Below are 56,094 nucleotides of genomic sequence, written 5' to 3' on the forward strand. Positions count from 1 at the left end.
CACGGTCCGCAGTGCATCGCGCTGGGGCGCCGGTAGCTCGTCGAGCTGATCCAGCAGCGGCGCGCACAGCTGTTGCAGACCGCTGTACGGCAACTCCATCTCGGACTCGACGCCCGCGGTCGTCAGCATGCGCCAGCCGGATACGTGGCCGGCCAGATAGGTCAGCAGGGCGGTCTTGCCGACTCCGGGTTCGCCGACCAGGACGAGCGTGCGACTGGTGCCGGCGCCCACGTCGGACACGAGCCGGTCGAGCTCGTCACATTCGTCACCCCGTCCCACCAGCTCGGTCATCGATCTAGGTCGCCTTGCGCAGCGCGGGTGCGAGTTCGCGGCGGGAGGTGATGCGTAGCTTGGCGTACACCTTGTGCAGGTGCCATTCCACCGTCCGCGGGCTCACGTACAGCTGTGCCCCGATCTCGCCGTTGGTCTTGCCGTCAGCAGCGAGCCGGGCGATCTGAACCTCCTGCTCGGTGAGCTGGTTCAGGCTGTCGACGACCCGTCGGCCGGTCTTCTCTGCGCTCGCCGCAAGCCCGCGCCGGGCGCGGTCGGCGAACGCCGCTGCGCCCATCGTCGAGAACAGGTCGTAGGCGATCCGTAGCTGGTCGCGGGCGTCCGCGGGGCGGTTCCGGCGGCGCAACCACTCGCCGTACAGGAGATGCGCTCGCGCGAGCTCAGGGCGAAGCCGGGTCCGGCCGAGGCGCTCGATGGCCTCGAGGTACAGGTCGCCGGCCGCCGGTGCGTCGTTGAGCAGCGCTCGGCAGCGTGCCAGGATGCCCAGGCCGAAGTCGGTCCCACCGGCCCGGGTGAACCCCGACAAACGGGCGAGGGCGTCGGCGGCGACGTCGGAGTCCCCGGTGCGTACGGCGGCCTCGATCAGCTCGGGCAGGGCCCACATCGAGATGTGCAGCGCATAGGTGTCGTCAGCCGCTGACCGCGCCGCGGTGAGCGCCTCGGCGAACCGGCCGTTCCCGTTGTGGAGCACGGCCGCGGCCCAGTGCCCGTACGCCACGGCGATGCCTTGGCCACCGGCCTCCGCGGCCGCGATGGTGCCCTCGATCAACGGCAGTACGTCGGCCGCGCTGCCTCGGAGAGCCCCGAGCAGCATCGCGGTGAACGGAGCCGCCCGGGCATTGGTCACCTCGCAGATCGCATCCGCCTCGAACATCAGGGCGGAGGCCGTGGCGAACTCGCCGGCCCAGACCGCCGCGGTACCGAGAGCGCCGAGCATCACGGGCAGTTCGTCGAACGCCCCCGCCTCACGAGCCCACCGGACCTGGCGCGAGACCAGCGTCCGCCACGCGTCGTCGTCCCACAGCGCGCTGGCCGCGGCCTGTGCGAGCCATCCCCAGCGGAAGGCCTCCTCCTTGGTGATCTTCGCATCCATGAAGGCTGTCAGGGCGCGACGCAACGCCGATGCCGCGACGGCCGGTCCGTCCGTCACGAGCAAGGTGAGGCCGTCCAGGACCAGGTCGATCGTCCGTGGCGCAGTGCACGAGGGCAGGGCGCGGGCCGCGCGACAGACCTCGAGGAGGTCCCCGGCACCGGCCAGTCTGCCGGCGAACAGGGCAGCCATCCAGGCGGTCAGGTACGTCTCCCGGGCCAGGTCGGGGTCGAGCGACTCGAGCCGCTTCGCTGCCTTGAGCAGCAGGGGCGGTGCGTCACTGCCCAGTCCCGACGCGAACGCGACCTGTCCGCGGAGCAGATCGACCCGGGCACTCGCGTCCTCGGTGAGCGGTCCGGTCTCAGCGATGGTGAGCAGTTCCTGCACCTTCTCGAACGCACCTGCCTGCAGACTCGCCTGCGCCGCGGTGAGCGCGCGCTCGGTGTGTCGCGCGGGATCGGCGGTCAGGAGGGTCGCGCGCTCCAGGAAGGCCGCGGCCGCGGCCAAGCCGCCCCGGGCTTGCGCTCGCCCGGCGGAGTGCTCCAGCTCGGCAGCGACCGCTTCGTCCGGGCTGGGTGCGGCGGCAGCGCGGTGCCAGGCTCTCCGGTCGGGGTCGAAGTCCGGATCGGTCGCGTCCGCGAGCGCGGCGTGCAGCCGTCGCCGCTCGGCGAATCCGGCCGACCGGTACGCGGCCGACCGGGCGAGCGGATGCCGGAACCGGATCTGTACGCCGAACTGGACCAGGCCGGCCTCGACGGCCGGCACGTCCGCGTGCGCGTCGATACCGAGCAGATCCGCTGCCCGCCGGACGAGCAACCGGTCACCGGACGGATCGGCGGCGGCGAGCCGAAGCAGCTGCTGGGTCTGGTCGGGAAGCGCGCTCAGTCGCCGCGCGAAGCTGTCCTCGATCCGATGGGTCAACGGTGTGCCGCCGGGCAGTCCGAAGCCGCCGGCCAGGCGCGCGGGTGACAGGCTGCGCGGCAACTCCAGCAGGGCTAGCGGGTTGCCGCGGGTCTCGGCCACGATCAGGTCGCGCACCCTGGGATCGATGGGCCCGGGCAACGCCGACTCGAGCACTGCCCGCGCCGCGTCGTGCTGCAGGCCGGGGAGCTCGAGTTCGGGCAGTCCGGCCAGATCGGCAGCCGGTTCCCGTACGGCGAACACCAGGCCGACCGCATCGGCGCCCAACCGCCGGGCGGTCACGCCGAGAACCTGCAGGGAGGCTCGATCCAGCCAGTGCGCATCGTCGACCACGCACAGAAGTGGTCGCTCACCGGCCGCCTCGGACAGCAGGCCGAGCACAGCGAGACCGACCAGCAGCCGATCGGGCGCCGGTCCCACGGCGATCCCGAGCGCGGTCCGCAACGCGTCGTACTGCGGCGCCGGGAGCCGGCCCGCCTGGCCGAGCAGGGGAGCGGACAACTGCTGCAGGCCGGCGAACGGGAGCTCCATCTCCGACTGGGTGCCGCTGATCCGCACCACCCGGCAGCCGGCCGCCGCCGCGCCGGCGGCCAGATACTCGAGCAGGGCGGACTTTCCGACGCCGGCATCCCCGTTGACGACCAGCGCCTGGCTCCCGCCGTTCCGGACGGCATCGGTCAGCTTCTCCAGCCTGGCGCACTCGTTCTCCCGGCCTCTGAGCCCGGACGTCCGGCTGCGCTGCGTCGAGATCATGACGATTCTTTCCTCCGGGACGGATCGTTCAGCCGAACGTGAAGGCGCACGCTCGCACGCCCGCGGTCCGGAAGGTGACGTCGAAGGTTCGGTCGACGACCGGCCCGGGTTGGCGGACGAGCTGGTAGAGCCGCGGCGCGTCGAGCACACCGTTGCCCTCAGCATCGACATCGACGCCGTGCGCGGCCCCGGGCGGTCCGCCGTCGACCCGCACCTGGAACGGGACGCGGCCGTGACCGGACCTCATCACCAGGTTCAGGTCGCGGGCATGGAAGCGGTAGCGAATCGTGCCGTCCGGCAGGTTGAGCACGACCTCCCGTCCGGTGATGGTCCAGTTCCCGGCCAGCGCCCACGCGTTCAGCGGCAGCTCGGGCGGTACGGCGTACAGGTGGCCGACGTCGAGGACCGCGCCGTTGGGTGAGGCGAAGTTCTCGGTGCGCTCGGAGCCGAGGTAGTTCTCGGGAGACCAGAGGTTGGTCCAGTCCGCCGCGGCCTCGACACCGGTCGGGTCGACCTGCACGAAGCCGGCGTCGAATCCGTCGCGTCCGGATTCGGCCACCAGCGTCTGGATGATCGCTTCGGACTGTTCGTAGTCGCCCTCACCGAACTGGTGATGCCGGATCTGTCCGTGCACGTCGACGAAGTACAGCGCCGGCCAGTAGCGGTTGTGGAAGGACGTCCACACGTCGTACTCGTTGTCCACGACGACCGGATAGTCGATCCCGAGCTCGTGGACCGCCCGGCGGACGTTGTCGAGGTCGTGCTCGAAGTCGAACTCCGGAGTGTGTACGCCGATCAGCAGCAGGCCGTGCTCGTGGTACTTCTGCTGCCAGGCCCGGAGGTACGGCGCGGTGCGCAGCCAGTTGACGCACGTATAGGTCCAGAAATCGACCAGCAGGACGCGATCTCGCAGCACGTCCGGCCGTGGGTTCAACCAGGTGGTCGCCCGGTCGAGGGCGGCCAGCGGCGCCGCCTTGTCACCATCGGCGACGGACGGTGAACGCGTCCACCCGATGCGCCAGCGCCTGGTTCGGTTCATCGAGACCTCCGCCCGTTTCCTGCTCAGGATGCTGGACGGTGGACGGTGCTCGCATCGGCCAGTGGACAGTCCGTTCACGGGACGAGCCGGTCGCTACACCGTGGTGGGGTCGCGGGGGAGGACCGCGTCGAGTTGAGCCCGGGAGGTGATCTCGAGCTTGGTGAACACCTTCGCCAGGTGGTACTTGACCGTCCGGGCGCTCAGGAACAACCGGGCGCCGATCTCCGGATTCGAGAGGCCTTCACGGGCGAGCTCCGCGATCAGGGCCTCCTGTGCGGTGAGCTCCACGGTGGGTGTGCCGACCCGCTTGCGGGCCCGTTCGCCGGTTGCTGCGAGCTCGTGCCGGGTGCGGTCGGCGAACGCATCCATGCCGATCGCGGTGAAGAGGTCGAGCGCCGACCGCAGGTGCTCGCGCGCGTCGACGCGCCGGCCTTCGCGGCGGAGCCACTCGCCGTACAGCAGGTGGCTGCGTGCCAGCTCGGGGCGGATCCGCGTCCGGCCCAGGCGTTCGATCGCCGTGCGGTACAGCGGCTCGGCGGCGGGGCCGTCCGTCAGCAGGGCCAATGATCGCGCCTCGATTCCGAGCCCCCAGTCGGTGCCGCTCGCCCGGGTCGTCTCGACGAGCCGGGCGTACCCGGCCTGGGCGAGTTCGGTCTCGCCGGTCCGTGCCGCCGCCTCGATCAGCTCGGGCAGGGCCCAGACGGAGATCCAGGGCTCGAAGGGGTCCGAGGTCGCTCGGCGGGCGGCTGTGACGGCCTCGTCGTACCGTCCGAGTCCGTTGGCGAGCAATGCGGCGGCCCAGTGCGCGTTGGTCGCGGTGATCGACTGTTCCCCGGCCCGTCCGGCAGTGGCCGTGATCATCGCTCTCGCCTCGTCCTCCTTACCCTGCAGAGCGAGCAGCCGGAGCGCGATATGTGGCGCGACCCGGCTACCGGTCGCCGCGGCGATCGTCTCGCCCTCGGCGATCGCGATGGCTGCGGTCGCGAAGTCGCCGCTGAGCAGCGCGGCGGTGCCCTGGACGGTCAGGATGACCGGCAGCTGCGCGAGCGCACCGGCGTCGCGGACCAGCTGTACCGTCCGGTCGGCGATCGCGAGCCGGCCGTCGTCGTCCCAGACGGCGATGCTGACCGCGGCAGCCAGCCATCCCCAGCGCAACATGTCGTCGACCGAACGCTCGCCGCCGGCGAACATCCGGGCGGCGCGCAGCAAGGTCTGCGCCGAGGCGGCGTGTCCTTCGGTGACGAGCACGGCCAGCCCCTCGAGCAAGAGCGCGAGCGGTTGCGGATCGCCCGCCGCCGGAAGCTCCCGGGCCGCGCCGCAGATCCGCAGCAGGATGCCTTCCTCGGCGAGATGCCCGGCGCCGACCGCGGCGGCCCAGGCGTTCAGGTAGGTTTCGCGCGCGAGCTGGACGTCGACGGTGGACAGTCCTTGCGCGGCGTCGAACAGTAGGCGGGGAGCCTCGGTCAGGCGGCCGGACGCGAAGGCGACGTGGCCTCGCAGCAGGTCGGCCTGTGCACGCTGCCAGTCCGTGAGTGCGTTGGTGTCCATGGTCGTCAGCAGTCCGAGCGCCGCGTCGAAGGCGCCGGCCTGGAAGCTCAGCTGGGCGGCCGCGAGGCTGCGCTCGGTACGCCGTACAGGGTCGGCGGTCAGCCCGACAGCCCGGCGGAGGAACGCCGCGGCCGCGGCCATCCCACCGCGCGCCTGGGCCCGGCCGGCGGACCGCTCGAGCTCGGCGGCCACGTCCTCGTCCGGAGCAGCGGTCGCGTGGGCCCGGTGCCAGGCCCGGCGGTCAGGCTCGGCGTCCGGATCCGTGACCTCGGCCAGGACGCGATGAACCTGCCGCCGCGCCTCCGGCGTCATCGATCGATAGGCCGCGGATCGCACCAGCGGATGCCGGAACCAGACCCGGGCACCGACCTCGAGGAGACCGGCCTCGGACGCGGGAGCCACCGCCTCGGCCGGGATGTCCAGGCGCTCGGCGGCCCGCCAGACCAGGACCGGATCGCCGACCGGCTCGGCCGCGGCGAGCGACAGCAGGTCCCTGGTCCGCTCCGGAAGGGCCTCCAGCCGGCGCCGGAAGCTCGCCTCGATCCGGCCCGCCAGCGGTACGGCGTCGGGCAGCGCGAACCCTCCCGCCAACTCCGCCGGAGTGAGGCCGAGCGGCAGCTCGAGCAGTGCCAGCGGATTGCCGCCGGCGTCGGCGATCAGCCGATCGGCCACCTGCGCGTCCAGCGGTGCGGTCAGCACCCCGACCAGCATGGCGCGCGAGTCCTCGTCGTCGAGGCCGTCGACGGTCAGCTCGGGCAGACCGGCGAGGTCGGCACTCAGTGTCCGCGCCGCGAACACCAGGCCAAGGGACTCGGCGGCGACCCGGCGTGCCACGAACCCGAGCACCTGCGCGGAGGCGCGGTCGAGCCACTGTTCGTCGTCGATCACGCACACCAACGGGTGGTCCTCGGCCGCCTCGGCCAGGAGGCTCAGCGTCGCGAGCCCGACCAGGAAACGGTCGGGCGGTGTCCCGGAGCTCAGGCCGAACGCCGTCCGCAACGCTTCGGCCTGCGGGCGCGGGAGCTGCTCGAGGCGGTGCATCATCGGCGTCAGCAGCTGGTGGAGTCCGGCGTACGCCAGCTCCATCTCGGACTCGATGCCGGCTGCCCGCGCCACCCGGCATCCCGAGGCGGTGTCGGCGAGGTGGTTCAACAGGGTGGTCTTGCCGATGCCGGCGTCACCGTGGACCACGAGCGCCCGTCCACGTCCGGCGCGGACGTCCTCCAGGAATTCGTCCAGCGCATGCCGTTCCGCCTGCCGGCCGCGCAACGGTGCGGCCCGGCGCGGTCCGCTGAACGCCCGCCTCCGACCTGGTGCCACCATGAGTCTCCCCCTCGCTCTACGAGCGAGAGACTTCACTGTAATCCGGTCGGTCGGGGGTGGACGAGAGGCCGCCGGGCACAGGTCCGCACCAGACGGCCGGGACCGTGCCGATCAGGGCGGGTCAGGCGGCGGGGCGTTGGGTCAGGTCGGACCAGCGGGGGTCGTCGTCACGCCAGTGGTTGAGCAGGGCGTCGACGGCCAGCCGGTGAATGGTGGGATCGAGCACGCCCTGCTCGGTCGCTGCGTCGAGTACGCCGAGGTAGGTGGCGACCGATTCGAGCGGGAGCTCCGCCGCGGTCGCGGTGACCGAGGTGCTGACGTCGCGCATGTCGACCAGGGCGAAGGCTCCGACGAGGACCGCACCTTCGTGCTGGAGTTCGCGGGCGAACGCCTCGAGCGCCGTGCCGGTCGAGACAGCGTCGTCGACCAGCAGCACCCGGCGGCCCGCGACGGCTGCGCCGCGCACCCGCGGTTCGTGGTCCTCGTGCCCGACGTACCCGGGCTTGCGGACGAAAGCGAACCGAAGGTCACCGGTGAGGGCGACCGCGACGGCGAGCGGGATGCCGCCGGTCTCCGCACCGACGACCACGTCGACGTCAAGCCGGCGGGCGAACGTCGCTCCGGGTACGGCGAGGTCGTGCAACAGGCGCGGGTCGCCGTACGCGTTCTCCACCGACAGTGGGTGCAGTGGCAAACGCGTCGTCATGTCCCAGTGCGAGACGCCCGGACGGACCAGCCCCGGGACGGCGGCGAGTCTGGCGAGCAGGTCCTGGTCCGGTGCGGCAGGCGCACCTGACCGGTCGGCCAAATCGCCGAGCCGCACTCGGTGCGCGTTGGCAACGTTCCGCTGCGGTGGGAGCTGTGGGGATGTCATGCCATGACGGTCCCGTCTCCCATGGTGCGTTCGCGCCGGGGACAACCCCTGGCGCTTACCCTGGTCCCCCCGTGCTGATGCTCAAGGCACGGAGGCTCGAGCTGGTCCGGTGTCACCAGCCGGCTCCAGCGCGACGGCTACACCGTGGTCGCCCCGGCACTCCCGTTGCGCGGGATCGCGGCCGACACGTCGTACCTGCGCGGCGTCCTGGCCACCATTCCCGGTCCGAAGGTGCTCGTCGGTCATTCGTACGGCGGCGCGCTGGTCAGCCAACTGGGCGACACCGCCGGTGTGAAGTCGCTGGTGTACGTGGCCGCCTTCATCCCCGAGGCGGGCGAGACGCTCGGTGCGCTGAACTCGCAGTTCCCCGGCAGTCAGCTCGACCAGGTGCTGACCCCGATCAGCTACCCCGGCGGGGTCGACCTCGCGGTGAACCCGCAGACGGCAGGTCCGGTTCTCGCGGCGGACATCCCGGCGCGGCAGGCGGCCGTTTTCGTGGCGGCGCAACGGCCGGTCGTGGCCTCGGCGTTCACCGAGCCGGTCGAGCAGGCCGCTCCCGCGGCGTTGCCGAAGTACGCGGTCATCCCGACCGGTGACAAGGCGATCGCGCCGGCCGCCGAGCGGTTCATGGCTGACCGGGCGGGCGCGAAGAAGGTCGAGGTCCAGGGCGCGTCCCACCTGGTCGCGGTCTCGCAGCCCTCGGCGGTCACCCAGGTGATCGAGCGAGCCGCCCGTTGATCCACCCCCGGCGGAATGAGCCGACCGGTTCATTCCGCCGGGGCGAACCCGCTCCATCGACGGGGCGGACAGCCCGGCGTGCGACAGCCGATCACCGCGAGCGAGGCCGACGTACGGCGAATCAGGCGCCGGGCCAGCGCCGGTTCGAGCCGGTGGAGGTTCCGTCCGCGGCCGAGCACGACGAGCGCTCCGTCACTCCTCCGGGCCTCGTTCACCAGCAGGCGCACCCGTCCGCCGGTGACGATCCGCAGTTCCGACCCGCGCGCGGCCGCTTCGGCCGCAGCCCACTCCAGCGACTCCTGAGTGCCGATCCCGTCGTCGAGCAGCAGAATGACCGGCCCAGAGTCGGCACCGGTGGGCGAGCCGTGCACCTGGTGTGACGCGCCCGGCCAACCGCTGAAGAGCTTCATCACGCGCCTCCCAGATCGTGTTTCGCACCTGAGACCACCCTCCTGCCCCACGACCCCGGGTCGCACCAGTGACCAGCACTGGCGAAGTCCCCTGGTGCCCCCGGGACCTCGGGCTGCTCGTTCCACCCGGACCTCGGCCGCTGACGCCCGGGTGGCGGGACTGTCCACTGGCCGATGCGAACCCGGTGCCCTGACGAGCAACGTGGTCGGCGGGCCGACCGGAAGGAGCTGGACATGAATGTCAACGGCAAGGTGGTCGTCGTCACCGGCGGAGCCGGCGGGATCGGACTCGCACTGTGTACCCGGTTCGCGCGGGACGGCGCGCGCGTCGTCCTGTCCGACCTCGATCCGGCGGCCTGTGCGACGCGGGCCGCGCCGATCGGAGCGTTCCCGGTGGCAGCCGATGTCGGGCAGGAGGAGGACGTCGCGCAGCTGGTCGCGGCCACGATCGAGCGCTTCGGCCGGATCGACCTGTTCGTGTCGAACGCCGGGATCGCGATCGACGGTGGCATCGAGACGACGACCGGGCAGTGGCAGCAGATCATCGGCGTCAATCTGATGTCGGAGATCTTCGCGGCGAAGTACGCGATCCCGCACATGCTGGCGCAGGGGAGCGGCTATCTGCTCAACGTCGCCTCGGCCGCCGGCCTGCTGGTCATCTTCGACACCGTCTCGTACACGGTGACCAAGCACGCGGCGATCGGCTTCACCGAGTGGCTGGCCGCGACGTACGTCGATCAGGGCATCGGCATCAGCGTCCTGTGCCCCGCGGCCGTCCGGACGCCGATCCTGGCCGGCAAGGAGGCCACGCCGGAGGGGCAGGACGCGATCACCACGGAGCAACTCGCCGAGATCGTCGTCCAGGGCCTCGCCGAGGAGCGCTTCATGATCTCGACGCACCCCTGGGTGCTCGAGAAGTTCGCGGTCAAGGGCCGCGACTACGAGGGGTACATCGCGATGATGCGCGCCGGCCGCGCCGCGCAGTTCGCCAGTTCCGGCGCGGCCTGAGGGTAGTCGAGGAGGAGACGACAGATGGCAACCGTTCAACCGGAGACCCGCTCCGATCAGGGAGCTGACGACAAGCTCGAGCAGCTGCGGCAGTTGTTCGCGGACGCGCCCGAGATCGGGAAGAAGGCGCTGGACGCCGTACTCGACCAGCTCGCGTCGCAGGTGACGGCAGAGCTGCCGCCGCCGGTGCAGAGCGCCGGCCGGGTGGGCAGTCGGCTGGGGAAGGTGTCGGAGCTGACGATCATCGTGCCGTTCGCACCGGGCGGGGCCGAGCGGCTGCGGGCCTTCCTCAAGCTGTTCGGCGGCAACCTGGCCGGCGCGGACGACGTCGGGACCGTGCACGACATGCGCTTCGTGTTCCTCGACAACGACACCAAGATGCTGTTCGCCACGGCGTACGACGGCGACTGGGACGCCTACATCGACGACTTCGCGACGAAGATCCCCGAGTTCCTGGACATCATCGACTCGGCCTGGCTCGACTGGCCCGGGATCCGGAGTCCGGAGGCGAAGGACTACCTGGCGAAGTACCAGGTCACGGCCGAGGGCTGGTACGTCGCCAACGACCTGACCGTGGCCGAGACCCGGCGGCTGCGGCGGGTCGGTGCGGCCGTCGACGAGTTCCTGGACAAGATCGGGGACTAGTGCCATGACCCTCGCCCTGCCGCGCGGCGCCGTCGCCGTGGAGCTCGACGACATCCAGGCGACGGTGCTGCGCTACCGGCCGGAGCCGTACTACGGAACCCACGTCATGCTCCACGTCGACGACGCGCGGGCCGGGCGGAGGTTCCTGCGGGACGTGACGCCGTTCGTCGACTCGGCCGCCGACTGGTGGCAGGCCGACGGGCCGTGGATCGCGGTGGGGCTGACGTACTCCGGGCTGGCCGCTCTCGGCGTACCGGACGATTCGCTCCGGAGCTTCCCGGAGGCGTTCCGGGTCGGGATGGCCGCCCGCGCGGACCAGCTCCGTGACCGCGGCGTCAACGACCCGGCGAACTGGGAACCGCATTTCGGCACCGGAGCCGTCCATCTCGGCGTCAGCGTGTTCAGTGACTCCGAGGACGCGTGGCGCCGGACGATGACGGTGGCACGGCACCACTACCGAGGCCTGACGGTGTTGTCCGAGCAGGACTTCGGTGCCCAACCCGGTGCGCTGAACTCGCTCGGGTACCGGGACTCGATCGGGCAGCCGGCCGTCGAGGGAAGCGGTGTGCAACCGCTTCCCGGCCAAGGGCCCGCGATCAAGGCCGGTGAGTTCGTCCTGGGGTACCCCGGTGAGTCCGGCGTACCCCTTCCGGCACCGGAGCCGGACGTCCTCGGCCGGAACGGCACGTTCGTCGGTCTGCGCAAGTACCAGTCACGCGTCGGCGCGTTCAACCGTTTCCTGCGCGCCCACGCGACGTCCGACGAGAGCCGTGAGTTGCTCGCCGCGAAGCTGGTCGGCCGCTGGCGGTCGGGCGCACCGCTCACCCTCGCGCCGGACCGCGACGATCCCGCTCTCGGCGCGGATCCCTTGCGAAACAACGATTTCACGTACGCCGCCGACCAGGCCGGCCACCGTGTGCCGCTCGGCGCCCACATGCGCCGGATGAATCCACGGGACACGCAGATGCAGATCCTGGCCGACGTCGACATCCACCGCGTCATCCGGCGCAGCACCGCGTTCGGCGCGCCGTACGACGCCTCCGCGGTGTCGGCCCAGGACGACGAGATCCCCCGCGGGCTCTACTTCCTGTTCATCAGCGCGAAGGCGATGGCGACGATGGAGTTCCTGCAGCAGGAGTGGATCAACAACGGCAACTTCATGAACCTGGGCGAGGAGCGCGACCCGAACGTCGGCGTGCAGGAACCCGGCGCGAGTTTCACGATTCCGCGCGACCCCGTCCGGCGCCGGGTCCACGGTATCGAGACCTTCAACGTGCTGCGTGGTGGCGAGTACTTCTTCCTGCCGTCGCTGTCGGCGCTGCGATGGCTCGGAGAGGAGCACTGACCATGCAGACACAAGAATTCGTCCGGTACTCCCCGGATCTCGAGACCATCGATCCGGACCTGGAGAAGTACCTGGCGAAGATCATCGAGTTCTGGGAGCAGAAGGGTCGCGAGTCGCCGGTCGTCGAGGGCACCGGCCGCGCGGTCCGCGGAGCGCATGCCAAGGCCATCGGCGTGGTGAGGGGCGAGCTCGACATCCTCGGTGACGTCCCTGCGCCGTACGCGCAAGGCATCTACGCCCGACCCTGCCGGCACGACGTGGCGCTGCGGTTCTCGAGCGCGTCCAACCATCTCGGTCCGGACGCACAGCTCGGGCCGGTGCTGGGCCTGGCGCTCAAGATCTTCGGCGTCGACGGTGTGAAGCTGGTCGACGAAGAGCCCGAGGCGCCCACGTTCGACCTGGTGCTGAAGAACAGCCCGACCTTCATCGCGAACACCGCGAAGCACTACCTGTTCATCGAGGAGATCGGCAACAACCTGGGCCAGTACCTCGCCCGCGGACAGGCGGGCTTCCACGACCTGCTGGGCGACTTCGTCACCGGAAAGGGGACGCTCGAGCAGCACGAGTGGGCCTGGGACGAGTTGTTCGCCTTCATCAAGACCGCGACGCGGACGCCGGTGCGCAATCCGCTGCTCACCACCTACTTCTCGATGGCGGCGGTCCGCCACGGCGACTACGTCGCCAAGGTCCGCGTGGCCGCGGCGGCCGGGAACACCGAACGCGCTCGCCACCACGAGCTCGACCTCACCAGCGGACCGGACGTCTACGGACCGGTCGTCGCCGACGAGCTGACGGCGAACGGCTTCGACTTCGACCTGCAGGTGCAGCTGTGTGCCGACCTCGACAAGATGCCGGTGAACAGGGCCACCGTCGAATGGCCGGAGAAGCTGTCACCGTACGTGACCGTCGGGCGTATCCGCGTCCCGCCCCAGGACGTCTCCCGGAACGTCGAAGCAGGTGACGCCCTCGCGTTCAACCAGTGGCGGGTCACCGACCAGCACCGGCCGCTGGGCGAAATCATGAACGTACGCCGGATCTACACAGCGTCGGCGAAGGTCCGAAGGACGCTCAACCACCAGCCGCAGCTCGAGCCGACCAGTGTTCGGGAGGTCTTCGACCAGGGTCCGCCACTGGCGCGAGCCGCGGAGAGAGCCGCGACCGTGGACGGTATGGCGACCACACACGTTCCTGGGGCCCGGTTCCGCACCGTCGACGGTGTCCGGATCCGCTACGCCGACAGCGAAGGCTCCCACGAGCCGACGGTCCTGCTGACCAGCCCGTGGCCCGAGAGTCTGTACGCTTTCGCGCCCATCTGGGCAACGCTGGCCGAACGCGCCCGCGTGGTCGCGGTCGACCTCCCAGGCTTCGGACGGTCCGAGCGACGTGACGACCTGATGTCGCCGCGTGCCATGGGTGGGTTCCTCGGCCGGCTGATCAGCGAGCTGGACCTGGGCCGGCCGTACGTCGTCGCGCCCGACGTCGGCACCGCCGCGGCGCTGTTCGCGGCCGCGGACCACCCGGAGCAGCTCGCCGGCCTGGTCGTCGGGGCCGGCGGTGTCGCGGTCCCCGTGCAGCTGGGCGACCCGCTCAAGTCGTGGGTCCTCGACCCGGACCTGGAGAAGTACCGGCACACCGACCCGCACGCGGTGGTCAACACGGCGATGGACACCCACGCCCACGACGTACCGGACGAGATCCGGGCCGACTACCTGACGTCGTACGAGGGCGACCGGTTCTTCGAGTCGATGGCCTACGTACGTCGCTATCCCGAAGAGCTCCCGGTGCTCGCCGAGCTCCTGCCCACGATCGCCACGCCGGTGACGATCATCGGCGCCCTGCACGACCGCGTCGTACCGATGGCGAACGCCGAGTTCCTGGCCGAACGGATCCCGGACAGCCGGCTCGTGGTGCTGGAGGCCGGCCACTTCGCGTGGGAGGACACCCCGGCCGAGTACGCGGCGACGATCCTGGGCGCGCTGAAGAACCAGTCCGAGAGCAGGTGAACCGCGATGGCGGGATTCGACTACGACGTGCTCATCGTCGGCTCCGGGTTCGGCGGCAGTGTCTCCGCCCTGCGAGCTGCGGAGAAGGGGTACCGGGTCGGGGTGCTGGAAGCCGGCCGGCGCTGGAACGACGCGGACATCCCGAAGAGCCAGTGGCACCTTCCCGGGTTCCTCTGGTTCCCCGCGGCCGAGCTGTACGGGATCCAGCGGGTCGAGTACCTGGACGACGTCCTCGTGCTGTCGGGCGCGGGGGTCGGTGGCGGGTCGCACGTCTACGCGAACACGTTGTACGTGCCGCCCAAGCAGTTCTTCGAGGCCCGGGAGTGGTCGAGCATCACCGACTGGGCCGATGAGCTGGCACCGTTCTACGACCAGGCGACCCGGATGCTCGGAGCGGTGCGGTACCCGTACCAGCCGACCGACGTCGATCGCGTGATGCTGCAGGTCGCGAACGACATGGGCCGGGGAGAGACGTTCAACAAGGCCCCGGTCGGCGTGTACTTCGGGAATCCCGGTGTGGAGGCCGAGGATCCGTACTTCGGTGGCGTGGGCCCTCGGCGTACCGGGTGCATCTCGTGCGGCAAGTGCAACATCGGCTGCGGCTTCAACGCGAAGAACAAGCTGACCACGAACTACCTGTACCTGGCCGAGAAGCTGGGCGCGCGGGTCCACGAGTTGCAGGAGGTGTTCGCGCTGCAGCCGCTCGAGGGTGGCGGGTTCGAGGTCTACGCGCGGCATCCGGGATGGGTCCAGCGCGCGGCCCGTTGGCCGCATCGCACCTACACCGCGCAGCAGGTCATCGTGGCCGCGCACGCCTACGGCTCGGCGAAGCTGTTGCTGCACATGCAGCACGAGGGCCGGCTGCCAGGCGTCTCGACCGAGCTCGGGAAGCGGGCGCGGACGAATTCCGAGCAGCTCCTGGCGATCACCCGGACGAACGCCGAGTGGAAGCGCGATCCGGACCGGATCCGCCTCACCCCCGGATCGGTGTCGATCACCTCCGGTGTCTGGCCGGATGCCGTCACCAGCATCGAGCCCGTGTACTGGGGTGTCGGGAACGACCTGTTCGCGTTCCTCGTCACCTACCACCAGCACGGGGAGCAGAAGCATCCGACCGCGTCGTGGGTGAAGCAGTTGCTCAAGCAACCGGGCTCCGTGCTGAGTCTGAGCGATCCCCGCCGGTGGGCCGAGCGCACGGTCATCATGCTCTGTTCGCAGACGACCGACACGTCGATCGAGCTCTACTGGAGCGGCCGCCGCTTGCGCAGCCGTCATTCCGGCTCGCCGCCGTCGGTGCACATCCCGATCGTGGAGGAGTTCGTCGACCGGATGGCGGCGCGGATGAACGGCCGTCAGGGTGCGCTGCCCTTCGAGGTCGTCAACCGGACGGCGTCGGCGCACTTCACCGGCGGGATCCCGATCGGCGACAGCAGCGAGAGCGGCGCCGTGGACCCGTACCAGCGGGTCTTCGGCCGGCCCGGCCTGCATGTCATCGACGGCAGCGTGATGCCGGCCAACACCGGAGTGAACCCGTCGCTGTCGATCACGGCGCTGGCCGAGCGCGCGTTGTCGCTGTGGCCGAACAAGGGCGACGCCGACCCACGACCGCCCTTGGGGTCGGGGTACGAGCGGGTGAGTCCGGTGATGCCGCACCGCCCGGTCGTGCCCGCGGGCGCGCCGGGGGAGTTGCGCCTGGATGCGAAGAAGTCCGACGTCATCCCCGACTACCCCTACTAGCGGAAGGACGATCCGATGACCGATCTCGCGGCAGGGGTGTTCCGCACCGTCGCCCAGGCGGACGCCGTCGCCGACGGCACGGTGGTCCCGCAGTACGTGAGCGATCGCCGGCTCCGCATCTCCATCGCACGAGTGGACGGGCAGGTCTACGCGTTCGACGACCTCTGTACCTGCAGCGACCAGCGATGCCCGTTGTCCGGCGGCCTGCTCGCCGGACCGACGGTGATGTGTCAGTGCCACGGTTCTCGCTTCGACCTCGCCACCGGCGCCGTGCTGGTCGGGACGGCCACCCGGCTGCGGGTGTACGAGGTCCGCGAAGCCGACGGCAATCTCCAAGTCCGGCTGTGACCGCGAGTGAAGGAACACGATCATGAATGACACGCTGACCGAACCGATCCGGACGATCGAGGCGGAGAACGGTGTGACCTACGCGTACCGGCGCCTCGGGAGCCGTCAGGACCGGCAGCCGCCGCTGGTGTTCCTGCAGCACTTCCGCGGCAATCTCGACAACTGGGACCCGCTGCTCGTCGACACGATCGCTGCGCAGCGCGAAGTGATCATGCTCGACAACACCGGGGTCGGCGGTTCCTCGGGCCGGGTTCCGCTGACGGTCACCGAGATGGCGCGGGACGCGATCGCGTTCCTCGACGCGCTCGGCCTGCGGCTGGTCGACGTACTCGGGTATTCGCTCGGTGGGATGGTCGCGCAGGAGGTCGCCCTGCTGCGGCCGCGTGCCGTCCGTCGGCTCGTCCTCGCCGGTACCGGACCGCGTGGTGGGCCGCAGATGCACGGCTGGATCGTCGACATCGAACGGACGGCGAACCAGGCGGACAACGGTCCGGACGACCTGCTGCACATCTTCTTCGAGGTCACCGAGACCAGCCGTGCACTCGGACGGGCCTATCTGCAACGCGCCTTCGGCCGCACGAACGGCCGGGACAAGCCGAACGGTCTCGACGTCGCGCGGGCGCAGTACGACGCCATCGTCGAGTGGGGGATCCCGGACCCGACCAGGCTCCACCGGCTGGCCGGCATCACGCAGCCGACGCTGGTGGCGGCCGGTGCCAACGACATGATGATCCCGACGTCGAACTCCCAACTCCTCGTCGACTATCTGCCGAACGCCCGCCTGCGCATCTATCCCGACGCCGCGCACGGCTTCCTGTTCCAGTATCCGCGCGAGTTCGGTGCCCTGGTCACCGAGTTCCTCGGCGCGGCCGACGTCGTCGAAGGAGCCTGATCATCATGCTCACACCCCTGGGAGCCATTGCCCGCGGCCTGGTCGCCGGCGCGGTGGGCACGCTGGCGATGGACGTGCTGCTCTACGCCGAGTACCGCGCCGGCGGCGGCAAGAGCCCGTTCCGCCGGTGGGAATTCTCCGCCGACATCGAGAACTGGGACCAGGCGCCGGCGCCCGCACAGGTCGGCCGTCGTTTGTTCGAAGGTCTGCTCCACCGCGAGCTCCCCGACCGCCGGGCCGCGCTGGTCAACAACATCACGCACTGGGCGTTCGGCATCGCCAACGGCGCGGCGTACGGCGTCGTCGCCGGCTCCACCCCGACGCCGAAGATCCGGTACGGCGTCCCGTTCGGCGCGACGGTGTGGAGCACGGGCTACGTCGTACTCCCATTGGCCGGCCTGTACGAGCCGATCTGGAAGTACAGCGCCAAGGTCCTCGCCAAGGACCTCACCGCCCACCTCACCTACGGCCTGAGCACCGCGACCACCTACCGGCGCCTGACCCACTCCAAGCCGGTCCACCAGTAAGGAGAACGCCATGGCTGGCACACACGCGTTCCACCACCTTCCGCTCCGCAAGCTGGGCTTCGACAACGCTCCGGCGGTGCCGGTGGACCTGCGCGGCATGCCGGACACGCTGGTCCGGCTGGGGGTCAAGGTCAAGCAGTACGAGCAGGCCCTGCAGGGCCTCGGCCGGATGTACACGATCCGCGGTACCACCAACCGCGCCTACACCTTCCTGTACGGCGACCAACCGCCGGACGCCAAGCGGGCGCGGGCACGCGAGCGACTGAGGAACTTCCTGCACCACAATCCGCTGGAGATCCACGCCGCGCTGGCGGCGGAGAAGATCAGCGAACAGGACGACGCACCGGCCGGCCACAACCTCACCACCGTCTCACTGGAGGATCCGCGGCAGTGGTCGATGTCGTGGACCACGCTCCCGGACGTCTACAGCCTGGGCCTGCCGCATCTGGACGAGTACGCGGCAACCGTCGACGTCGACCAGGTCGGCAAGGCGACCGAGGCGTTCTTCCCGACGATCGCGAACTACGGGCGGTCCTACAACCTGCTCCTGACCCGCAAGGTCCGCACCGCGGACGCCGGGCCATGGCGCGACCTGTTCGGTACCGCCTGGACCGCTGACCTGGACGCGGCCGCCGAGGCCGGCCTGCTGTACGTGATCGACCTGAGGATCTACGAGACGCTCGAGACCCACACGGTGGCCGGAGCACCGCGCTTCACACCGGGCACGGTGACCGTCCTTGTCCAGGACGCCGTGACCAAGGCCATGACCCCCGAGCTGATCCGCGTCGCCGGTGGCGACAACCAGCCGAAGATCTTCGCCCGCCAGAGCGGGTCGACCACCTCCAGCGCCTGGCTGTACGCGCTCCAGGCAGCGAAGGTGTCGGTGACCGTCTACGGCATCTGGCTCGGTCACGTGTACCAATGGCACCTCGTCACCGCGGCGATGCTGATGACGATGTTCGATACCCTTCCGCCCGGCCACCCGGCCCGACGGCTGCTCGAACCGCAGTCGAGCTTCCTGATTCCTTTCGATGACGTCCTGCTCCTGCAGTGGACCGCGGCCGCTCCGCCGACCTCGATCAGCAGTAGCCGCGAGTTCCTCGAGCTGGTCGACCGGTACGCCGACGGCCGTGGGTTCTTCGACGACGACCCGACCGTGCAGCTCGAACACCTCGGCGTCACCGAGTCGGACTTCACCACCGCCGAGTCCTGGGACGGGTTCCCGATCGTCGGCGATCTGCTGTCCATCTGGAACGCCACCGGGCGCTATGTCGACACCTATGTCGACCACGCCTACCCGGCCGACCACGACGTACGCGCCGACCGTCAACTCGCTCAGTGGATCGCCGTGTCGGCTGATCCGGACGGCGGCAACATCGGCGGCCTGCCCGCGATGGACTCCAAGGACGCACTCAAGCGGGTCTTGCACAGTCTGATCTACCGCATCACCGCGCACGGCACCAGCCGCCTGTACCGCAGCGCCAACCCGGTCCTCACCTTCGTCGCGAACTTCCCGCCGTGCCTGCAGGAACCGACGATTCCCGACCCGGCCGAAAGCTTCGACACCCGCGCCCTGCACCGGTTCCTGCCGAACACCGGGACGATCGGGGAGATGCTGCACTTCTACTTCATCTTCTGGGCGACACCGCCGTACGTGCCCTTCGTCCCGCTCGAGGGAACGGACGCCGAGCTGTTCTTCGACGACGAGACCAGCAATGACGCCTTGATCGAGCTGCGCGAGTTCGTCATCGACTTCGTCGAGAGGCACGAGCCGGGCACCAGTCAGATCTGGCAGTGGGAACGCAACATCGAGCTCTGAACAACGCACGACGGCCGCGCCGATGGTCAGGCGCGGCCGTCGTGCGCGTTCGCTCAGGATTCCTCGAGCTCGGCGAACACGGCGCGTGCACCGCCGGTGGCGAGCTCGAACGCGCGCGGGAAGAATTCGCCGGCCTCAGGGGTGGCGACCGCCGCGCTCGCCGTCGCGTAGTCCGGCAGGTAGAAGTCGATGAGCCGGTACGCCGGGGTCGGCGAGCCGTCCTCCTTCGGCCAGACCTTGGCGGTCTCGATCCGCAGAACGCCGGGAATCTTGCGCGCTCGTTCGAGCAGGTCGGGATACGCACGTTCGAAAGCGTCCGGGCTGTCCGGGTTGTCGAAGATCACGGTGATCTTGGTAGTCATGACGACCTCCAGGTGTGGGAAGACCCTTCCTCAACGGTCGGTCTCACGGACCTGCCTCGCACCAGGGCACGACCCTGGTCGGCGCACGCCGAGCACCGGGGAGCCACCGGCGGGTGCGCGGCGGGTGCCTTTCGCCGCCGGGGACCCGGACTTATCGTGACGTCATGCCCGCATCGAAAACGCCGGCCTTCGCCGGGCGCGTGCGCGAGCGCCGGGCTCTCGACGAGCTGCTGGCGCGAGTCCGCGGAGGCGCCAGCGGCGTACTCGTCGTGCGTGGCGAGGCCGGCATCGGCAAGACGATGCTGATGGGCTACCTCGCGAGCGAGGCCGCGGATTGCCGGCTCGCTCGGATCGACGGCGTGGAATCCGAGATGGAACTGCCGCTCGCGGCGCTGCACCAGCTCTGCACGCCGCTCCTGGGCAGCGTGGACAGGCTGCCGAAACCTCAGCAGCGCGCGCTGCGAGTGGCCTTCGGGATGTCGGCCGAACCTGCTTCGGACCGGTTCGTCCTGGGCCTCGCGGTCCTGAGCTTGCTGGCCGAGAGCGCCGACGGACGGCCGCTGATGTGCCTGGTGGACGACGCCCAGTGGCTGGATGAGGCCTCGGCTCAGGTACTCGGCTTCGTGGGCCGGCGATTGCACGCCGAGCCGATCGGTCTGGTGTTCGCCGTCCGGGAGAAGGGCGGCGAGAAGTTGTTCGGGGATCTGCCGACGCTGACTCTGGAGGGTCTCAGCGACGAGGACGCGCAGGCGCTGCTCGCAGCGTCCGTCCCCGGTTCCGTGGACGAGCGAGTCCGCTCGCGCATCGTCGCCGAAACCGGTGGCAACCCACTGGGACTGCTGGACCTCGCCCGCAGCATGACCGAAGCCGAGCTGGCCGGCGGCTTCGCCGGTCCGCGCCAGGCGAGTCTGGACGGCCGGCTTCAGAGCCTCTACCTTCGCCAGGTTCAGGACCTGCCTGAATCGGCGCGGCAACTCCTGGTGCTGGCGGCTGCCGATCCCACCGGGGATCCCACCCTCCTGTGGAGCGCCGCGCAGACACTTCGACTGGGAGCCGACGCGGCGGCCGCGGCCCGTGCGGAGCGGCTGCTCGAGATCGGCTCCCGGGTGCGGTTCCGCCATCCGCTCGTGAGGTCGGCCGCCTACGTGGCGGCGTCGGCGGAGGATCGACGTACGGCGCACCGGGCACTGGCCGCGGCCAATCGGACCGATCCGGAGCGTCGGGTATGGCACCTGGCGGCTGCTGCCGACGGACCGGACGAGGAGGTCGCCACCGCACTCGAGCGGGCTGCGGCCGAAATCCAGGCCCGGGCCGGAGTAGCGGCCTCGGCCGCGTTCCTCCAGCGCTGCGTGACGCTGACCGAGGACCCGCGACGCTACGTCGATCGAGCTCTGGCGGCGGCTCTGGCACACCTTCACGCCGGTGCGTTCGATGCTGCACTGAGCCTGCTTGCCCGGGCCCAGGCTCACTCGGTCGACGACCTGCAACGCGCCCGCGTCGAGATGCTCCGAGCTCAGGTCGCGTCCGCCTCCGTCACTGGGCGGGAGGCGCCCGTTCTGCTGGTCCAGGCGGCCGAGACGCTGGAATCACTGGACATCGAGCTCGCGCGGACGGCGTACCTGCACGCGTGGCTGGCTTCGGCCGTCGCCGGTCCGCTCGCAGGATCCGGTGGGCTCCTGCCCGAGGTTTCGCGGGCCGCGCGGGCCGCGCCACGGCCGACGTCGAGCCCGCAGGTTCGCGACCTGCTGCTCGACGGCCTGACCACGATGATCCTGCACGGAGGTGCGGCAGCGGAGTCCCGGATGCGACCGATCATCGACGCGTTCCGCGGCGACCAGGTAGCCGACGAGGACAGGTTGCAGTGGGGAGTCCTCGCTCAGGTCGCGTGCATGAGCGTGTGGGACGTCGACAGCTGGATCATGCTGAGCGCCCGGGACGTCGAGGTCGCCCGCGCGACCGGGGCACTGGCACCGTTGTTCGTGGCCTTGAACGCTCATGGCCTGGCGGTCACGATGTGTGGCGACTTCGACAGGGCGGCTTCGTTGGCCGCTGAGAAGGGCGTTGTCAACGAGGTGACCGGCATCAGACTGGCCGCTACCTACGACCTCCTGTTGGCGGGGTACCGGGGACGGCCTGCGGCGGCAGCTCCGCTCTTCGCAGCATCTGTCCAGGACGCGCTGGAGCGCGGGGAGGGGCTGGCCCTCCAGATGGCCGACTGGTCCAAGGCTGTGCTCAACAACGGCCTCGGCCGATACAGCGAGGCAGTGGCCGCCGCGGAACCCGCCACCGCGGAGGCGTGCCTGCCGTACATCACGCAGTGGATCCTGCCCGAACTCATCGAGGCCGCCACGCGCACGACACAGGCGGATCTTGCCGAGGAAGGGCTGGACCGTCTCTCGGCGATGACGAACATCGAGGGTTCCGACTGGGCCAAGGGGATCGCGGCACGGTGCCGTGGTCTCCTCGCCGAGGGTCCCGAGGCAGAGCGGTGGTTCGTCGATGCCATCGAGCGGTTGAGCCGGACACCGCTGAGACTCGACCTGGCCCGAGCGCACCTGCTGTACGGCGAGTGGCTCCGTCGCGTGAATCGGCGGTCGGCTGCGCGGCCTCAGTTGCGCATGGCGTTCGACCAGTTCACGACGATCGGCGCCGAAGCCTTCGCCGAGCGCGCGCGCATCGAGTTGGCTGCCACCGGTGAGAAGGTCCGGAAGCGTGTCATCGAAACGTCGCGCGTGCTCACCCAGCAGGAGGAACACATCATCCGGCTGGTTCAAGAAGGGCGCACCAACCGGGAGATCGCGGCAGAGCTGTTCCTCAGCTCTCGCACGATCGAATGGCACCTGCGCAAGGTCTTCACCAAACTGGGCGTAGCATCCCGCCGCGAGCTGCGTGGCTCGGTGCCTTCGCGCCCAAGCACGTCGCCGCTGTAGGTCGCAGACCTGCACGGGTTTCTGCACCGTGGACCAGTGCTCTCTACTGGGGCGAACCTGTGTCCCGGGCTCCTAGCGTCAATGCCAAGGGCACCGATTCGACGATCAGATCGGCAGGAGCGTGAAGGATGAAGCACGGCATTGACGAGGCATCGGGTGAGGTCGCGACATCGCGTGGCCTGGAGTACGTCGTTCGCACCGCCACACGCGAGGGCCTGACCCGGGACCTTCCCCATGGCCCGAAGGATCTGCTGTGGGTCGCCAACAGCGCGACCTTGATCTACGGCGAGCACGACGCGGTTCTGGTCGACACCTACACGTCGGTGCAGCAGAACGCGGAGCTCGTCGATTGGGTGCGGTCGTTCGACCGGAATCTGACGCACATCTATATCACCCACGGTCATGGCGACCACTTCTTCGGACTGAGCCAACTGCTGGACGCCTTTCCGGACGCCCGGGCCGTGGCGACGGCAGGGACTGCCGCCACGGCTCGTACACAGGGCGAACCCGAGTGGCTGGGGGAATTCTGGGAACGCCTGTTTCCTGGACAGATTCCACCTTTGCACTACCCCGAGGCGCTGCGCGGCGGTTCGTTCGAACTCGAGGGTCACCGACTCGAAGTGGTCGAAGCCGGCTACACCGACACGGACAACACGACCTGCCTCTGGATCCCCGATCTGCGTCTCCTCATCGCCGGAGACGTCGCGTACAACGACACCCACCAGTTCACCGCGCGCACGACCGCCGAGTCCCGCGAAGAGTGGGCGCGCGCGGCCGAACGGTTGGCCGAACTGAACCCGACTGCCGTGATCGCGGGGCACAAGAAGCCCGAAGCCGCCGACAGCCCGACAATCCTCGCGGAGACGGCGCGGTACTTGCGTGAGTTCAACCGAGCAGCCGCGGCGACAGCCACCGCCGAGGAACTGTACGACGACATGCTCGGGCGCTACCCCCGCCGGGCCAATCCAGGCGCGCTCTGGGGTGGCGCCAAGGCAGCGAAGCCCTGACCGTCTCCAGGCCGCGCCCGGGGCGAGCGCGGCGGTGGGTGCAGAAAGCTGGTCTCACCGAGGTTGCGCGACGAGAATGGCGCCATGTCCAACTCGATGCGCGCACTGCTTGGGCGTGGCGACGAGTGTGCGGTGTTGGACGGGCTCATCGAGGAGGTGCGCGGCGGCCGCAGCGCCGTACTCGTGGTGAGCGGCGAGGCGGGGGTCGGGAAGTCCGCGCTGCTGCACTACGCCGTCGAATCGGCGGTCGGCTTCGAGGTGGTCAGGGCTGCCGGAGTCGAGTCGGAGATGGAACTCGCCTTCTCGGCGGTGCATCAACTGTGCGCACCGATGCTCGATCGGCTCGAGCTACTGCCGGAGCCACAGCGCGACGCGATTGCGATTGCCTTCGCACTGACCGATGGTCCGCCGCCGGACCTGTTCCTGGTCGGCCTCGCGGTACTGAGCTTGCTGTCCGCCGCCGCTGAGGACGGTCCGTTGCTCTGCGTGATCGACGATGCGCAATGGCTCGATCGTGCCTCGGCGCAGACGCTGACGTTCGTCGCCCGGCGAGTGCTGGCTGACTCCATCGGGATGCTGTTCGCGGCCCGGGAACCGGATGTGACCTTCCGGAATCTGCCGGAGCTGGCGGTCGGCGGCCTGCCCGAGAAGGCCGCGGGTGAACTCCTCGCCCAGGTGGTGCGAGGACCCCTGGACAGGCGGATCCAGGATCGGATCGTCGCCGAGACCCGTGGAAACCCGCTCGCCCTGCTGGAGTTGCCACGGGACCTCTCGCCCACTCAGTTGGCGGGTGGCTTCGGTCTTCCGGAGGCCCTTCCCGACGCGCTACTGGCCGGACGGATCGAGGACAGCTTCCTGCGGCGCGTCGCCGAGCTGCCTGCCTCGTCACAAGTCCTTCTGCTGGTTGCTGCGGCCGAGCCGACCGGCGATCCGGTGCTGGTTTGGCGAGCCGCCGCGCTCCTCGGTCTGGGGATGGATGCGGCTCATGAAGCCGAGGCAGCAGGGCTGATCGATCTCGGCGGGCGAGTCAGGTTCCGTCACCCGTTGGTTCGCTCCGCGGTGTACCGGGCGGCGTCTGCCGACGATCGACGGCGGGTACACAGCGGTCTGGCCGACGCCACGGATGCGGAACTCGATCCGGACCGCCGGGCCTGGCACCGAGCCCAATCGATCGAAGCTCCGGACGAGGAGGTGGCGGCCGAGCTCGAGCGTTCTGCCGGCAGGGCGCAGGCCCGAGGCGGCCTGGCGGCCGCTGCCGCCTTCCTGGAGCGATCGGCGGCGCTGACTGTCGACCCGAGCCGCCGGGCAGAACGCGCGCTGGCCGCGGCACAGGCGGCGTACCAGGCCGGTGCGCCCGAACAGGCCTTCGAGCTGTTGGCGCGAGCGGAGGCGGGGCCGTCCGATGACCTGACGCGCGCACGGGCGAGTCTTCTGCGCGGACAGATGGCCTTCGCGTCGGGCCACAGCGCCGACGCGTCCTCTCTCCTCCTCGCGACGGCTCGCCGCTTCGAACAGGTGGCCCCGAAACTCGCTCGAGAAACCTATCTTGACGCGCTGGCCGCCGCGACGTTCGTAGGTCGCTTGGCCAAGCTGGCCGGCCTGCCCGAGATCGCTGCAGCCGCGCGTACCGCACCAGCCGATTCAGGTCGAACCCGCGCTCCGGATCTGCTGTTGGACGGATTGTCCCTGTTGATCACCGACGGCTACCCGGCCGGCGCACCGGTCCTGACCCAGGCGGTCAGCGCCTTCCGCCGTGGAGACGTTGCCGCTGAGGACGAACTTCGCTGGTTCTTCGTGGCTTGCCACAGCGCCCATGACCTGTGGGAGGACGAGAGCTGGCACGAGCTTTCCGCGCGCTATCTCGAGTTGGCGCGCAATCTGGGAGCCCTCGGGGTGCTTCCCATCGCACTGGCGCAGCGTGTCGGACTACATCTGCACGCGGGCGAGTTCAGCGCTGCCGCGGCGCTCGTCGAGGAGACATCGGCGATCGCCGAGGCGACGGGAAACGACTTACCGGCGTACAGCGCAATGGCTCTGGCGGGCTGGCAAGGCCGAACCGCCGAGGCGGTCCCGCTGATCGAGGCGATCAAGCGCCACGCGATATCCAGGGACGAGGGGATGGGGCTGAGCATCGCCCACTACACCAGCGCGGTGCTCTTCAACGGCCTCGGCCGCTACCAGGAGGCTGTGGCCGCCGCCGACCTGGCGTGCGCGTATCCACAGGAGCTCGGCTTCGCCAACTGGGGATTGGTCGAGCTCGTCGAAGCGTGTGCGCGGAGTGGCGACAACCAGCGTGCTGCCGACGCGGTCGAGCGCCTCGTCCGTACCACCGATCCGTGCGATACGCCGTGGGCTCGCGGCGTCGAGGCGCGCGCTCGCGCGCTCATCACCGAGGGCGATGACGCTGAGGCTCTCTACCGGGAGGCGATTGATCAGCTGGGCCGCTGCCGAGCCGTGGTGGCGCTTGCGCGAGCCCACCTCGTCTACGGGGAGTGGCTGCGACGTCGTGGCCGACGGGTAGACGCTCGAAGCCAACTTCGGGCTGCCCACGACGTCTTCGTCTCGGCCGGAGCGGAGGCGTTCGCCGAACGCACTCGTCGCGAGCTGGTGGCAACTGGAGAAACGGTGCGCAAGCGTTTCCCCGGCGTCGGCGCCCGTGAGCTCACGGCGCAGGAAGCACACATCGCCCGGCTGGCGCGGGACGGATCCAGCAACGCCGAGATCGGCGCCGAACTGTTCCTCAGCGTACGCACCGTCGAATGGCACCTCCGCAACGTGTTCGGCAAGCTCGGTGTCAGCTCCCGGCGGGCACTCCGCGGCGCACTACCTGGGGCCGACGGCATGTCCTTGAGCGCCGGCGCACGTTCGAGGACGGCGTCGCGCTGATCGACAGACAGCCTGGTACTTCGTGAACCTCACGATGCGGATCGTGACGACGCTGACCGCGCTGCGGGGCCGCCGTGGAATTTGTTGCCGCCGTTCCTCACCAACGCGTGAACCTCGGGACGGGCCGGGGCAGAGGTGCGCTCGCCCGGGAGTTACCTGACGTCTTGGCGGGTGGTGGTGAGGGTTGCGAGTCGGCTCTCGATGCGTTTGATGGTCTCGGCGCCGGCGGTGTCGTCGTCGAGGGCGTTGGTCTCGCGGATGTGTTCGGGGCCGGTGACGAGAGCCAGGTAGCGGCGCCACGCGTCGGCGGCGGCGTCCGGACGCTCCAGGGCGGTCAGCACCTCGCCGTACGAGTGGAGCAGGCGCAGTTCGGCGTGGATTGCGCCTTCCCGGCGGAAGATCTCCAAGGCCGGCTCCGCGTCGCGCGCCGCTTCGGCGAAGCGACCGGCTTTGGCCAGAGTGCGTGCGCGGGCGGACAGGATGTGCGGCTGGAGGTGGTCCATCCCGGGCAGCGACTCGGCCAGGGCGAGCGCTTCCGCGAACGCGACCAGAGCGTCGTCGTAGGCGCCGGACCACAGATAGCCGAGGCCGAGGGCGTGCATCGTGCTGGCCAGCGTCGGCTTGTCGCCGAACTCGCGGACGATGGCGACGGATCGGCGGAGCAGTGTCGTCCGTTCGGTGGGATCCATGGCCATCGTGACGCACATGCTGCGGTAGACGCTGGCCAGACCGAGCCGGTCGCCTGCTTGCTCGTACGCCGCGGCGGCGCGCAGGAACAATGCCCGAGCGCGGTCGGTCTGGTCGGTCCGGGCGAGGTTGGAAGCGGCATCGCGGTAGGCCTCCGCACGCAGCGTCTCGTCGCTGAGCTGCTCGGCCGCGGCTACCGCGAGGTCGGCGTACGGGAGCATGTCGTGCCGTGCATCGATGGCCTGGCTCATGGGGCGCCAGTCGAGCATGATCATGAGTGCCGCCTGGTACTGCCCCAGGTCCATGGCGAGCCTGCAGACGGAGTGCAGAATGTGCCGCTGCTCGGCGTACCAGCTGGTGGCCGCCTGGCTGGAGGAGAACTCCTCGGCCACGATGCCGGGCAGCTCGTCGGCGCGCCCGCTGGAAGGCTGTTGGAAGCTGGCGATGGCGTTGGCGAGGGACCGTACGTAGTGGCTGATGAGTCGTGTCGAAGCGTCCGTACGGCGTTCGCCGAGTAGTCCGAGGGCGTACTCGCGGACGAGGTCGTGGAAGGCGTAGGCAGTTGGACTGAGCTGCCGGAGCACACTGGCGGCCGTCAGCTCCGCGAGTACGGCGCGTGTCGTGCCGGCGTCGAATCCGGTCAGGCTGATCGAGGCTGCGACGGAGATGCTGGGGCCGGGGTGGCAACTGAGCACCGCGAACGCGTGCAGCGCATCCTCGGACAGCCCGCGCGCCGACCACGAGAACACCGCGCTGAGGTCGAGGCCGGAGCCGTCGGCCGCGAGTGCGGGCAGGCGGAGATCGGAGTTGACGAACTCGCGCACGAACAGGTCGAGCGGGAACCGCGGATTCGCCACGGCCCGGGCGGAGACGATCGCCAGCGCGAGCGGAAGGCCGCCGCAGGCCTGGCCCAGCTGGATCAGCGCCTCGCGATCGTCAGCGGTGTGCCGGTCGGCGAGCCGGCGGGCGAAGAACTCCGCGACTTCGTCGTCGTCGAACGGCTCGAGCTCGATCGGGGTCGCCTGGTTGAAGGCCACCAGGGCGGGCAGGCTGTTCCGGCTGGTGATGACGACCAGATGGCGTCCCGCTCCTGGTAGCAGCGGCTCGACCTGCTGATAGTCGTGCGCGTTGTCGAGCACGATCAGCATGCGGCGATCGGCGAGCAGGGTCCGCAGCAGCGCGGACCGGGCGTCGAGAGAATCGGGCAGTCCCTGAGCGGGGACGCCGAGGCCGAACAGCATGTCCTGCAGGGCATCGAGCGGAGCTGTCGGTGCGGCGGTCGCATCGAAGCCACGCAGGTTGGCGAACAGTTGACCGTCGGGGAAGTGATCGGCGAGGTCGTGGGCGCACTGCAGCGCCAAGGTGGTCTTGCCGACTCCTGCCATGCCGGTGACGAGCAGCAGTCGGCTCGGCCTGGTGAGGTCGTCCCGGAACGTACGCCGTACGTCGGCGCGTCCCACGAATCCGGGCACGGTCGCCGGAACCTGGGCGGGCGCGACCCGCACGAACGGACGTCGGTCCGTTTCGCCTGAATGCCGTTGTCCGGCAGCGCCTGGCGCGCCGCGGCGAGGATCTCCGAGCGCTGCCGCATGGGCCTGCTCGAGGAGCGTCCCCGGACCCACGCCGAGCTCGCGGTCGAGGGCCGCCCGGATCTCGCGGTAGACGCCGAGCGCGTCGGCCGTGCGGCCGATCGCGGACAAGGCGAGGACGAGATGAGCGTGCAAGGACTCGTCGAGCGGGTGGTGCGTGCTCGCGGTCCGCAGTACCGGGACCATCGCGGCGTACTCGGGTGCGACGGCACACAACTCGGCGGCGGAGACGATGGCGCGGACCCGTTCGTCCTCCAACCCGACGAACGCGGCCAGGCTGCGAAGCCGGTCGTCGCCGGCGGGCGCCGCCGCCACCTCGAGCGCGTCCAGGAATCCGCGCAGCGATGCCGTCCGATCGCCCTGCTCGGACAGCCCGCGGGCCTGTCTCACCGCGGCCCGGAACTGGGCTACGTCACTCTCCTCGGGGCCGGCGACCAGCCGGTAGCCGGTGCCGGCCGGCAGCAGGTATCGGCCGGCTTCGCGACGTACGAGCTGCGGCTCGCAGATTCGCCGGAGCGCGCCGATATGCCGGTGGATCTGGTTCGTCACCGACGCGGCAGGTTCGCCGGGCCAGAGCTCGTCGACGAGTTCCGACAAGCCGACCGTCTCGCCGGGTGTCGCGAGCAGGAGTCCGAGGATCGCGCGCTGCTTGCGCTGGGTGACCGGGATCTCGACGCCGGCGCGGATGACGCGGACACCGCCGAAGAGCCCGAACCGGACCGGCGAGTTGCTGTGGCCCATAGCGGAGGCTACCACCGCCGAACGGCGCTCGACCACGCCGGCTCGATCCACCCGTTCGCCAAGGATCGCAGGCGTCCGCACACTTTCCGCGCACTTCTTCGGCGGCTGCCGTGGCTACCGTCCGGCGTATCCACTCATCCCCTCGGCTTCAAGGAGCGCACGATGTCCGATCCGATCAAGAACGTGGTCCTGGTCCATGGCGGGTTCGTGGACGGGTCCGGCTGGCAGCAGGTTCACGACCTACTGACGGCCGATGGCTACCAGGTCGCGGTCGTCCAGAACCCCACGCTGTCTCTCGAGGACGACGTCGCCGTCACCCGCCGGGTTCTCGACGCCCAGGACGGTCCGGTCGTGCTGGTCGGCCACTCGTACGGCGGCGCGGTCATCAGCGAGGCCGGCAACCACGAGAAGGTGACCGCCCTCGTCTACATCGCGGCCTTCGCCCCGGACAAGGGCGAGTCGGTCAATACGCTGATCGCGGACCCGCCACCGGGAGCGCCCGTCCCGCCGATCCTGCCGCCGGTGGACGGCTTCCTCTTTCTCGACAGCGACAAGTTCGCAGCGTCCTTCGCCGCCGACCTGCCGGCTTCGCTCGCCCGCTTCATGGCCGACTCGCAAGTGCCGTGGGGCGTGGATGCCCTCGGTGGCGTCAACACCCGGCCGGCGTGGCGAGACAAGCCGAGCTGGTACCTGGTCGCGACTGACGACCGCATGATCCCGCCGCCGGCTCAGCGCGCGATGGCGGACCGGGCCGGCGCCACGGTGAGCGAGGTCGCCGCGAGCCACTCCCTCTATGTCTCGCAGCCCCAGGCCACCGCGGAGGTCATCAAGCAGGCTGCCGGATCGGGCTCCTGAGCGCTGCCGGGCCGAGTGAGGAGATCCATCATGAGTACGAACGTCACACGACGCCAGGTGCTCGGAGCCGGGGCAGCGCTGGCCGGCTCCGCAGCGTTGACCGCCGGCCCGTTCGGGACACCGGCGGCAGCCGCGACCACCAAGCCCACCATCGTGCTGGTCCATGGCGGGTACGCCGACTCGTCGTGCTGGAACTCGACCATCCAGCAACTCCAGGCGAGGGGCTACGCGACGGTCGCGGGGTCGAACCCGCTGCGAGGTATTCCGACCGATGCGCCGTACATCGGGAGCCTGCTCGACTCGATCGACGGTCCGATCGTGTTGGTCGCGCACTCGATGGGTGGCACCGTCATCACGAATGCCGCCGCCGGGAAGAGCAACGTCAAGGCGCTCGTGTACGTCGCTGCGTTCGCGCCGGACGTCGGCGAGACGCAGGGAGAGCTCATCACCAAATTCCCGGGAAGCCTCGTCGGGCCGGTGAGCGTGGGCGTTCCCTACACCAAACCTGACGGCACCACCGGAACGGACCTGTACCTCGGCAAGAATGGCCAGGCCGCGTTCGCAGCCGACGTATCCACGGCCACATTCCGGCTCCTGCAGGCCACCCAACGACCGTTCGACGCGGACTCCTTCATCTACCCGACCCAGGCCGCCGCGTGGCGCACCATCCCGTCATGGTGCCTGGTCGCCGGCCGCGACAAGGCGATCCCACCCGCGTGCCAGCGCTGGATGTACCGCCGGGCGAAGGCCCGCACAATCGTCGAAGCGCCGACCTCGTCCCACGTCGCAATGATCAGCCACCCACGAACCGTCACCAACCTGATCCTCGACGCCGCCCGCGCCACCCGCTGAGCCTGGCGTTTCATAGGATCAACGATATCGAACGATGGCCCAAAGTATATTGGGAATTGAACTGCGCTTCCTGTAGCTTCAGAACAGTCGTTCGGATTTCGAGGAGCAAACCAGATGTAACGTCGGACGCGCACTGCATAGGTGTACGTCTCGGACGTAGCGCGGCTCCATTACCTGTTAATTCACCGAATCAGGTTCGGTGATCCGGCGATCCTTGCGCGAGAATTCGGCCGGCTCACTGAATCGTATTCGGCGAAATCCTGCGTGCTACAGATTTCCGGGACCGTCGTACGTCAACTGAGGGTGCGCCATATGCAGAAAGAAGCGATTTGTCGGCTCGGGCATCCTGGACCCCGTCTGTGTTGGGAGAGGTCCTCGGGTCTGAGTCGACCGCAGGATGTGCGGGACACGTCGGCGCAGGCTGCCCAGTGACCACGCAGACCGATGTGCTGATCGTCGGTGCGGGTCCGACCGGTCTCACCTTGGCCGTCGATCTTGCACGCCGAGGAATTGATGCCATGCTCGTCGAGCAGGCGCCTCAGCTCCCCAGGCAGTCGCGCGGGAAGGGCCTGCAGCCACGGACGCTCGAGATCTTGGATGATCTCGGTGTCGTGGGGGAGGTGCTGGCGCGAGGCGAGTTTCGGCAGTTCATCACCCTTCACAAGGACCGTCGGCGGTTGGCTCAGTTCGACGCCGGCGTTGCCGAGGCGCGCGCTGATGTGCCCTATCCGAACATCGTCATGCTGCCGCAGTTCGCGACGACCGGCGTCCTCGCGGAGCGGTTGAAAGAACTGGGCGGGTCGATCGAGTTCGGCACGCGACTGGACCGGCTCGTCGTCGCGGCCGATGGCGCGACCGCGGAGTTGATCGGGGCCGACGGCGAACGCCGGACTGTCGCTGCGCGATACCTGGTCGGTTGCGACGGGGGCCGGAGTTTCGTGCGGAAGGCCGTTGGTGCGTCCTTCGCAGGTGAGACCCGAGAGACGCAGCGGTACCTCCTCGGCGACGTCAGCGCGCCGGGTTGGGTGGTCGAGGACGCGCGCGGCGTTCATTCACATGCCTGGTTGGGAAGCGATGGGTCCTTCGTTGGCATGGCAGGGCTTCCCGGCACGGGACAGTGGCAGGTCGGGGCGAGTCTCGACCCAGGTGACGACGCCGAGCCGTCACTCGAGAAACTCCGGCAGTTGTGGGAGCGGCGTACAGGTCACTCCGGACTCGCATTGACCGATCCGACCTGGTTGTCGAACTTCCAGGTCAACATCCGTCGAGTGGAGTCGTACAGGTTCGGTCCGGTATTCCTGGCCGGAGATGCCGCGCACATCCATCCGCCGACCGGCGGCCAAGGCATGAATACCGGAATGCAGGACGCGTACAACCTCGGATGGAAGCTCGGCGCGTGCCTCCGGGGAGCGGCCGACTCGCTGTTGGACACCTACCAGGCAGAGCGGTTGCCGGCGGCGCGCCGAGTGCTCGAGAAGAGCACCGACATCCTGGACGTCGTGATGAGCCGCAATCCGCTGGTCGCCTTCGGTGTCCAGCGGGTCCTGCTGCCGCTGCTCGGCCGCCCCGCCATCAATCGGAAGCTTCTCGGCAAGGTCTCCCAGATCGACCTCGGCTACCGGGACGGCCCACTTGCCGTCGACCAACTGACTGGTGGCCGCGTCCGCCCCGGTGACCGGGCTCCCGACGCTGTAGTCGTCGATGCAGCTACAGGCGCGAGACTTCGGCTCTTCGACGTGTTCCGAGGTCCGCACTTCACACTGCTGTTGCACGGTTGGCGAGGAGGCATCGAGCAGGAAACCCTGGGCGACAACGTGCGTGGCTGTCTGATCGCAGACGGCGAGAGCTCAGGCTGGAACGGATTCGTCGTCCGCGACAGTGAGGGATCCTTCCGGAGCGGCTATCGCTCCAAACCGGGCACTGCACTGCTCGTTCGCCCGGACGGATACATCGCTTGGAGGGCCCGCTTCCCAGAGGTCTCGGACCTGAAGGGCGCACTGCTCACCTGTGGTGCACAGCCGTCCCTCTGAATGACCTCACTGGTTCGGGGTGTACCGACGGGCGAGATCGGCGATTCCTTCGCGGTACGTCGCCATCCGCGGTCTCCAGCCGAGGTCGCGCTTGGCCTTCTCGTTGCTGACCCGCAGTCCTCCGGTCAGCACCACTTTGGCGTAGGGCACGGGGGTGAGGATCCACGATGGCAGCCGGATCGGCCGCGGTGCGTTCAGTGCCTCGGCCGCAGCGGTGATGACGTCCGAGAAGCTGACCGGTTCGTCGTCAGCGACGTTGTACGCCGCCCCGGGAAGGCTGCGAAGTCCCCGTAGCCGTAGCCGAAAACCATCGACTGCGTGAGGAACCGGGTCGCGCCGACCAGTTCAGCGGCGGCCAGCAGGTTGGCCGTCCCGATCGTGCGCGTTCCGGTCCAGAACGTCCACCTGGATAGCGGTCGCCTGAGCAGCCCGGAGTACGTCGCCACCGCGGGGACTGCGGTGGATCGCGACCATGTGGTGGCCGGCTGTCTGCAGTTGCCGAACCAGCGGCGGGCCGATGGTGCCAGACGCACCGGCCAACAGAACCTTCATCCCGACAAGCCAGCCTTCGAAGCCACAACCATACGCTACCGTATTGTCATGGCCGCCGTTGCTTCCGGAACCGATGGGAAGTGATCTTGGCCGATCGGACAGAAGTAGTCGTGAACCAACCTTCTACCGCGTCGTTCGCCGTCGAATGTGTCCCGCTGGAGCCGCAGCAGTCGCCGGAATCGGCCCGGGCGCCTGCCGCCGGGTCGGTCGGGGCGCGCACGGATGGTCAGCTCGTGTCATCGGGCGAAGACGCCCGCGCGGATTTCGCGGTGTTGTTCGATCGGCATGCCGTCGCCATTCACCGGTACGTCGCCCGACGGCTAGGCAGCACCGAGGCCGACGACCTGGTCGGCCAGACGTTCCTGATCGCCTTCGAACGTCGACACGGGTATCAGGACTCCCCAGCGGGCGCGCTGCCGTGGCTCTACGGGATCGCGACCAATCTGATCCACCGCAGACGGCGGGACGAGGTCCGTCAGTACCGCGCCTATTCCCGCTTCGGTGCCGACGAGGTCCTCGACGGCTCGGACGTCCTCTCGGCCGAGGTGTCGTCGCGGGTCGACGCGAAATCCGCGAGTCGGGTGCTGGCCGGCGCGCTGGCCAGGCTGCGCCCGATCGACCGGGACGTCTTGCTGCTCTACGCCTGGGAAGACCTCAGCTATCCCCAGATCGCCGACGCCCTCGGCATCCCCGTGGGATCGGTCGCATCCCGCCTTCACCGAACCCGCCGAGTCCTGCGTAAGGCGCTCGGTCACGACCTTCAGGAGAACCCCTCATGAACGAGATCGACCTGCTCAAGCAGGTACGCGCCGACGTACCCCAGCCCGACCCGATGGCCCTGGCTCGCGCTCGTCAGCGTCTGCTCAGCCCGTCGCCGTCCCCTGTCCGCGGCCGGCCGATCACCCTGCGCCGGACGATCATTGCCGGCACCCTCGCCGCGACGCTGGCCGGCGGCTTCCTGATCAACGACGTGGTCGTCAAGGACGGTGCTCCGCCGCCTGGCGCCGTCGCCGACGCCGGCACGTTCCTGGCCGCCGCCGCGGACCACACCAGCGCCAGTCCGGACGCGCCGATTCCGTCAGGGCAGTACCGCCAGATCACCCAGCGAAGCCAACGGTCCTGGAACTTCGGCCCGAGGAACTCCTACCGCGGCACCGGGCTCGACGTGACCAACCTGTGGATCGGCGCCGATCGGAACCCGCCGTACACCGCGATCTCGGTGCTCGACGCCAAGAAGGCGTTCTCCAGCGAGGCAGCGAGGAAGTACTGGGCCACGGTCGACCCGTTGAATGTCGAGCCGCAGACCCTCAAGTCACGCGAGGTCTGCGCGGTCGGCACGAACGGTGGCTCGCTACGGGTCCGACCGAAAGGAGCGAAGAACGGCTGCAGGCCGAGTTGGTTCACCCCGACCCCCGCCTTCCTCGCCCAGCTGCCCCGGGATCCGGACAGGTTGCTCGCGAGGTTGCGCACGAACGACGGACTGCCACCGGTCCCGAGTCCCGCGCGCATCGCAACCGCGCCGTTCGATCGTGCCACCCTCATCCTGGCGTCCGGGATCGCTCCGGCCGACCTGAGGGCGGCCCTGTATCAGGCGATCCGGATGATTCCCGGGATCAGCCTCCAGGCGGACGCGGTGAACCTCGACGGCAGGACCGGTCGCGCCGTCAGTCAGCTGCAGCAGTTCGGCGTACGCAAGGAACTGATCATCGACCCCCGAACCGGGCAGTTCATCGGCCTGCGTGAAGTCGCCACCATCACTGCGCCTCTCAACGGTGACGGCGACCCGATGTCCTACCGGCGGGGCGACATCATCAGCTGGACCTCCGTCGCCACCCAGATCACCCCCATCCGTCCCACCATCCGCTGACCCCGGATGACAGGTCCGGCGAGCGGACCTGCTCCGTGCGGCTTGTTCGGAGGTCAGCTCGGCGGGCGGGTCAGATCTGACATCAGTTGGTCGATGAAGTCGGCCGATGTGCTGCCGGCGCCGATGCGGCGGAGCGCGGCCAGGCCGAGGTAGGCGCCGTATCCGGCCAGGACGCGACGACGGGCGAGCTCGGGGGACAGCCCGAGCTCCTCCAACGCGGCCTGCAGGTAGGCGAGGCGGCGTTCGGTCACCCGGCGGGCGGTCTCACCGACCGCAGAGTCATCGGCGGCGCTGATCAGTCGGAAGGAGATCGCGGCGTCCGTAGTATCGGCCATCACGCCCTCCAGGAGGGTGCGCATCCGGGCCTCCGGATCGACGATCTGGTCCAGCCGCTCGATGGTGTCTTCGGTCTGCTGCGCCCAGCGGGCCAGGGCCGCTTCGACCAAGGCCTGCCGATTACGGAAGTGCCAGTAGAAGCTGCCTTTCGTCGCTCCCAGGCGCAGCGCGATCGGCTCCACCGCGACCGCGGGCACGCCGCCGTCCGCGAGAGCGTCGAGCGCCGCTGCCGCCCAGTCGTCGGCCGACAGGCGACTAGTCATGTGTGCCTCAGCTCTCCTTGCCACGCATCATACGGTGCCGTATGGTCGGTACCATACGCTACCGTATGGAGGGGTTGCGATGGTCTACAACCTGCATGAACGGTTCGTTGCCGCCGCCCCTGACCGGGTCTGGGAGTTGCTCACCGGGCTGGGCGGCGACGATGACCGGCTCTGGCCGCCGGAGGCTGGAACATTCCGCCTCCCGCAGGGTCTGAAGCCGGGTGCCCCGGTGGAGCACGCGTCGCTGCGCTACCACGTGGGCGCGGTCGAGCAAGGCCGGCGATTGTGGTTCGACACCGGCCGGCAACTCAGTGGCGGGCACGGCTTCTCGCTACACCCCCGAGGCGGCGGCACGCTGATCCGGCACGAGCTCACTGGGCGCACCGGCGGGATGTTCCGCCTGCTCTGGCCGCTGGTTGTCCGGCGCCAACACAACCGCATCATCGAGCAACTGCTGGACAACCTGGAGCGCGAGATCATTCGGACCGCGCCGAAGACCGGACCATCGGTATGACCCGTCGTACGTCACACCGTCAGTTCGCGTGAACTGTTCACGCGAGGAACCAGGAAGGACGATGCCATGCCGCACGTACTTGTTCGTCAGCGCTTCGAGGAATTCGAAAAGTGGAAGAAGGGGTTCGAAAGTCTGGCCGCGACCCGCGCCGAGGCCGGCTGCCGGAGCACCAACGTCTTCCGCAACCGCCAGGATCCTCACGAGGTGGTGGTGCTGTTCGAGTTCGACGACCTCGAGCGCGCCGTACAGCACATGAAGAGCGACGCACTGCGCGCCGCTTGGCAGGAAGCCGGCGTCACCGACCCAGGTACGAAGGATGTCCTCGACGCGGTATCGGTCGACGTCTGACGGTCTTCGACAACCGGCGGACCTTTTCAAGTCGATGTGGACTGGACCTCGGTGACGAAGCGGGCCAGTTCGGCGGCGAGTCGCTGCGGCTGGTCTGCTGGCATCAGCGTGTAGCTGTCGTCGATCTCGACCAGTCGGCCGTGCGGGAACAATGACGCGAGCCGGCCGCCGTGCTCCCGCGGCATCAACATGTCCTCCGTTGCCCACAGCACCAGAACCGGCCGGTCGAAGCTCGGCAACCGCTCCACCAGCCGGCGCAGCTCGGTCGGCGGCGGCGTCGAGAGCGCGAACGTCCGCAGATCCCGTCGTACGGCGGGATCGCCCAGCGCCGGCGCGAACCACCGGTCCATGACCTGCCGGGGAATCGGCCGCTTGCTCATCCAGCCCCAGGCGCCGGGAGCGCGCCGGAACCAGGTGAAGCGCTGCAGTTGCATCGCCGCCCACAACAACCCCGGCACGCGGGCACTCGTCGCGATCGCCCGGCCAGGCCGACCGGGTGGGAAGTTGTCGAACGCCTCGCATGCGACCAGGACTGCGGCCGCGATGCGATCGTTCGGGCCGTCGGCGAGGAGAAACTGCGCACCGCCCCAGTCGTTGGCCACCAGCGTGACCGCCGAGAGATCGAGCGCCTCCATCAGCTCTCCCACCATCGCCGCGACGCCGTGGTGAGTCACGAGTTCCGGCCGATCCATGGCGCGCCGGTGGCTGCCGAGAGGAAGCGTGGGAGCGATACACCGGAAGTCCGGACCGAGCTCGGCGACGACGTCGCGCCACAGGCTCGCGTCCATGTTCACGCCGTGCAGCAGGACCAGGACCGGTCCCTCTCCACCGGTGTCCTGGTAGTCGATCTCACCAGCGGTGAGACGCAGCGTAGGCACGGCAACCTCCTCGACGGGTCAGGCCAACATCCTCCTCCATACGCTACCGTATGGGGAAGGACAACGGGGGGACCATGCTTCTGGACGACGCGATGCCTCGGTGGGACCGGCGGAGCACCCACCGGGTCGCGACCGACACCGAGCCTGCGCTGCTCCTCGCGGCGGTGGAGGAGGTGACCTGGCGTGAGGTGTGGGTTTTCCGTGTCCTGATGGCACTTCGTGGTTTTCGGGCGGCAGATTTCGCGACCAACTTCCGGGCAGTCGACGGGTTCCTGGTGACTGAGACCCGGGTGATCGCGAGCGACGCACGGTCGCGTCGTCGGTTCGCGCTGTACTGGCTGCTGATCAGGGCGGGCAGCGGAGTCATCCGCCGCGTGTGGCTGCACGCGATCAGCTCGCGAGCACACGCGAACGCCGCCGGGCGACGGTCCAGCTGACTGCGATGACGGCTGCCACGACGAGCAGGACCGGGGCGGCCGCGCTGGTGGGGACCATCGGCAGGTACGACGCCGCGACGTTGGTCATGGCATGCAGGATGATGACCGAGGCCACGCTCCCGGTCGCGCCGTACAACCACACGTAGATGATCCGGAACCCGATGGTCGCGAAGAACCCCAGCACCACCAGGGTGCTCGTCTGGCCGCTGCTGATGATGGAGTAGAGATGCCACGCCCACCACGGCAGCGCGATGATCAGGCTCGCTGCCAGCGGGCCGTAGCGTGAACGCAGCGGATCGGTCGCGTACGCCGTCCAGCCCAGCTCCTCCCCGGTCGCGGCCAGCACGAACACGGGCACGAACACGAGCATGGCGAGCGGGCTCAGCGACGGCTGAACCGGCAGGCGTACATCCGTCACCCACAGCGCCACGGCGGTCAGCAGGTACACAGCCGGCATCAGCAGAATCATCACCAGATACCAGCGACGGGCCGGGATCCGGCGGAAGTCCACCGCCCGGCCGAGCAACTCACGCACTCCCCGGCGGCCCGCGGCGCGACCGGTCAGGATGACGGCGGCAACCATCGGCATGAAGGCGCCGACGAAGTCGAGAATGGGCCCGTTCTTAGGCAGCCCGGAGACGTGCACGAACGGACTCAGCAAATACAGCGGCAGACTCAGGACGAACACGAGCCCGAAGAAGCGCCACGGTCTCCGCTCGCTCTGCGGATCGTCGGTCATCGGACCGGGTGCGCCTTCCGGAGCGGCCGTCATCCGGTCGGCCGGCGGGCGTACGCTTCGATCTCGATCTTCATGCGAGGATCGGCCAATCCGCAGACGAGCATCGTGGCGGCCGGCCGGACCTCGCCGAAGGCCCGGCGCAAACTCGGCCAGCAGCGCTCGAAGTCGTCGCGATCCGGCAGCAGGTAACGCACCCGGACGACGTCTGCGAATGTGCACTCCGCCTCGGCCAGCGCGGCGTTGATGTTGCTGAGCGCCTGCTCGACCTGTGCGACCACGTCGGCGGAGATCGTCATGTCGGTGTAGTCGAAACCAGTCGTGCCGGAGATGTGCACCCAGTCGCCGTCGACCACCGCCCGGGCGTAGCCGATCTGTTCCTCGAAGACCGAGCCACTGAGGATTGCGCGTCGTTCTCTCACGGCACGGAGGCTAAAGGACGTACGGTGATATTCCCAATATTATTGAGGCCGTCATTCGATATCATTTCTCCTATGGAACGCCCGGAGCTCGCGCCGTCCCAGCTGCACGCGTTCGTCATTCTTGCCGAGGAGCTCCATTTCGGTCGGGCCGCCACCAGGTTGGGTATCGCGCAGCCACCGCTGAGCCAGCAGATCCGCCGGCTCGAGGAGAAGGTCGGCCACAGCCTCTTCCACCGCGGCGCCGGACCGGTCGCTCTCACTCCGGCCGGGCAAGCCTTGCTACCCGCGGCGCGACATGCTCTTGCCCAGCTGGCCGACGGTCTCGCGGCGGCCCGAGCCGTCGGCAGCGGCGTCGCCGGTCGGTTGCGGATCGGCTTTGCCGCCTCGGTCGCGCTGACGGTCCTGCCCGGGCTGATGCGGACCTTCCGGGCACAGTTCCCGGACGTAGCGCTGGACATCCGGGAGATGACCAGCGAGCCGCAACTGGCCGCGTTGCGCGACCAGGCCATCGACCTTGGCATCCTGCGCGAGCCCCCCGCCGACGATCCCGAGCTGCGATTCACGACCGTCCTCGAGGAATCGTTCGTCGCTGTGTTGCCCACAGCCCATCCGCTCAGTCCACAGCGAATCGTGCACGTCGAGGACCTTGCGCCCTCGCCGTTCGTGCTGCTGCCCCGGTCCGCCGGCTCAGAGCTTCACGACCAGATCGTCGGTATCTGCACGGCCGCTGGTTTCGAGCCCCGAGTGGTCCAGCGTGCGGTCGAGTGGCCGACCGTCTGCTCACTGGTCGGCGCCGGCCTGGGAGTTTCGCTCGCGCCGGCGAGCATTCGCCGGCTCCGCCTTAAAGGGGTCGTGTTCCGCCGCATCGCCCCGTCCGGCCACCGGACTCGCGTCGCGATCGCCTGGCGCCACTCCGACGCGAATCCCCTGGTCGGGAACTTCCTCGCCACCCTCGCCGCGAGGCCCCGGGACGACGAGCACCGGGAGGCGCCACGCAGTCGGGCCGGGTGAGGCTAGGGACGCCGCGCGCCGCTTGCGGTCAGTAGCCAGGACCAGACGGTGGTGGTTGCGGTGATGAAGAGGCGGTTGCCTTTGGCTCCGCCGAAGCAGAGGTTGGAGACGATGTCGGGGAGCAGGAGCTTGCCGATCAGCGTGCCGTCGGGGTCGAAGCAGTGGACGCCTTCGTGGGTGGCGGCCCAGACGCGGCCGGCGTGGTCGAGCCGGATGCCGTCGAACATGCCGGCCTCGCAGAGCGCGAACACTTCACCGCCGAGTAGTTTGCCGCCGTCCACCTCGAAGCGGCGGATGTGCCTGGCCGGGGTGTCGACGATGTACAGCTGGGACTCGTCGGTCGAGAAGGCCAGGCCGTTGGGGCGGGTGAAGTCGTCGGCGACGACAGTCAGGGTGCCGTCGGTGCCGATCCGGTAGACGTGGCAGCCGTCGATCTCCTGCTCGGCGGCGTTTCCTTCGTAGTTCGAGGTGATTCCGTACGGCGGGTCGGTGAACCAGATCGAGCCGTCGGATTTCACGACGACGTCGTTCGGGCTGTTGAGGCGGTTGCCGTCGAGGTGTGCGGCGAGCACGGTGCGGCGTCCGTCGTACTCGGTGCGGACGACCTGGCGATCGCCCTGGGAGCAGCTGATCAGGCGGCCCTCGCGGTCGAGGGTGTTGCCGTTGACGTAGCCGGACGGCTGGCGGAACACCGAGACCTGGCCGGAGACCTCGTCCCAGCGCAGCAGCCGGTCGTTCGGGATGTCGCTGAAGACCAGGCACCGCCAGGCCGATGAGTACGCCGGGCCTTCCAGCCAGCGACCGCCGTCGTACAGGCACTCGACGTACTCGTCCCCCGCGACCGTGCGGAAGCGGTCGTCGAGGACGACGAGCTCGGCCCGGATTCTCCGCGGCGGGGGCGCCAGGGTGATGGTCATGACTCTCCTTCAGTGAATCTCATCCTGCTAGGATCCTAGACTACAGAATGAGATACAGCGAAAGGCCATGATGACCGTTGATGATCTAGACCGTCGACTGCTGGCGTGCCTGCAGGAGGACGCCGCTCAGTCGTACGCCGCGCTCGGCCAGGCGGTCGGGTTGTCGGCCGGCGCCGCGCACGAGCGGGTCCGGAAGCTGAAGGCGGCCGGTGTCATCCGGCGGACCACGATCGAGGTCGACCCGGCCGCGCTCGGCCACGGCGTGCTTGCCTACGTCCTGCTCGACACGGACGCGTGGATGGGTGACGAGCCCACGCAACGGGCCCTGCGCGACATCGCCGCGGTCCAGGAGGCGCACATCATCGCCGGACCGGCCTCGGTCCTGGTCAAGGTGCGGACGGCAACGACCGAGGGCCTGCAGGCGACACTGCGCGCGCTTCACCAGGTGAACGGCGTGACCAGTACGCAGACCATCGTCGTCCTCGAGTCCTACTTCGAGCGCCCGCCGGCTGTCGGTGCCGCACGACAACCTTAGGTTCGCGTCCGCCGATGTCACAGCCGCGCGGGCTGTCTCGTCTCGTGGTCGGAAGACCTGACCCGGATCGAGAAAGGTGACTGTTGTGCGGATCTTCGTAGCTGGTGGAAGTGGAGTTCTGGGGCAGCGGCTGGTGCCCCGACTGGTTGCCGAGGGCCATGAGGTCACGGCGACGACCACGAGTCCGGCCAAGCTGGAACTGCTGGAACGGCTGGGGGCCGACGCGGTGGTCATGGACGGATTCGATGCAGGGTCGGTCGGACAGGCGGTAGCAGCGGCGCGGCCGGACGCGATCGTGCACCAGATGACCGCTATCTCGGCGACCCATGCCGGGAAGGCCGACCTGAAGCACATGGATCGGTGGTTTGCCGGCACGAACCGGTTGCGGACCGAGGGCACGGATCACCTGCTGGCGGCCGCGGAGGCGGTCGGCGTCACCAACTTCGTCGCCCAGGGGTACGGCGCCTGGAACGGGCTGCGCCGGGGCGACTGGGTGAAGACCGAGGAGGACCCGGTCGACTCGATGGCAGGAACGCCGGCCGAGCCCGGGATGGCGGCTCTGCACCATGTCGAGGACGTGGTGGTGAAGGCTGGTGGCGCGGTCTTGCGCTACGGCTGGTTCTACGGCCGGGGCACGATGGACGACCTGGTGGAACCGGTGCGCAAGCACCAGTTCCCGGTGGTGGGAGACGGCCGGGGGGTCTGCTCGTGGGTGCATCTCGACGACGCGGCCGCGGCCACTGTCCTCGCCGTGGAGCAGCAGGCCAAGGGGATCTACAACATCGTCGACGACGAGCCCGCCACGGCCAACGAATGGATTCCGTACCTGGCAGAGGTGGTCGGAGCGAAGCGGCCGTCACGACTGCCTGCTTGGGTCGCTCGACCGTTGGCCGGATCCGTGGCCGTGACGTTGATGACGCAGGGACGCGGCTTCAGCAACGCCAAGGCGAAGCGCGAACTGGGCTGGCAGCTGCGGTATCCCTCGTGGCGTACGGGGTTCAAGGCCGAACTGGGATGACGCGCGTCGACGAGTTCGAAGAGCTGCGGCCGCTGCTGTTCTCGATCGCCTACCGGATCCTCGGCAGCGTGAGCGATGCCGAGGACGCGGTCCAGGAGACCTGGCTGCGCTGGGACGGCACCTCGGCACCGCCCGCCTCGACCAAGGCGTTCCTCACGGCGGTGGTGACGCGGATCGCGATCGACGTACTCCGCTCGGCTCGGGTACGGCGGGAGCAGTACGTCGGACCGTGGTTCCCGGAGCCGTTGCTGAGCGACCCGTACCAGGATCCGGAACGCTCGGCCGAGCTGGCCGACTCGGTCTCGATGGCCGCGTTGCTCCTCCTCGAGCGGCTCAGTCCCCTCGAACGTGCCGTCTTCGTGCTCCGGGAGGTGTTCGGGTTCGGATTCCCGGAGATCGCCGCCGCCGTCGACCGGTCGGAGGCGGCGTGCCGACAGCTCGCGGTCCGGGCCCGCCGCCACATGGACTCGGGCCAACCGCGCTTCGACGCCGACCGGGCCGAACGCCGGGAGCTCGCCGAGAGGTTCTTCGACGCCATCCGCGACGGAGACCTCGACCAACTCCGGGAACTGCTCGCCGCCGACGTACAACTGGTCAGCGACAGCGGCGGCAAGGCCCCGCAGTGGGGCTCGGGCATCTTCGGTGCGCGCAACGTCTCCCGGATCCTGACGGCGTTCATCACGCCGTTCACCTCCATCGGTGGCGTCATCGAGCCCCACCAGGTGAACGGTGACCCGGGCGCGATCCTCCGCGACTCGACCGGGCAGATCCTCAACACCTGGACGCTGGACATCCTCGACGGCAAGGTCCAAACGATCCGCACCGTGCTCAACCCCGACAAGCTCAGCCACCTCGGCGACCCGGCCGACGCCTGGACAGTCCTCCGGCAAGTCCATCAGGCCAGGCAGGACGCGACACCAACAGACCAAGGAGCCGTCGACGACTGACGCCCAGCCCGCCAGGCTTGCGCTGTGGCGCCGCTTTTCGTCCGTGCCCGGCGGCCGCGTCATCGTCCTAGAAGCGCCTGCAGGATCAGGGTGTTGCGGGCGGTCTGGCCGAGAGGGGAGGTGTGGACGCCGTCACGGAGGTACTTCGCCGCGTCGGGCTGGGTAGCGAGGTGCTCGGCCCACCGGACGATCCGCAGGTTCGGGTGGCGTACGGCGGTCTGCTCGAGCTGCTGGTTGACCCAGGCGCTGTTGGCCAGGTCGGCGGCGCGGACCGCGGCCGGCTGACGGGACCGGCTGACGTGCACGTTCACCCAGTAGACCGTCCGTGACGGACCGGCGATCCGCATCGCCCGCTCGACCTGGGCCGCGAAGGCGGGCGGATCGAAGACGTCGTTGGAGCCCACGGCCATCACGATCCGGCTCGGTAGTCCGAACCGTCGTTCCCAGTCGGCCAGCGCGTCCACGGCCGCTGCGGTCGGCTGCCCGGACCAGTTGTGGACGGCGACGGAGTCACCGGTCCGGTTCCGCATCAGCTTCTCCAGGGCGGCGCCGTCCTGGACGGCGATGCTGTCGCCGAACAGGAAGATGCCGTTGAATCGCAGTACTTCCCGGATGTCGTCCTCGGGCGAGATGTGGTTGGACAGGTTCTGCCACGGTCCCAGCGTGCCTGAGCCGAAGGACTTCGGCTTCGCCGGTCGTTCCGTGGTTCCGGACGCGCTGCTGATGGGCGCGGCCGGCGGCGGCTCGCCGGGCTCGAGCAGGACCAACAACCCGGCCGTCCCGGTCAGGATGCTCAGGATGACCGTGCTCGCGACCACTGGCGCGACTACGAGCTCACGGATTCCACGGCGGTATCGCAAGGCCCCACACCCCCGAGTTTCGACTTGTACCTTCTACTTCTCTTAACGTCTCGGGCCGCTCCATCGGTTGCATCCGGCTTTTCGTTGCCATCGGCATTCACTGGACCGCGGTTCGGCTCGGCCGCATCGGTGCCCACGCAACGCCCAGGCCGTTGATGTCACAGCTGGGAGGGCTGTCTCGTCTCGGGTCGGAAGACACGACCGAGGGAGAAGCGTGGGCAGGACACGAGATGGATAGCTTCGGCGAATTCGTCGCCGTGCACCGAGGGCGGCTGCTGCGGACCGCATTGCGTCTCACCGCCGGCGACCCGCATTGGGCGGAGGACCTGGTCCAGAGCGCGCTGGTCCGGCTCTACCAGCACTGGCACACGGCCCAGCACGTCACCGCGTTGGGTGCGTACGCCGACAAGGTCGTCGTCAACGGATTCCTGGCCGAGACGCGGCGGTGCTGGCGGAAGCGGGAGACGCTGACCGATGAACTCCGGGAGATTCCGCCGGTGACGACCGGAGGGCATGAGGATCGCCTGGTCATGCTGGCTGCCGTGGGACAACTGCCTGAACGTCAGCGCGCGGCCGTCGTACTGCGGTTCTTCTACGACCTCGACGTCGCTGCGACCGCTGCCGTGCTGGGGTGCAGTGAAGGCACCGTGAAGAGCCAGACCGCCCGCGGTCTCGACAAGCTCCGCAACATGGTCGACCGAGTCGCCTGACACTGCAAGCGCCACATCGGACCGTCAGCCTCCGCGGACAGTCGGTGAACAGAGCAGTCAAACCCCAACTGCAGAAGTCTGCCCGTCCGGGCACCGCGGAACCGGAGTGAGGGGTCCGGGCAACTTCTGCCGTCAGTCCGGACATCTACAACTACAGATGCCGGATGCAACCTCTTGACGGCCGTCCGGCGTTCTACAGAGCAAGAGCGTTCATCGAGACGGCAGAGCCGCGGACCGGCGGGCGCCGGACCAACCAAAGACTCCTGGCAACGACCGGGTCGAACCGACACCACCTGGACGGATGATGCGCATCACGCTGGTAGTCCCTTGTTTCAACGAAGTCGACATCATCGAACAGTTCCACCAAGCGGTGAGCCACGAACTGGCGGCCACCGAAAGCACCTACGAGATCATCTATGTCGACGACGGGAGCAAGGACGGCACGTTGGCGGCGCTGACCGGCCTGGCTGCTGACGATCCTTCCGTTCGATACCTGTCATTCAGTCGCAATTTCGGCAAGGAGTCGGCGATGCTCGCCGGTCTGCGGCACGCGAACGGCGACGCGGTCATTCTGATGGACGCCGACCTCCAGCACCCGCCGGAGCTGATCGGACGCATGCTGGACCTGCACGATCACGGATTCGATCAGGTCATCGCGCGGCGGACGAGGGCCGGCGACCCTGCTGTCAGGACGGTTTTCGCCCGCGCCTATTACTGGATGATCAACAAGTGGGCCGAGGTCGAGCTGATCGACGGTGTCGGTGATTTTCGGTTGATCTCGCGGCGCGCGGTCGACGGGCTCCTGGAGTTGCCGGAGTACAACCGGTTCTCGAAAGGCTTGTTCGCGTGGATCGGCTTCGATTCGGTCGTGTTCGAGTACGAGAACGTGAAACGCGAGACCGGCCGGAGTCGTTGGTCGTTCCGCACCCTGTTCGAGTACGGCCTCGATGGTCTGCTGTCGTTCAACAACCGGCCGTTGCGTGCGGCGATCTACGTCGGCCTGTCCCTGAGTCTGCTTGCGGTCGGCTATGCCGTCTGGATCGGCATTGTGACCGCGACTCAGGGCGTCAAGATGCCCGGCTACGCCACTCTGATTGCTGCCATCGCCGGTCTGGGTGGTCTGCAGATGGTGATGCTGGGTGTGATCGGTGAGTACCTCGGGCGCGTCTACTTCGAGAGCAAGAAACGGCCGCACTACTTGGTCAAGGCAACAAACTGCCGGTCGTCGGTCGCCGACCCCCTCGGGCCGGGCGGTCGTGCGTGAGGAGGGGATGGCGGCTCAGAGGTCCGGAGGTTTGGCTCGCCGGCGTGTTGACGACGGTGGTCTTCTCGGTAGCGGGGATGGTTCGCGGGACGTTTCCCTTCGGATCGGCGTCACGCAGCACGAACGATCTGGGCACACAGTACGTACCGTTCTACACACACCTTTGGGACGTGTTGCACGGCAAGGCCCAAGGTGACCTGTTCTTCAACTGGCAGAGCGGTTTCGGTGTCGGGTTCTGGGCCGACTACGGTGTCGGCCTGGGCAATCCACTGTCACTGCTGGTCGCGGTCTTCCCGCGCGATCGCGTCGACCTTGCCGTCCTCGTCATCACGGTCGCAAAGCTTGCCCTGGCCGCGGCCGCGATGGCCGCCTACCTCGTGCGGATGCGCCCTGGTCCGCGCTGGCTGGCTGTGCTGCTCGGCGCCTCTTACGGATTGTGTGGCTGGGCCATCGACGACGCGGCGTACGTGCCGATGTGGCTCGACGGACTCATCGCCCTGCCGTTGTTCTGCCTGGTCGGGGAGTGGTCCATCAAACGTCGGCGTCCCCTCCTCGGTGTCGCCGTCATCGCGTTGTTCTGGATGTCGAACTTCTACACCGCGTACATGGCAACCATCGCGGCCGTTCTCGTCCTGCTGGCGCGGATTCTGACCAGCGATCTGCGGTGGAGCGTCCGGCTCCGTGCCGTGCTACGTCATGGCGTCACCGTAGTCCTTGGCATTGCTGCTTCCGCACCGATCCTGCTGCCGGTGGTCAAGGCCAACGAGCTGGCGGTGCCTTCGCCCGCCGGGATCTTCACTCCGGTCCCGGTCGAAACCCTTCTCGCCCGTTTCATCCCGTTGACCGAGGGCGTAGGGCGTGGTGCCAGCCTGTACGTCGGAACGGCGGCCCTGGTGCTGGCCTTGTCGCTGCCGTTCAACCGCGGCGTCAGTACCCGCACCCGCATCGTCTGGCCCCTCCTGGCGGTGGCTCTCGGCGCGTCGTTCTTGTGGGGGCCCACCCATGCCGTCTGGCACGGCTTCGACAGTCCCAACGGCAGTCAGTACCGCCAGGCCTTCGCCTTGTGCGCTGTCGTGATCATCCTCGCCTGGATCTCGGCCGCGGACCGTCCACCTGATTGGAGTGCCCTCGCCGCAAGCGCGATTCTCCTCACGGCGCTCGGCTTGTACACCCGAGATCATCGATTCTTAACCAGCCACTCGTTGCATCTCCTGGCGCTGTCCGCAGGGGCAGTGGCGGTCGCGATGCTCGTACTCAGACGCCTGCGCTACCACCGTGGCCTGGCCCTGTTCACCGGCATCGGACTGATCGTCGTCGTCACGGCCGAGCTCACCTGGAGCGCGGTCGTCGTCGACGACCGGCGCAGCGACATTCTGAGCGCATCCGCTTCGCCCTGGGGCGAACGGCAGCAAGCCCTCCGCGCCAGTATCACTGCCGTCGACGGCTGGCCGACCCACCGCACGGATCCAGGCACATCCACCACGCCCAACGATCCGATGCTCCTCGGCGGCCAAGGCCCCGGCTACTACAGCAGCCTTCTTCCCGACACCCTCAAGCACACCTTGACCGATCTCGGCTTCGGCTGGTCGGGCTACGGACGCGCCTTGTACAGCATGGACAACCCTGTCACCAACGCGATCTTCTCGATCGGGGCTGGTCTCGACCGAGCCAGCACGACTGCCCGAACCGACGTACCGTCCCTCGTCACGGTGCGCCCCGGACCAATCCCCGAGAAACCTGCCGAACCGACCGCCTACGCTCTGCAGGAGAGGCTCCTCGGTGCCCAGGTCTACGACGTGCCGAAGTTCAGTGCGACCGAGGGCACCCGCGGTACGCACCTTGTGAGCGCCAACTGCCGTCCCGGTTCAACTGTCTACTTGCACCTACCGGAGGCCTGGGGCGCGGCGCGTCACGCCGCGGGGGAGTGGCGGCCCTTGACCGCGGCTCGCCGTCCTGGGATCAACACGAGTAGCGCGATGGTCGAGCTCGGCGAGGTCCCCGCATCCGGATCGGTGACAGTCGAGGTCCGATTCAAGTCGGAGAACGCCGTCCTGCCCCAAGGTGCTCTGGGCTGTCTCGACGCCGATCGGTTGCGCAAGCGGGTCGCCGAACTTCGAGCCAACGACGGGGTCGCAGTACAAGCCGGCGGACACTCGATCGAGGCGATCCTCAGACCTGACAGCACCGGCACAGTTGTGATCGGCACAGGTCATCTACCCGGCTGGCGGTGCTCGACCGACGACGGCGAACGGAAGAAGCCGACAAACTACGGCGGCCTGCTTGCGGTCGAACTACCCGGTCCAACCCAGAAGGTGAGCTGCAACTACAGACCGCCGGGCCTCGAGCTCGGCCTGGCAACCGGAGGAGGCGCACTCCTGGCAACCCTCGCCCTCGCCCTCGCCTCCCGAACCCGCCGCGACGCCTACGGCGCTACACGAACCAACGACACAGGAACGCACACATGAGAACTACTGGTCGGAGGGGGCGGTGTCGACGCCCTCACGACGGGCGTCGAGAACGAGAGGCTGCGACATCTGCGGTGTAGGCGAGGGTGGTGCAGGGGTCAGCCAGGTGGGTTGCGGTCGGGGTCTGCGCGTGCTTGGAGGCCGTCGAGGAGGATGGTGAGGTAGCGGTCGGGGGTGCCGGGGTCCGGCTGTCGGCCGGGGATCGGTCTGAGTAGCAGGGCGAGCATCGAGGTGATGTCGTCCGTCTCCACGTCCGCGCGGAGGTCGCCGTCGGCCTTCGCCTGGTGGACGAGGCGGTCGAGGATCTTCAGCAGTACGCCGCGAAGCCGCTGGTTCTCCGGATCGTCCCGGAGCTCGGCCCAGGTGGCCGAGAACCACAGCGACAGCAGGGTCGACAGCCGCAGCTCGCCAGCAGCCTGCCGAACGAAGCGCGACAGGGCGATCCAGGCGCCGGCTTCGTCATCCTCGGCGGACCGGGCGATGTCCACGACGCGGCCGAAGCTGTCCATCGCGACCGCGCGGATCAACGCCGCTCGATCCGGGAAGCGACGGTAGACGGTCGCCACCCCGACCTTGGCCCGCCGGGCCACGTCCTCCATCGGTACGTCGGCGCCACGCTCGGCGATCAGTTCACGGGCGGCACCGACGATCAGCTCCCGGTTCCGCCGAGCATCCGCCCGCAAGGCGCGGTCCGAGCGTGTTGCGGTCACCTCAATAGTCTAAACGGAGACCTGGGTATCAGGTAAGCTCCAGAAGCGGAGGATTTTATCTCAGTTAGGAGTTGTCATGCAGCGGAGTGAGTTGCTCGATCGTCTCGGCCATCACGGCCCGGTGGCTGCCGACGCGAGCACCCTGGTCGCCGTCCACCGGGCCTGGCGCCACGCGGTGCCGTACGAGAATCTCGACATCCAGCTCGGCCGGCCGATCACGCTCGATCCGCAGGCGATCGTCGACAAGCTGGTACGGCGGGGGCGGGGCGGCTACTGCTTCGAGCAGAACGCGGGGCTCGCCGCACTGCTGCGGCAGCTCGGCTTCGACGTGACGATGGTCGAAGCCGGCGTACTGCGAGAGACCCGCGGAGACGCCATGTGGGGCAATCACAACGTGCTGCTGGTCGACGTCGGCGGCCGGCTGTGGATCGCGGACGCCGGTATCGGCGACGGTTTCATCGACCCGCTGCCGCTGCAGGAAGGTCCGCACGCGCAAGGAGATTTCGTCTATCGCCTGGAGCGGCTCGACCCGCACACGTGGCGTTTCCACCACCACCCCGGCGGCACGATCGCGTCGTACGACTTCCGGCTGGAGTCTCGCGAGCTCGGCGACTTCGCGGCCCGTTCGCACGAGCTGTCCACGGCGCCGGACTCGCCGTACGTCACCACCCTCATCGTCGCCACACCCATGGCCGGCGGCACACTGCTCCTCTTGTCGCGGACCCTGCGCGAGCTCACCGCGGACAGCAAGAACATCCGCGTCCTCGACAGCATGGACGAGTTCGCCACAATTCTGGCTGGCCGATTCCACATCCCGCTGGACGATCTCGGCCCCACCGGCATCGACCGCCTCTGGGAGCAGGCCTGCGCCCAACACGACCTACGTGAAGCTCGCTCCCAACGCGCCGGCTGATCCAGCGCCTCCGCCAGCCTGTGGAGGCGCTCTGCTGCTCGATCAGAGGGCCTCGACCAGCGCGGCGAGAGTGCCCGGCCAGGCGTGCTGCGATGGCGCGCCGTACCCGAGGACCAGAGCCGGCGGCAGGTCGGCGCCGAAGTGGGACAGGCCGAACGTGACCACCCCGCGCTCCGCGAGCCGGCGCAGTACGGCGTCCTCGTCCTCACCGGGGAGCTCCAACACCACCTGGAGACCGGCCGAGATCCCTCTGGTTCGCCGGGGGCCGAGTGCGCGGAGCAGTTCGTCGCGCCTGCGCCGGTACCCCAGCCTGCCCGCGCGGACATGACGGTCGTACGCGCCGGACTCGATCATCGCGGCGAGCGTCAGGTGGGTCAGGGTGTCGCAGTGCCGGTCGTTCATCGCCTTCTCCTCGAGCACAGCGTCGAGCAGGCGCGGCGGGACGACGAGCCAGCCGAGCCGTAGTCCCGGCGCGAGCGTCTTGCTCGCGGATCCGGCGTACGCGACCACGTCCGGTGCGAGGCCCTGCAGTGCACCGACCGGCTGGCGGTCGTACCTGAACTCGCCGTCGTAGTCGTCCTCGAGAATCACCGCTCCGGCCGCCCGCGCCCACGCCAGCACCGCGGTACGCCGTTTCGGCGCCAGCGGTACGCCGGTCGGGAACTGATGGGCCGGCGTGAGCACCACCCCGGCCGCGTCGCCGAGTTGATCGACGCGCGCCCCCAGATCGTCGACCGGGATCGGGCGGAGTTGCAGGCCTGCGTGCGCCAACTGCTCGGGGATCGCGAACTGGCCGGGCCGCTCGTAGCCGAACGACACACCGCCGGCCCGGGCGATCGCTCCGGCAACCAGGGCGACCGCCTGGCGCGCACCACTGCACAGCAGGATGTGATCCGGCTGGGCCCGGACTCCGCGCACCCGAGCGAGGTAGTCAGCCAGGACCTCGCGGGCGTGCACCGGGCCGCGGGGATCGTCGTACCGCAGCGCATCGTGGGGCCGCGTGTCGAGGACGTGGCGGGTGGCGGCCATCCAGGCGGCGACCGGGAAGTGCGACAGGTCCGGTCGTCCTGGTCGGAGGTCGTGGACGATCGGACCGGACGGCTCAGCCCAGCGGAACGACTCGCGGGTGGCGGTCGGCGCGGGCACCGAGACCGGGGTGGCGACGGTGCGGGTGCCACCGCCGCGGTCGCCGGTGAGGTAGCCCTCCTGAACCAGGTGGGAGTAGACGTCAGCGACCGTGTTGCGGGCCACGCCGAGGTCGGCGGCCAGGGCACGTGACGACGGCAGCCGGGTGCCGGCCGGCAGCGTCCGGATGGCTTCCCGGAGAGCGTGCTCGACGCCCGCGCGGACGCCCCGGGTGCGGTCGACGTTCAGGTGTAGGTCCGGCATGGCCCAGGATTCTAGACGTCGTTTGGCCCAGGATTGTGGGACAAGATCCGCCTAGGGTCGGTGGCCGTGATCAATCGGACGTTGTTGCTGATCAGCCTGGTGAGCCGGCTCGGAACCGGGATCGCGGCCAGCGTGTCCGCGCTGTTCGTCACTCAGGTGGCGGGATTGAGCCTGCGGTCGGTCGGGCTGGCGCTGACGGCAGCGACCGCGGTCGCGGTGGCCGCCAGCATCTGGCTCGGGCACCTGGCCGATCGGCTCGGTGCGCGGGAGATGTACGCCGGACTGCTGGCACTGCAGGCGGCCGCGACCGCAGGGCTGGTGCTGGTCCGGGACGTCGGCGGCTATGTGATGGTCGTGCTCGCGCTGGCCGTGGCGGACCTGGGTCAGCGGAGTGCTCAGGGCACGGTGATCCATGCGGTCGTGGCACCGGACCAGCGGCTGGCGACGCGGGCGCGCGTCCGGGTGGCGGCCAACCTCGGCTTCGCCGGCGGCGCGGGACTCGGTGGCATCGTCCTCGCAGTCGACACACCGGCCGCCTACCAGGGCGGCCTGCTCGCCACCGCAGTACTGCTCCTGATCACGCTGGCGCTCGTACTACGGTTGCCGCGGGTGCCCGCGGTCACGTCTCCAACCGGGTCGTGGGAGGTACTGCGGGACCGTCCGTTCGTGCTGTTCACGGGACTGAACGGCCTGCTCAACATCCACAACCCGATGCTGATCGTCGCCATACCCCTGTGGATCGCGGTCGGCACCGACGCCCCGCACTGGATCGTCTCGGTGCTGCTGGGGGTCAACGCGATAGGGGTCGTTCTCCTCCAGATCCGGCTCACCCGTGGCACCGATTCCGTCGCCGGAGCAGCCCGGGCCGGCCGTCGGGCCGGCGTACTCCTGGCTCTTGCCTGCGCGGCGCTGTCCCTGACGGGACGTACGTCGATCGCTGTCACCGTCGCGCTGCTGGTCCTAGCCTCGATCGTCCACGTCGGCGGCGAAATCCTCGAGTCCGCCAGCGGCTGGGGAGCCAGCTACGCCCTCTCCCCACCGGGCCTGGTCGGCCAGTACCAAGGCGCCCACGCGATGGGCCGAGGCCTGGGAGACCTCATCGGTCCCACCCTGTTCACCGCAATCGTCATCCCCCTCGGCCTCACCGGCTGGCTGCTCACAGCAGCCACCTTCGCGACCGCCGGCATCCTCACCCCTGCCGTACTACGAACCGCCGCTCCACCTGCGACACCAGATCCTCATACGCTGCCAGCTGAACCGCACGACCGTCGTCCTCGATGACGACCTAGGGCACGTCATCCAGCCGGTGGCCGCTCGCGCTTGCATCGATCGGCTACGACCCGGCCATGCACAGCCACCTCGACTGGCAGAACGATCAACTGAAGGTCTCGACCCCCAGAGCCAAGGGATGACAGCGGTCCGCCGACGGCCGCTGACGAGGCAACTAGGTGCGTAAAAGGTGAGCTACAGGCATGAAGAAACCCAGGCCAGCGCTGTGACCTGGGTGTTGTGCGCCGCCAGGGACTCGAACCCCGAACCCGCTGATTCCCATCCAGGCTGTGCGGACCGTGCTCGTTGCTGCCTGACTGTGCGACTGACCTGAGTGATCACGATCTCAGTCGCCATGATTGTCCCTGGCGTCACTCGTTCGTGCCCGTCCATTCCTATGGGATAAAGCATGGGTCGGTGTCACGGGCGTGTCGTGCGCCGTATGCCACATCCCGGCCTGTCCCGGAGATGCTCCCGCCTCCGCGCGACGAGGCACAAGCGCCTCCACCTCAACCTAGCGCCCGACACTGTGCCCCCGGCGCAACTGGCGCGCACCGCTCCTGACTGGCTCCAGGCGGGCGACCAGCGTGTCGTGGGAGGGCCTCCATGGGACCGGAGAAGATTGCTCGCCCCTGTCGGAGATCTGCCGATCCTGGTGGGATTGCGACTGTTCAGTACGGCGGGCATGGCTGTCTCATATGCGGACAACGAAGGTCCGCCCCTCACTACCGTTGATGAACCATCAAGCTCTAGACTGCGACGCATGTCAGAGGGCTCAGCCAAGAAGACGTGTTTTATCGCGATGCCGATAACTACGGCAGAGGAACAGTTCCGTCTTTACGGCGACGAAGACCACTGGACGCATGTGATGGAGTCCCTCTTCGTGCCAGCTGTCCAGGCCGCCGGATTCGAGCCGTGGAGACCAGTCGCTCGTGGCTCCTTCCTCATCCATGCTCTAATCGTTCGCCAGTTAGAGCAGGCCGACATGGTGCTATGCGATATCAGCCACGATAATCCTAACGTCTTCTTTGAGTTGGGAGTTCGGACTTCGGTCAATAAGCCAATCGCAATCGTGAGATGCGACCCGAGCGCGCGTATACCTTTCGATGTAAGTGGAATTAACACCCATACCTACGATCCTTCATTGAAGGCATGGAAGCATGCCGCCGAGATCGACACGCTGGCGCAGCATATTCGAGATGCCGAGACCTCGTGCGCGGGAGAGAATCCCCTCTGGCGTCAGTTTGGCCTACAACTCACTGCGGACGACCCCAGTGGAAGCGAATCAAAAGAAGAGGCCCTACTGGCAATTATGGATCAGCGCATTAGGCAGATTGATAGTCGATTAAGTGCGCTCGGCGGGAGCGCTCCGCTCTTCCATCCCTTGCAAACCGATTCAGCCTTCGATATGGACACCGAGTAGTGGCCGAGTTGGCGCGTGCCTAAAGGCAGGAAGAGTTTCGGATCTTGCGGTCACGTGTGTTGACCTTCAGATGGGCTCGCGTCGTTCGTGCATTGAATGCGTCGCTGATCCAGCTGCGCAGGCTAGATTTGCTAGACGGGTAGATGTTCCATCGCGCATAACCGATGTCATCCTTATTGGCGTCCCGTATCACGTTATCCTGCAGGCGAGGGGGAAGATCTGTGGATAGCGCCCCAGGTAGTTGGATCGCTAAGAGCCCATTCATCTTGCTGTGTGCACTGTTCCGCAAGGAAGAATAAATCTCCCAGTCCACGTACCGGCGCGCCCACGTGCATTTGCCGACAAGGACGATGGTCACAGAAGAATCGCCGAGATATTTTGTGCGGATCTTGTCCATTATATAGCCGGTATCTTGGCTGTCGATGAAGTCGTCTTCGTCAGTGACTCCGATAGTCTTGGCGATGAACTCCGTCCCGAAGGTGTCGAGAAAATTGGCAACTTCGTCCGTGTCCTCGGCGTGATATGAGATGAAGCACTTATGGCGGGTGCTGTCGATCGTTCGATTGGCTGCGCGTTCGGCAATGAATTGCAGCTGTCGCTGACTAGCGTGCGTCATGTCGGCCCCTCCTGCTGGGTGTGAGCGGTTCGACCTGCCCCTGTCTCCACTGCGGCAGCTAGATGAGGCACCATCGTTGCATGGCCATCCCTGATAGCAACATGCCTCAGCTGTTCCGTGCCGCCGATACTGCCTCGCTCGCCGGGCAGAAGGAATACCTAAGGCTTACTCGTGCTCGCCTGCTGCTGGTTGTCGGGGCCGCCCTCTGTGGAGTGATCTCCTGGCGAGTCGGTGCTGGTGACATCGACGTACTGGGGCTGATCGCACTGTTGCTGTTCATCGCAGCACTCCTCTTAGAGTTGCTACTTTGGACTCGCCATCCCGAGCGCGACTGGTATGACGGGAGGGCGGTTGCAGAGTCAGTGAAAACCTTGGCCTGGAAGTTTGCGGCAGGAGGTGAGCCATTCCCTCTCAGCATGTCGACCGCCGAGGCAGAGGGAGCAT

51 protein-coding genes (2 of these 51 cut by a window edge) are annotated in these 56,094 nt (G+C 68.6%); 32 read left to right on the forward strand and 19 right to left on the reverse strand.

The genetic code is table 11. The annotated features are described in order from the left end of the window. The 5 genes from ACQPYZ_RS09725 to ACQPYZ_RS09745 form a co-directional block, all read right to left on the reverse strand. Positions 1 to 291 carry the 5' portion of an AAA family ATPase gene (locus ACQPYZ_RS09725; RefSeq protein WP_433167118.1) on the reverse strand. 2,448 nt of this gene lie to the left of the window's left edge, so 291 of the gene's 2,739 nt are visible here — the first part of the coding sequence; the start codon lies at positions 289 to 291; its stop codon lies beyond the left edge, outside the window. 4 nt (positions 292 to 295) lie between these two features. Next, positions 296 to 3,055: a helix-turn-helix transcriptional regulator gene (locus tag ACQPYZ_RS09730; RefSeq protein ID WP_433167119.1), complete on the reverse strand. Its 2,760-nt coding sequence runs from the start codon at positions 3,053 to 3,055 to the stop codon at positions 296 to 298. A gap of 28 nt (positions 3,056 to 3,083) precedes the next feature. Continuing rightward, positions 3,084 to 4,094 (reverse strand): hypothetical protein, encoded by a 1,011-nt coding sequence (locus ACQPYZ_RS09735; protein ID WP_433167120.1) that lies wholly within the window; start codon positions 4,092 to 4,094, stop codon positions 3,084 to 3,086. Positions 4,095 to 4,187: 93 nt separating this feature from the next. Next, positions 4,188 to 6,965, reverse strand: coding sequence for an ATP-binding protein (locus ACQPYZ_RS09740; protein ID WP_433167121.1), 2,778 nt, complete (start codon positions 6,963 to 6,965; stop codon positions 4,188 to 4,190). Positions 6,966 to 7,086: 121 nt separating this feature from the next. Next, positions 7,087 to 7,839: an orotate phosphoribosyltransferase gene (locus tag ACQPYZ_RS09745; RefSeq protein WP_433167122.1), complete on the reverse strand. Its 753-nt coding sequence runs from the start codon at positions 7,837 to 7,839 to the stop codon at positions 7,087 to 7,089. A gap of 144 nt (positions 7,840 to 7,983) precedes the next feature. On the opposite strand from ACQPYZ_RS09745, the gene ACQPYZ_RS09750 reads away from it, so the two are divergent. Further along, on the forward strand, positions 7,984 to 8,577 hold the full coding sequence (locus ACQPYZ_RS09750) for an alpha/beta hydrolase (RefSeq protein ID WP_433167123.1): 594 nt from the start codon (positions 7,984 to 7,986) through the stop codon (positions 8,575 to 8,577). Between the two features lie 29 nt (positions 8,578 to 8,606). Here ACQPYZ_RS09750 and ACQPYZ_RS09755 read toward each other — a convergent pair whose 3' ends face one another. Further along, positions 8,607 to 8,987 (reverse strand): hypothetical protein, encoded by a 381-nt coding sequence (locus ACQPYZ_RS09755; RefSeq protein ID WP_433167124.1) that lies wholly within the window; start codon positions 8,985 to 8,987, stop codon positions 8,607 to 8,609. 234 nt (positions 8,988 to 9,221) lie between these two features. Between ACQPYZ_RS09755 and ACQPYZ_RS09760 the strand changes: the two genes are divergently transcribed. The 9 genes from ACQPYZ_RS09760 to ACQPYZ_RS09800 are packed head-to-tail and all read left to right on the forward strand — an operon-like array spanning position 9,222 to position 19,311. Next, complete coding sequence (locus ACQPYZ_RS09760; protein ID WP_433167125.1) at positions 9,222 to 9,995, forward strand: SDR family oxidoreductase; 774 nt, start codon at positions 9,222 to 9,224, stop codon at positions 9,993 to 9,995. A gap of 24 nt (positions 9,996 to 10,019) precedes the next feature. Beyond that, positions 10,020 to 10,640, forward strand: coding sequence for a hypothetical protein (locus tag ACQPYZ_RS09765; RefSeq protein ID WP_433167126.1), 621 nt, complete (start codon positions 10,020 to 10,022; stop codon positions 10,638 to 10,640). Between the two features lie 4 nt (positions 10,641 to 10,644). Continuing rightward, entirely contained in the window at positions 10,645 to 11,985 is a 1,341-nt protein-coding gene (locus tag ACQPYZ_RS09770) for a Dyp-type peroxidase (protein WP_433167127.1), read from the forward strand. A gap of 2 nt (positions 11,986 to 11,987) precedes the next feature. Further along, entirely contained in the window at positions 11,988 to 13,988 is a 2,001-nt protein-coding gene (locus ACQPYZ_RS09775) for an alpha/beta fold hydrolase (RefSeq protein ID WP_433167128.1), read from the forward strand. A 6-nt stretch (positions 13,989 to 13,994) separates the two neighbouring features. Beyond that, on the forward strand, positions 13,995 to 15,725 hold the full coding sequence (locus tag ACQPYZ_RS09780; protein ID WP_433167129.1) for a GMC oxidoreductase: 1,731 nt from the start codon (positions 13,995 to 13,997) through the stop codon (positions 15,723 to 15,725). 15 nt (positions 15,726 to 15,740) lie between these two features. Beyond that, positions 15,741 to 16,073, forward strand: a complete 333-nt coding sequence (locus ACQPYZ_RS09785; RefSeq protein ID WP_433167130.1) for a Rieske (2Fe-2S) protein — start codon at positions 15,741 to 15,743, stop codon at positions 16,071 to 16,073. 22 nt (positions 16,074 to 16,095) lie between these two features. Then, positions 16,096 to 16,965: an alpha/beta fold hydrolase gene (locus ACQPYZ_RS09790; RefSeq protein WP_433167131.1), complete on the forward strand. Its 870-nt coding sequence runs from the start codon at positions 16,096 to 16,098 to the stop codon at positions 16,963 to 16,965. A 5-nt stretch (positions 16,966 to 16,970) separates the two neighbouring features. Beyond that, the gene (locus ACQPYZ_RS09795; RefSeq protein ID WP_433167132.1) at positions 16,971 to 17,492 is read left to right on the forward strand and encodes a DUF1440 domain-containing protein; all 522 of its coding nucleotides are present in this window, start codon (positions 16,971 to 16,973) and stop codon (positions 17,490 to 17,492) included. Positions 17,493 to 17,502: 10 nt separating this feature from the next. Beyond that, positions 17,503 to 19,311 (forward strand): lipoxygenase family protein, encoded by a 1,809-nt coding sequence (locus tag ACQPYZ_RS09800; RefSeq protein ID WP_433167133.1) that lies wholly within the window; start codon positions 17,503 to 17,505, stop codon positions 19,309 to 19,311. A gap of 53 nt (positions 19,312 to 19,364) precedes the next feature. On the opposite strand, the gene ACQPYZ_RS09805 is transcribed toward ACQPYZ_RS09800, so the two are convergent. Continuing rightward, on the reverse strand, positions 19,365 to 19,673 hold the full coding sequence (locus tag ACQPYZ_RS09805; protein WP_433167134.1) for a hypothetical protein: 309 nt from the start codon (positions 19,671 to 19,673) through the stop codon (positions 19,365 to 19,367). Between the two features lie 164 nt (positions 19,674 to 19,837). Between ACQPYZ_RS09805 and ACQPYZ_RS09810 the strand changes: the two genes are divergently transcribed. The 3 genes from ACQPYZ_RS09810 (at position 19,838) to ACQPYZ_RS09820 (ending at position 26,496) form a co-directional block, all read left to right on the forward strand. Further along, entirely contained in the window at positions 19,838 to 22,603 is a 2,766-nt protein-coding gene (locus ACQPYZ_RS09810) for an ATP-binding protein (protein ID WP_433169646.1), read from the forward strand. A 128-nt stretch (positions 22,604 to 22,731) separates the two neighbouring features. Continuing rightward, on the forward strand, positions 22,732 to 23,610 hold the full coding sequence (locus tag ACQPYZ_RS09815; protein WP_433167135.1) for an MBL fold metallo-hydrolase: 879 nt from the start codon (positions 22,732 to 22,734) through the stop codon (positions 23,608 to 23,610). A gap of 84 nt (positions 23,611 to 23,694) precedes the next feature. Then, positions 23,695 to 26,496 (forward strand): helix-turn-helix transcriptional regulator, encoded by a 2,802-nt coding sequence (locus ACQPYZ_RS09820; protein WP_433167136.1) that lies wholly within the window; start codon positions 23,695 to 23,697, stop codon positions 26,494 to 26,496. Positions 26,497 to 26,648: 152 nt separating this feature from the next. Here ACQPYZ_RS09820 and ACQPYZ_RS09825 read toward each other — a convergent pair whose 3' ends face one another. Next, positions 26,649 to 29,513 carry a BTAD domain-containing putative transcriptional regulator gene (locus tag ACQPYZ_RS09825; protein ID WP_433167137.1) on the reverse strand — a complete coding sequence of 955 codons (2,865 nt, stop codon included), beginning with the start codon at positions 29,511 to 29,513 and terminating at the stop codon, positions 26,649 to 26,651. Positions 29,514 to 29,675: 162 nt separating this feature from the next. Here ACQPYZ_RS09825 and ACQPYZ_RS09830 point away from each other — a divergent pair, with 162 nt between their 5' ends. The 3 genes from ACQPYZ_RS09830 to ACQPYZ_RS09840 all read left to right on the forward strand — a co-directional run bounded on the left by ACQPYZ_RS09830 (position 29,676) and on the right by ACQPYZ_RS09840 (position 33,250). After that, positions 29,676 to 30,368: an alpha/beta fold hydrolase gene (locus ACQPYZ_RS09830; RefSeq protein WP_433167138.1), complete on the forward strand. Its 693-nt coding sequence runs from the start codon at positions 29,676 to 29,678 to the stop codon at positions 30,366 to 30,368. A gap of 30 nt (positions 30,369 to 30,398) precedes the next feature. Continuing rightward, on the forward strand, positions 30,399 to 31,220 hold the full coding sequence (locus ACQPYZ_RS09835; protein WP_433167139.1) for an alpha/beta fold hydrolase: 822 nt from the start codon (positions 30,399 to 30,401) through the stop codon (positions 31,218 to 31,220). Between the two features lie 428 nt (positions 31,221 to 31,648). Then, positions 31,649 to 33,250 (forward strand): FAD-dependent oxidoreductase, encoded by a 1,602-nt coding sequence (locus ACQPYZ_RS09840; protein ID WP_433167140.1) that lies wholly within the window; start codon positions 31,649 to 31,651, stop codon positions 33,248 to 33,250. A 6-nt stretch (positions 33,251 to 33,256) separates the two neighbouring features. On the opposite strand, the gene ACQPYZ_RS09845 is transcribed toward ACQPYZ_RS09840, so the two are convergent. Continuing rightward, positions 33,257 to 33,400, reverse strand: coding sequence for a hypothetical protein (locus ACQPYZ_RS09845; RefSeq protein WP_433167141.1), 144 nt, complete (start codon positions 33,398 to 33,400; stop codon positions 33,257 to 33,259). A gap of 195 nt (positions 33,401 to 33,595) precedes the next feature. Continuing rightward, complete coding sequence (locus ACQPYZ_RS09850; protein ID WP_433167142.1) at positions 33,596 to 33,802, reverse strand: NAD(P)H-binding protein; 207 nt, start codon at positions 33,800 to 33,802, stop codon at positions 33,596 to 33,598. Positions 33,803 to 33,912: 110 nt separating this feature from the next. Between ACQPYZ_RS09850 and ACQPYZ_RS09855 the strand changes: the two genes are divergently transcribed. Beyond that, entirely contained in the window at positions 33,913 to 34,581 is a 669-nt protein-coding gene (locus ACQPYZ_RS09855) for an RNA polymerase sigma factor (protein WP_433167143.1), read from the forward strand. Then, positions 34,578 to 35,669: a CU044_5270 family protein gene (locus tag ACQPYZ_RS09860; protein ID WP_433167144.1), complete on the forward strand. Its 1,092-nt coding sequence runs from the start codon at positions 34,578 to 34,580 to the stop codon at positions 35,667 to 35,669. The genes ACQPYZ_RS09855 and ACQPYZ_RS09860 overlap by 4 nt, the downstream gene beginning before the upstream one ends. Positions 35,670 to 35,722: 53 nt before the next feature. Here the strand turns inward: ACQPYZ_RS09860 and ACQPYZ_RS09865 are convergent, their stop codons facing one another. Beyond that, positions 35,723 to 36,268, reverse strand: a complete 546-nt coding sequence (locus ACQPYZ_RS09865; RefSeq protein WP_433167145.1) for a TetR/AcrR family transcriptional regulator — start codon at positions 36,266 to 36,268, stop codon at positions 35,723 to 35,725. Between the two features lie 79 nt (positions 36,269 to 36,347). On the opposite strand from ACQPYZ_RS09865, the gene ACQPYZ_RS09870 reads away from it, so the two are divergent. Beyond that, a complete protein-coding gene (locus tag ACQPYZ_RS09870; protein ID WP_433167146.1) occupies positions 36,348 to 36,782 on the forward strand; it encodes an SRPBCC family protein in 435 nt (144 codons plus the stop codon). A gap of 66 nt (positions 36,783 to 36,848) precedes the next feature. Next, entirely contained in the window at positions 36,849 to 37,130 is a 282-nt protein-coding gene (locus tag ACQPYZ_RS09875; RefSeq protein ID WP_433167147.1) for an antibiotic biosynthesis monooxygenase family protein, read from the forward strand. A 26-nt stretch (positions 37,131 to 37,156) separates the two neighbouring features. On the opposite strand, the gene ACQPYZ_RS09880 is transcribed toward ACQPYZ_RS09875, so the two are convergent. Beyond that, a complete protein-coding gene (locus ACQPYZ_RS09880) occupies positions 37,157 to 38,008 on the reverse strand; it encodes an alpha/beta fold hydrolase (RefSeq protein ID WP_433167148.1) in 852 nt (283 codons plus the stop codon). A gap of 74 nt (positions 38,009 to 38,082) precedes the next feature. Between ACQPYZ_RS09880 and ACQPYZ_RS09885 the strand changes: the two genes are divergently transcribed. Continuing rightward, positions 38,083 to 38,445, forward strand: coding sequence for a hypothetical protein (locus ACQPYZ_RS09885; protein WP_433167149.1), 363 nt, complete (start codon positions 38,083 to 38,085; stop codon positions 38,443 to 38,445). On the opposite strand, the gene ACQPYZ_RS09890 is transcribed toward ACQPYZ_RS09885, so the two are convergent. Both ACQPYZ_RS09890 and ACQPYZ_RS09895 read right to left on the reverse strand, forming a co-directional pair. Beyond that, positions 38,399 to 39,184, reverse strand: a complete 786-nt coding sequence (locus ACQPYZ_RS09890; RefSeq protein WP_433167150.1) for a CPBP family intramembrane glutamic endopeptidase — start codon at positions 39,182 to 39,184, stop codon at positions 38,399 to 38,401. The genes ACQPYZ_RS09885 and ACQPYZ_RS09890 overlap by 47 nt on opposite strands. Before the next feature lie 29 nt (positions 39,185 to 39,213). Then, positions 39,214 to 39,603, reverse strand: coding sequence for a RidA family protein (locus ACQPYZ_RS09895; protein WP_433167151.1), 390 nt, complete (start codon positions 39,601 to 39,603; stop codon positions 39,214 to 39,216). 72 nt (positions 39,604 to 39,675) lie between these two features. Between ACQPYZ_RS09895 and ACQPYZ_RS09900 the strand changes: the two genes are divergently transcribed. Beyond that, a complete protein-coding gene (locus tag ACQPYZ_RS09900; RefSeq protein ID WP_433167152.1) occupies positions 39,676 to 40,614 on the forward strand; it encodes a LysR family transcriptional regulator in 939 nt (312 codons plus the stop codon). 2 nt (positions 40,615 to 40,616) lie between these two features. Here the strand turns inward: ACQPYZ_RS09900 and ACQPYZ_RS09905 are convergent, their stop codons facing one another. Beyond that, entirely contained in the window at positions 40,617 to 41,531 is a 915-nt protein-coding gene (locus ACQPYZ_RS09905; protein WP_433167153.1) for an SMP-30/gluconolactonase/LRE family protein, read from the reverse strand. Between the two features lie 67 nt (positions 41,532 to 41,598). On the opposite strand from ACQPYZ_RS09905, the gene ACQPYZ_RS09910 reads away from it, so the two are divergent. The 3 genes from ACQPYZ_RS09910 to ACQPYZ_RS09920 all read left to right on the forward strand — a co-directional run bounded on the left by ACQPYZ_RS09910 (position 41,599) and on the right by ACQPYZ_RS09920 (position 44,031). Beyond that, entirely contained in the window at positions 41,599 to 42,066 is a 468-nt protein-coding gene (locus ACQPYZ_RS09910) for an Lrp/AsnC family transcriptional regulator (RefSeq protein ID WP_433167154.1), read from the forward strand. Between the two features lie 85 nt (positions 42,067 to 42,151). Next, positions 42,152 to 43,084: an NAD-dependent epimerase/dehydratase family protein gene (locus ACQPYZ_RS09915; protein ID WP_433167155.1), complete on the forward strand. Its 933-nt coding sequence runs from the start codon at positions 42,152 to 42,154 to the stop codon at positions 43,082 to 43,084. Then, positions 43,081 to 44,031 carry an RNA polymerase sigma-70 factor gene (locus ACQPYZ_RS09920; protein ID WP_433167156.1) on the forward strand — a complete coding sequence of 317 codons (951 nt, stop codon included), beginning with the start codon at positions 43,081 to 43,083 and terminating at the stop codon, positions 44,029 to 44,031. The genes ACQPYZ_RS09915 and ACQPYZ_RS09920 overlap by 4 nt, the downstream gene beginning before the upstream one ends. A gap of 59 nt (positions 44,032 to 44,090) precedes the next feature. On the opposite strand, the gene ACQPYZ_RS09925 is transcribed toward ACQPYZ_RS09920, so the two are convergent. Beyond that, complete coding sequence (locus tag ACQPYZ_RS09925) at positions 44,091 to 44,849, reverse strand: hypothetical protein (RefSeq protein ID WP_433167157.1); 759 nt, start codon at positions 44,847 to 44,849, stop codon at positions 44,091 to 44,093. 272 nt (positions 44,850 to 45,121) lie between these two features. Here ACQPYZ_RS09925 and ACQPYZ_RS09930 point away from each other — a divergent pair, with 272 nt between their 5' ends. The 3 genes from ACQPYZ_RS09930 (at position 45,122) to ACQPYZ_RS09940 (ending at position 49,330) form a co-directional block, all read left to right on the forward strand. Further along, the gene (locus ACQPYZ_RS09930; protein ID WP_433167158.1) at positions 45,122 to 45,601 is read left to right on the forward strand and encodes a SigE family RNA polymerase sigma factor; all 480 of its coding nucleotides are present in this window, start codon (positions 45,122 to 45,124) and stop codon (positions 45,599 to 45,601) included. Positions 45,602 to 45,905: 304 nt separating this feature from the next. Next, on the forward strand, positions 45,906 to 46,865 hold the full coding sequence (locus ACQPYZ_RS09935; protein WP_433167159.1) for a glycosyltransferase family 2 protein: 960 nt from the start codon (positions 45,906 to 45,908) through the stop codon (positions 46,863 to 46,865). Between the two features lie 44 nt (positions 46,866 to 46,909). Then, complete coding sequence (locus tag ACQPYZ_RS09940) at positions 46,910 to 49,330, forward strand: YfhO family protein (RefSeq protein WP_433167160.1); 2,421 nt, start codon at positions 46,910 to 46,912, stop codon at positions 49,328 to 49,330. A gap of 98 nt (positions 49,331 to 49,428) precedes the next feature. Here ACQPYZ_RS09940 and ACQPYZ_RS09945 read toward each other — a convergent pair whose 3' ends face one another. Continuing rightward, a complete protein-coding gene (locus tag ACQPYZ_RS09945) occupies positions 49,429 to 50,040 on the reverse strand; it encodes a TetR/AcrR family transcriptional regulator (protein WP_433167161.1) in 612 nt (203 codons plus the stop codon). Positions 50,041 to 50,116: 76 nt separating this feature from the next. On the opposite strand from ACQPYZ_RS09945, the gene ACQPYZ_RS09950 reads away from it, so the two are divergent. Beyond that, a complete protein-coding gene (locus ACQPYZ_RS09950; RefSeq protein ID WP_433167162.1) occupies positions 50,117 to 50,953 on the forward strand; it encodes an arylamine N-acetyltransferase family protein in 837 nt (278 codons plus the stop codon). A gap of 42 nt (positions 50,954 to 50,995) precedes the next feature. Here the strand turns inward: ACQPYZ_RS09950 and ACQPYZ_RS09955 are convergent, their stop codons facing one another. Beyond that, a complete protein-coding gene (locus ACQPYZ_RS09955; protein WP_433167163.1) occupies positions 50,996 to 52,342 on the reverse strand; it encodes a PLP-dependent aminotransferase family protein in 1,347 nt (448 codons plus the stop codon). A 66-nt stretch (positions 52,343 to 52,408) separates the two neighbouring features. Between ACQPYZ_RS09955 and ACQPYZ_RS09960 the strand changes: the two genes are divergently transcribed. After that, positions 52,409 to 53,623: an MFS transporter gene (locus ACQPYZ_RS09960; RefSeq protein ID WP_433167164.1), complete on the forward strand. Its 1,215-nt coding sequence runs from the start codon at positions 52,409 to 52,411 to the stop codon at positions 53,621 to 53,623. Positions 53,624 to 54,374: 751 nt separating this feature from the next. Next, positions 54,375 to 55,034: a hypothetical protein gene (locus tag ACQPYZ_RS09965; protein WP_433167165.1), complete on the forward strand. Its 660-nt coding sequence runs from the start codon at positions 54,375 to 54,377 to the stop codon at positions 55,032 to 55,034. A gap of 19 nt (positions 55,035 to 55,053) precedes the next feature. Here ACQPYZ_RS09965 and ACQPYZ_RS09970 read toward each other — a convergent pair whose 3' ends face one another. Further along, the gene (locus tag ACQPYZ_RS09970; RefSeq protein WP_433167166.1) at positions 55,054 to 55,650 is read right to left on the reverse strand and encodes a TIR domain-containing protein; all 597 of its coding nucleotides are present in this window, start codon (positions 55,648 to 55,650) and stop codon (positions 55,054 to 55,056) included. Positions 55,651 to 55,730: 80 nt separating this feature from the next. Between ACQPYZ_RS09970 and ACQPYZ_RS09975 the strand changes: the two genes are divergently transcribed. Next, on the forward strand, positions 55,731 to 56,094 hold the 5' portion of the coding sequence (locus ACQPYZ_RS09975; RefSeq protein ID WP_433167167.1) for a DUF4231 domain-containing protein. It continues 521 nt past the right edge of the window; only the first 364 of its 885 coding nucleotides appear in the window; the start codon lies at positions 55,731 to 55,733; its stop codon lies off the right edge, out of view.

The organism is Kribbella sp. CA-247076, assembly GCF_050942445.1.
GTDB lineage: Bacteria > Actinomycetota > Actinomycetes > Propionibacteriales > Kribbellaceae > Kribbella.

What these genes read in the sequence shown, in the direction of transcription:
- ACQPYZ_RS09730 (WP_433167119.1), bottom strand. Translation starts at nt 3,055, where the DNA reads ATGATCTCGACGCAGCGCAGCCGGACGTCCGGGCTCAGAGGCCGGGAG.
- ACQPYZ_RS09745 (WP_433167122.1), bottom strand. Translation starts at nt 7,839, where the DNA reads ATGACATCCCCACAGCTCCCACCGCAGCGGAACGTTGCCAACGCGCAC.
- ACQPYZ_RS09830 (WP_433167138.1), top strand. Translation starts at nt 29,676, where the DNA reads ATGTCCGATCCGATCAAGAACGTGGTCCTGGTCCATGGCGGGTTCGTG.
- ACQPYZ_RS09890 (WP_433167150.1), bottom strand. Translation starts at nt 39,184, where the DNA reads ATGACCGACGATCCGCAGAGCGAGCGGAGACCGTGGCGCTTCTTCGGG.
- ACQPYZ_RS09900 (WP_433167152.1), top strand. Translation starts at nt 39,676, where the DNA reads ATGGAACGCCCGGAGCTCGCGCCGTCCCAGCTGCACGCGTTCGTCATT.
- ACQPYZ_RS09875 (WP_433167147.1), top strand. Translation starts at nt 36,849, where the DNA reads ATGCCGCACGTACTTGTTCGTCAGCGCTTCGAGGAATTCGAAAAGTGG.
- ACQPYZ_RS09860 (WP_433167144.1), top strand. Translation starts at nt 34,578, where the DNA reads ATGAACGAGATCGACCTGCTCAAGCAGGTACGCGCCGACGTACCCCAG.
- ACQPYZ_RS09955 (WP_433167163.1), bottom strand. Translation starts at nt 52,342, where the DNA reads ATGCCGGACCTACACCTGAACGTCGACCGCACCCGGGGCGTCCGCGCG.
- ACQPYZ_RS09790 (WP_433167131.1), top strand. Translation starts at nt 16,096, where the DNA reads ATGAATGACACGCTGACCGAACCGATCCGGACGATCGAGGCGGAGAAC.
- ACQPYZ_RS09760 (WP_433167125.1), top strand. Translation starts at nt 9,222, where the DNA reads ATGAATGTCAACGGCAAGGTGGTCGTCGTCACCGGCGGAGCCGGCGGG.
- ACQPYZ_RS09910 (WP_433167154.1), top strand. Translation starts at nt 41,599, where the DNA reads ATGATGACCGTTGATGATCTAGACCGTCGACTGCTGGCGTGCCTGCAG.
- ACQPYZ_RS09810 (WP_433169646.1), top strand. Translation starts at nt 19,838, where the DNA reads ATGCCCGCATCGAAAACGCCGGCCTTCGCCGGGCGCGTGCGCGAGCGC.
- ACQPYZ_RS09935 (WP_433167159.1), top strand. Translation starts at nt 45,906, where the DNA reads ATGCGCATCACGCTGGTAGTCCCTTGTTTCAACGAAGTCGACATCATC.
- ACQPYZ_RS09805 (WP_433167134.1), bottom strand. Translation starts at nt 19,673, where the DNA reads ATGACTACCAAGATCACCGTGATCTTCGACAACCCGGACAGCCCGGAC.
- ACQPYZ_RS09785 (WP_433167130.1), top strand. Translation starts at nt 15,741, where the DNA reads ATGACCGATCTCGCGGCAGGGGTGTTCCGCACCGTCGCCCAGGCGGAC.
- ACQPYZ_RS09740 (WP_433167121.1), bottom strand. Translation starts at nt 6,965, where the DNA reads ATGGTGGCACCAGGTCGGAGGCGGGCGTTCAGCGGACCGCGCCGGGCC.
- ACQPYZ_RS09820 (WP_433167136.1), top strand. Translation starts at nt 23,695, where the DNA reads ATGTCCAACTCGATGCGCGCACTGCTTGGGCGTGGCGACGAGTGTGCG.
- ACQPYZ_RS09950 (WP_433167162.1), top strand. Translation starts at nt 50,117, where the DNA reads ATGCAGCGGAGTGAGTTGCTCGATCGTCTCGGCCATCACGGCCCGGTG.
- ACQPYZ_RS09775 (WP_433167128.1), top strand. Translation starts at nt 11,988, where the DNA reads ATGCAGACACAAGAATTCGTCCGGTACTCCCCGGATCTCGAGACCATC.
- ACQPYZ_RS09965 (WP_433167165.1), top strand. Translation starts at nt 54,375, where the DNA reads ATGTCAGAGGGCTCAGCCAAGAAGACGTGTTTTATCGCGATGCCGATA.
- ACQPYZ_RS09780 (WP_433167129.1), top strand. Translation starts at nt 13,995, where the DNA reads ATGGCGGGATTCGACTACGACGTGCTCATCGTCGGCTCCGGGTTCGGC.
- ACQPYZ_RS09735 (WP_433167120.1), bottom strand. Translation starts at nt 4,094, where the DNA reads ATGAACCGAACCAGGCGCTGGCGCATCGGGTGGACGCGTTCACCGTCC.
- ACQPYZ_RS09815 (WP_433167135.1), top strand. Translation starts at nt 22,732, where the DNA reads ATGAAGCACGGCATTGACGAGGCATCGGGTGAGGTCGCGACATCGCGT.
- ACQPYZ_RS09800 (WP_433167133.1), top strand. Translation starts at nt 17,503, where the DNA reads ATGGCTGGCACACACGCGTTCCACCACCTTCCGCTCCGCAAGCTGGGC.
- ACQPYZ_RS09920 (WP_433167156.1), top strand. Translation starts at nt 43,081, where the DNA reads ATGACGCGCGTCGACGAGTTCGAAGAGCTGCGGCCGCTGCTGTTCTCG.
- ACQPYZ_RS09970 (WP_433167166.1), bottom strand. Translation starts at nt 55,650, where the DNA reads ATGACGCACGCTAGTCAGCGACAGCTGCAATTCATTGCCGAACGCGCA.
- ACQPYZ_RS09795 (WP_433167132.1), top strand. Translation starts at nt 16,971, where the DNA reads ATGCTCACACCCCTGGGAGCCATTGCCCGCGGCCTGGTCGCCGGCGCG.
- ACQPYZ_RS09755 (WP_433167124.1), bottom strand. Translation starts at nt 8,987, where the DNA reads ATGAAGCTCTTCAGCGGTTGGCCGGGCGCGTCACACCAGGTGCACGGC.
- ACQPYZ_RS09835 (WP_433167139.1), top strand. Translation starts at nt 30,399, where the DNA reads ATGAGTACGAACGTCACACGACGCCAGGTGCTCGGAGCCGGGGCAGCG.
- ACQPYZ_RS09825 (WP_433167137.1), bottom strand. Translation starts at nt 29,513, where the DNA reads ATGGGCCACAGCAACTCGCCGGTCCGGTTCGGGCTCTTCGGCGGTGTC.
- ACQPYZ_RS09865 (WP_433167145.1), bottom strand. Translation starts at nt 36,268, where the DNA reads ATGACTAGTCGCCTGTCGGCCGACGACTGGGCGGCAGCGGCGCTCGAC.
- ACQPYZ_RS09770 (WP_433167127.1), top strand. Translation starts at nt 10,645, where the DNA reads ATGACCCTCGCCCTGCCGCGCGGCGCCGTCGCCGTGGAGCTCGACGAC.
- ACQPYZ_RS09850 (WP_433167142.1), bottom strand. Translation starts at nt 33,802, where the DNA reads ATGAAGGTTCTGTTGGCCGGTGCGTCTGGCACCATCGGCCCGCCGCTG.
- ACQPYZ_RS09905 (WP_433167153.1), bottom strand. Translation starts at nt 41,531, where the DNA reads ATGACCATCACCCTGGCGCCCCCGCCGCGGAGAATCCGGGCCGAGCTC.
- ACQPYZ_RS09765 (WP_433167126.1), top strand. Translation starts at nt 10,020, where the DNA reads ATGGCAACCGTTCAACCGGAGACCCGCTCCGATCAGGGAGCTGACGAC.
- ACQPYZ_RS09885 (WP_433167149.1), top strand. Translation starts at nt 38,083, where the DNA reads ATGCTTCTGGACGACGCGATGCCTCGGTGGGACCGGCGGAGCACCCAC.
- ACQPYZ_RS09870 (WP_433167146.1), top strand. Translation starts at nt 36,348, where the DNA reads ATGGTCTACAACCTGCATGAACGGTTCGTTGCCGCCGCCCCTGACCGG.
- ACQPYZ_RS09930 (WP_433167158.1), top strand. Translation starts at nt 45,122, where the DNA reads ATGGATAGCTTCGGCGAATTCGTCGCCGTGCACCGAGGGCGGCTGCTG.